We start from the raw sequence: 56,483 nt of genomic DNA, 5'->3' as shown, positions 1-56,483 counted from the left end.
CATCGGCTTCAACGAGCCCGATGACCACTTCTCCAAGGGTACGCACTGCGTCGACCTCACCGAGAGCACCATTCAGGCCAACAGCCGCCTGTTCGACAGCATCGACGATGTTCCCCGTCAGGCCTACACCATGGGCACTCAGACCATTATGTATGCCCGCATGATCCTGGTTGTCGCCAACGGCGAGGCCAAGGCTCAGGCCGTGCACGATATGTGCTATGGTCCGGTTACGCCCGAGTGCCCGGCTTCGATCCTGCAGCTGCACACCAACTGTGTTGTCGTTGCCGACGAGGCCGCCCTTTCGCTCTGCGAGTAGCGCGAATCCTGCAGCTCGACATAGCCTTGCCTAAGGCCTCCGCTTTGCGGGGGCCTTTTTGCTATCCCTTTTTGCCCACTTGACCAAAAACTTGCCGCAAGCTTGACGAATGCCGGATGTCCAACAGCTTGATTCATTCTATACCAGATTCTATGCAAAAATGCCACTAGAAGGTCGTAGACGGTAGCGGGTGCTAGGCGAGTTGAATGACATGGCTGAACCTTGTTCATCTGCGTTACACTGCCGCTTAGATGGGACAAGCTGACAAGCTCATTTACCTGCTTAAAGACCGATTAGTCGGGGGATTAATAACAATCGGCCCTCGCTGTACAAAAACTTGCCGCTTGCGTACCAAAAGACAACCTAAAACACAAGGTCGCTCTATTCATAGCGCGGCTTGTATGGTCTTGCGGCTACAGTGTCCATACGGTCGAGTTGAGGAGCGGGCATGGTAAACGATTTGAGCGGTATAGACGACCTCGAGCTGATGCCGTTAGGCGGAGGCTATATGGTGCGACGCGAACGCTTGATGAATGAGCTTATCGCCAAGGGCCGAAAGGCCGGCATCGTGGTTCTTTATGCGCCCGACGGGTTTGGGAAGACCTCGGTGCTGCTGCAGTACACCCATGAGGTTAAATGCGATCCGACGCGAGGCCCCGTGCGGATTATCGAGGCCGATCGCGCCACTGGGCGCGAGGTGTTTATGCAGCTCGAGGTGGTTACCGAAGAACTCAAAGACAAACCGCATTCCCTTATCGCGATTGATAATGTGCCAAACCTCGATCAACACGATACCGAAGACCTCATCGACAGGATTCGCGGCCTGCGCGCTATGGGGGTAGGGGTCTTTATCTCCTGTCGTCCTTCAAATCGTCAGCTGATTCATGGGCTGGGCGATTCGGTTAAGATCAATGCGCAGATGCTCAAGGTGCATGCCTATGAGTATTCGGCGTGGGCATCGGCGTTTTCGATCAGCACATCGCTCGACTTTTATCAGCTCACGCAAGGCGTGCCCGAGCTCGTTTCGGCATTGCAGACGGGTCTGTATGGCCAAGGCGACGTAGCCGGTCCGCTCGAAAACGAGATTGTCAACGTATATGGCGCGGCACTTGTCGATCTGGCTTCGCTCGACAATAATGCGCTGTTTTGCGTGGCATGCCTCATGGTTTTGATGGGCGAGGGCAATATCGCAGAACTCGAGGCCTGCGGGGTGAGGCTGTCGATGGTCGACCAGTCCTACTTTGTACGCGACTACCCGATCTTTGGCTTGGATCCCGCCGAGCGGAGTTTTACGTGTCTGGGCACGGAGGATAACGGACGCTTGCGCTTGCGTAAGTTGGTGGCCGAGGTTCGCCCCGAACTTGTTCCGAGGGCGGCCCGGATTTTGCTTAAGGCGGGCCGATGCGATGCGGCGATGGGCCTGGCAGACGCCTTTTTGGACCGTGAAGCGGTCCTTGAACTTGCTGGGCAGTATGGGGTCGATCTGGCTCTGACGGGGCACGGGGCCGATATCTGCCGAGCGGCGCTGGGCACGGTTGATGCCGACGATTCGGCTCCAGAGCCAACGCCTGCCGAGGCGCTCGGCGTATATCTGGCAGCGGTCAGCGTGTCCAATACAAAGCTCGCTCGCTATATGGCATCGGTCATCGAGCGCGGGGGCGAACGGGCGGCCTGCGAAATAGACCCTGTCTCATGGAGGGTGGCCCAGACACTGACGGCTGTTTGCTATGGGGACAACGGGCTTGGGCTTCCTACGAACCTGGCCGTGCCAGAAATCGAGACATCCCATACCGCACTCGATATGCTGTCCGCGCATATCGAGGTCAAGCGCTGTCTGACCGAGCGGGGAGATGATGGCGGCGTTCTACGGCAGCTCAAAACGAGCAAGGCCTACGACTGCGAGCTCGACATCGCGGGGATTGTTATACGGGCCGATAGCATGCTGGTGGAGCTCTTTGACGGGTCGTTTGCGGGAACCGACGAGCGCGACGACGAGATGACGGTGGTGCGGGAGGCGCTCGACGTACGCGGGCTTAAGGCGATGGCTATCTGGGTGCGCATGGTGTTGGCGGCACGGCGGCTCCTTTCCGGCTTGCCGGTAACCGACGATGCGGCGTTCAACGAGCTCGATCGTTTTGCCGTGCGCATGCGCGACAACCAGATTCAGCTGTTTGGCCTGTTGCTAGAAGGTTGGCAGTCGCTGGCAGAGGGACGGCCGGTTAATGCAAAGTTCCGTGCGGTCCAAGTGCTCAAACTTGCCGAGGAGTCGATTGCGTACATGCGCGATAACGCATTGCTGCTGGAGCGCGCGGCATATCTGCGTAACACCTCGATGGTTTCGGTTCGCGAGGAAGCGGAGCTACTCGATATAAGCCAGACGCAGGTTGGTGGCGCAGAAGCCTGGATGGTGGCGCTGCATTTGGCCTGCGCGGGGCGAGATAGCGATCTTGCGGCCTGGATGTCCATGAATCGTGCGGGGATTCTAGAGCCATCGTATCGGCTCTTTGCGCGCCTTGCCATGCATTGTCTGGGCGAGCCGGCGGGCAGGATACGCAAGAAGCTTCCCGTGCGCGAGCTGTCGCGGTACTCGCTGCGCGACGATTTGGAAGGAGAGGGCGAGCGCCTGTTCCAGGCCGGCGAGGTTGAAGCCGTTGATACCATCGACCATATCGAGATTCGCATGTTTGGTGCGTTTCGCGCCGAGCGCGACGGGTTTCCCATCACGGACAAAATGTGGCGCCGCAAGAAGGCGGCGACACTTGCCGAGCGGCTTGCGCTGGGCATGGATGCGCTCGTCGATCGTGAGACGCTGGCCATGGAGCTGTGGCCCCATGCCGAGTTTAATAGCGCCCGCAACAACCTGTACTCGACGATATCGCGCTTGCGGTCGGCTTTGGGACCGACGCCGGATGGCAAGTCGTGTGTGCTCATCCAAAATGAATGCATTGGGCTCAACGGCGACTACGTCAAGACCGATGTGCGGCTGTTTGACCAGATAAGCCGCGAGGTTTTGGGAAATCGCACGGGTGCGCGCGGACCCCATTTAGTTGAGCTGTGCCTTAAGATTGAGCAACTTTATGCCGGACCGCTGTATGTTCCCAATGGCTGTAATCCCACCTACTTTTTGCGTATGCGACGCATTATGCAGTCAAAGTACATCGATTGCATGATTAAGGGAGCAAATGCCGCTCTAGAAGAAAACGATCTGCAGTCGGCGATTTGGCTGGCGGAGTCGGGGCTTCGGCAGGAAACGGCGCGTGAGGATATGGTGCGCTGCGCCATGCGCGTCTACAGTGCGGCGGGGCGACGGCGCGATATCGTCGAGCTGTACAGCGGGCATATGCACCATCTGAGGGAGCAGGTCAATGGCGTGCCCGAGCCCGAGACGCGGCGTCTATACGAGCGCTTGGTGGAGGGGCGGCTCAATCGCGTGCTGGTCGAGCGATAAAAAACGGGCGCCCGAAGTACTTGGGCGCCCGTAAGCTTGCCATGTGTTGGCTCGCCGGATCATTGGCTCTTAGACGAGCTTGATCTTCTCGATGTCCTTGCGCGAGGACTCGCGATACAGCGAGAACTTGCGGCCGATGACCTGGACGACCTCGGCGTGGCAACGCTCAGCGAGCTCCTCGGCGGCCTCGCGGGCGGAAAGACTAGAGCCATCGAGCACGGAGCACTTAACGAGCTCGTGCTTCTCCAGGTAGGCGACCGTCTGCTCGACGGTGCCCTCGTTGACGTCGGACTTGCCGATGATGATGGCGGGGTTGAGGTGATGGGCCATGCTGCGAAGCTGCTTGACCTGTGCTCCTGTCAGTGCCATGGGTTCTCGCTTTCTATGTATGGGGCGCCCCACGATGGGGCCTTAATCTACGTGAGCTGTCCCACGATAGCGCAGGAACGGCGCGGTGTGGAGCGCGTTTGCCCAGTTCAAAAAGAATGCGGATGCCGAGTGAGTGGGCGGTGCGGGCTGCGAACAAGCTATGAGCTGGGCGCAGAGACCGGCTCCCATGCAATAAACGCCCAACGAACCTTGCGGACATGATCGAGCATATAGCGCCCCTGCGGCACGCCCTTGGAACCCGGCTCACCGGCATGGGGGTTCTCAATCATGTGTTGAGCGATGTAGGCGCGCAGGCGGTCGATTTTATCCTCGTTGCCATGCTCGAGCATACGGGAAAAATCTGCCACGCCCGCCTCAAGGCTATCGAAAGTATCGCGACGAGGCGATTCAAAGTACGTAACCTGCGGCAACGCACCCATCTGAATGAGGATGTTGAAGGCGTACACAAAGCCATTACTGCAGGTAACCGAGGCACCGATAGCGTTCATCAGGTGCAGATCATAGCGCGGGCTGGAGTTGGCGACCATCGTGACAGCACAACGCCGACGAGCCGTACGATCAAGTTTGGCAAGCGCGTCTTTCAGATCGGTCGTCGTAACCGACCGACTGGCAAAGGCAACATCCACCGCTTTCGCGACCGGTCCAACCAAATCCCAATCATCATCCCAAGCAAGCTCAAGCGGCGTAATAAGATCCTCGAGCCCGTAATACTCAATGCCGGCATCAAGGGTGCCCAACATAGCGGGGGAGAAATCAGCCGCAATCACCGGATGCCCAGCCTGAGCAAGCGGAATAGCAATCGACCCAGCCCCGCATCCCATATCGAGCATCGACTCACCAGGCTTCAACGCCAACAGCTTTATAAAATCCCGAGCATAAGGGGCAGTCTCCAGCGGACGAAAATGCCGAGCCCTTTTATCCCACTCAAAAGAATCATCAGCCCGCCGCCGATCAGCTTGCAGACGCATCCACTCGCCATTCCAATCAACAGAAAGAAGCTCAGAGCGAGCATTCCCATCAACCACGGGCCAACCTCCTAGCAACAAAAAAGCGACTCCTCCCAAAAGAAGAGCCGCAACCAGCATATATCAGAAAAAGAACCGTTCCAACGCCAAACCGCCGCACCAGCCAAGTGGTGCAGGAGCGAAGCAACTGCAACCGGGATAGAACCCAACTGAGGTCCCGTTGTGCGGGAGCCCCGGGGAGGGCAAATATATAAGGTCGATCGCGAGTTCCGCACGAGCCGGAGAGCACTTAATGTGCTCTCCGTGCGAGTCAGGACTGTCCGAGCAGGCGACCTTATATATTTGCCCTCCCCGGGGCTCCTCGCCAGTCCCCCTCAGCTAGTTCTTCAGCGAGTTCAGCGGCGCCGGGAAGCGTCCACCGCGGTGGGCAAGCACGGTGCCGGCGTTGGGGTTCACCGGCATGATGGGCGCACGGCCGAACAGGCCGCCGTACTCGACGCAGTCGCCCACGCCCTTGCCGATGGCGGGGATCACGCGGACGGCCGTGGTCTTGTTGTTGATGACGCCGATGGCCATCTCGTCGGCGATGATGCCGGCGATGGTCTCGACCGGGGTGTCGCCGGGGATGGCGATCATGTCCAGGCCAACGGAGCACACGCAGGTCATGGCCTCGAGCTTCTCGAGCGAAAGCGCGCCGGCCTCGACGGCGGCGATCATGCCGGCGTCCTCGGACACGGGGATAAAGGCGCCCGAGAGACCGCCCACGCTGGAGCTGGCCATGACGCCGCCCTTCTTGACGGCATCGTTGAGCATGGCGAGCGCGCAGGTCGTGCCGGGGCCACCGCAGGTGCCCACGCCGATGATCTCGAGGATGCGCGCGACGGAGTCGCCGATGGCAGGCGTGGGAGCCAGCGACAGGTCGACAATGCCCTTCTCGACACCCAGACGATGGGCGGCCTCGCGGCTCATGAGCTCGCCGGCGCGGGTGATCTTAAAGGCGGTCTGCTTGATCTTCTCGGCGACTTCCATCATCGATGCGGAATCGGGCAGCGTCTCCAGGGCTGCGGCCATAACGCCGGGGCCCGAGACGCCAACGTTGATGACGGCGTCGGCCTCGCCACCGCCGTGGACGGCGCCCGCCATAAACGGGGAGTCCTCGACCATGTTGGCAAAGCAGACAAACTTGGAGGCGCCAACGGAATCCTGGTCGGCCGTGAGCTTAGCGGCATCGATGATGGTCTGGGCGGCCATAAGCACGGCGTCCATGTTGATGCCGGCGCGCAGGCTGGCGACGTTGACGCTGGAGCAGACGCGGCTCGTGGTGGCGAGCGCCTGCGGGATTGACTGGATGACGCGGCGGTCGGCGTTGCCGATGCCCTTCTGGACGAGTGCGGAGAAGCCGCCCAGGTAATCGATGCCGAGCGTCTCTGCCGCGCGGTCGAGGGCATGCGCGATGGGGGTGAGGTCCTCATCCTTGCAGCACGCGGCGATCTGCGCCACCGGGGTGACGGAAACGCGCTTGTTGACGATGGGGATACCGTACTCGCGCTCGAGGTTCTCGGCGGTCTCGACCAGATGCTCAGCCGTGTGCGTCACGTGGTCGTAGATCTTCGTGCACATGCGGTCGAGGTTCTCGTCACCGCAACCCATGAGCGAAACACCCATGGTGATGGTCCTGATGTCGAGGTTCTGCTCCTCAACCATGCCGCGGGTTTCCGCGATTTCTGCGGGCGTGATCGCCATCCTTGCGCTCCTATCTGCCAAAACGAGCATAGTCTTATCTATTCTAACGTGCCGCACGTGCCAAGTGGCGCATGCGGCACGTTTTGGTGCTCGGTTGTTTCCGTTGTGTTACTGCCCAAAGACCTCTTCGGCGATACGAGCGCTTTCGGCGGCGTCCTTGGCGTAGTAGTCCGCGCCGATCTGCTTGGCGTATTCGGGGGTGAGTACGGCGCCGCCTACGATGATCTTGACGCCCGGCACCTCGGCATGAAGCAGCTTGATGGTCTCTTCCATGGCCACGACGGTGGTAGTCATAAGCGCCGAGAGGCCGACGAGCTTAATGTCGCGCTCCTGTACGGTCTTGAGCACCTCCTGCGGATCGACGTCGCGGCCTAGGTCAAAGACGGTATAGCCGTAGTTATCGAGCAGCATCTTGACGATGTTCTTACCGATGTCGTGGATGTCGCCCTTGACGGTGGCCACGCAGATCTTGCCCTTGTCGGCAATCTCGCCGGCGGGCATCAGGCGTTTGATGGTATCGAAGCCCACGCGCGCGGCCTCGGCCGAGGCCATGAGCTGCGGCAGGAAGAACTTGCCCTGGTCAAAGAGGACGCCCACCTCGTCGAGGGCGGGGATAAAGTGATTGTTGATGAGGTCCATGGCGTCGTGGTCTGTCAGCAGACGCTCGGTCTCGGCAGCGATCTCGCCTTTGCGGCCCGAGACGACCATGCGACGAATCGGGTCGTCGTTGCCGTCGGTGCCGGTGGTGCCAGCAGCGGGCACAGCGTCGGTCGATACTGCCTGAGCAGCTGCCGGGTTGGCGGCGATCTTGTACGGATCGGTCCAGCCGGCATAGCGCTCGATGTATCCGGTCGAGCCCTCGTCCTCAACGCTCAACACGCGATAGCTGTAGACGGTATCCATAAAGCGCTTGGAACCCGGGTTCATGATGGGGGCGTCCAGGCCCGCGCCGAAGGCGGCAGCCAAAAAGACCGAGCCCAGCAGCGGGCGGGCAGGCAGGCCAAAGCTGATGTTCGACACGCCGAGCGCGCATTTGACGCCCAGGCGCTCCTTGCACAGGGACATGGCGCGCAGGATCTGCTCGGCCTGGCGTTGATTGGTCGAGGCGGTCATGACCAGGCAGTCGATGAGGATGCGGTCCGGTCCGATGCCGTAGCGGGCGGCCTCGGCCACGATGCGCTCGGCGATGGCGAAGCGAGCCTCGGCGGTATCGGGGATGCCGCCTTCGTCGAGCGTAAGGCCGACAACGTTGGTGCCGTAGTGGGCGACCAACGGAAAGATCTCATCCATGATCTGCTGCTTGCCATTGACCGAGTTGATGATGGGCTTGCCGGCGTAGCGGCGCACGGCGGCCTCGACGGCTGCGGGGTCGGTGGAGTCGATCTGCAGCGGTAGCAGCGTGGAGCCCTGGAGCTGTTCGGTCGCCTGTTGGATGATCTTGACCTCGTCGATCTCGGGCAGGCCCACGTTGACGTCCAGGATGTCGGCACCCTGCTCCTGCTGGCTGATGCCCTGGCTCACGACGTAGTCAAGGTCGCCGTCGCGCAGGGCCTGCTGCAGGCGCTTTTTGCCGGTGGGATTGATGCGCTCGCCGATGACGGCGATCTTGTGGCCGTCACAGGGAAGGTCCACGACCGTCTGGGCGCTTGTGACCGACATGCTGGGCTTGCGGCAGCGCGGGCTGGGCGTGTGGTTGTCGATAAGCGTGCGCAAGGCCGCCATGTGCGCCGGCGTGGTGCCGCAGCAGCCGCCCACGACGCTCACGCCGTCGGCGATCATGCCGGCGACGGCCTCGGCGTACTCGGGTGCCTGGATATCAAAGACGGTATTGCCGTCATCGTCCACGTGGGGGAGTCCCGCGTTGGCCTGCACCATAATGGGCTTATCGGTAACGGTGAGCATACGTGCGGCGAGCCCTCGTAGCTCGGCCGGTCCCTGGCTGCAGTTAATGCCCAAAACGTCGGCGCCGATGGCGTCGAGCGTGATGGCGGCAACCTCGGGACTCGTGCCCAGGAAGGTGCGACCGTCTTCCTCAAAGGTCATGGTGGCAAAGACGGGCAGGTCGGAGTTCTCGCGGCAGGCGAGGACCGCCGCCTTGATCTCGGCCAGGTCGGTCATAGTCTCGATAATAAAGAGGTCCACGCCCGCGTCGACGCCGGCGCGCACTTCCTCGGCAAAGAGGTCATAGGCCTCGTCAAAGCTGAGGGTACCCAGGGGGCGAAGCAACGCGCCGATGGGGCCGATGTCACCGGCGACGTAGCGGGCGCCGGCCTCGCGGGCACAGGCGACGGCCGCGGCAAAGACGTCTGCCACGGTGGCGGCGCCGTCGAGCTTGTGGGCGTTGGCGCCAAAGGTGTTGGCGGTAATCACGTCGCAGCCGGCCTCGACGTACTGACGCTGAATGTCGGTGACGACCTGGGGCTCCTCAAAGTTGAGCAGCTCGGGCAGGGCGCCCGCCTTCATGCCAGCGGCCTGCAGCATGGTGCCCATGCCGCCGTCGAACAGCAGGTGTCCTGTGCCCTCGATGGCGGCGCGCAGGCGATCGTCCTTAATGCGCAGATCGTCGATCGTGCGCGTCTTGTACGTGGCACCGTCGCGACGTGCGGCATCAACGGGTGCCGCCAATGCAGTGCCGTCAGAATCATGAGTGATAAGCGGAGTAAACATCGGGGGCTCCTAATGGCTGGAATAGCAGGTGGTGTGGGCGGCGCGGAAGCGGCAGTGCTCGCGCATGCGGCAGATATTGCAGGTGGGGCGGGTCTGGGCGTCGTGGACTTCGCCGTCGAACAGGCCGATCACCGCGGTCACGCTTTTGGTGGGCATGAGCAGGCTGGTGGGCGTGACGGTCAGGCCGATGAGCCGCGTGGCGTTGAGCGCATTGACGATCGAGCGCTGGGCCGAGAGCGGGCAGTCGCCGTAGCCGGGACTGAAGCGCCAGTTGCCGGCGAGCCCATGAACGGCGGCGTCCGTCTTGACCTGCTGGTCCATTTGCTCAACGGCGGCTTCCACGTAAGCGGAGCACGCGGCGTCGAGCACGGCGCCCTCCAGGGGATGTTGGGCTCCCGTGGTGCGCAGGCGACGCTCGGCGTCCATGCCGAGGGTGCATGCCATGAGCGCGGCAAAGCGGGCATCTTTGAGATGTCGATAGATATCGCGACCTCGCAGCTCAACGTTGGTGCCAACCAGACGGATGCTGGGCTCTCCCTGCTCGTCCACGCCCGTGGCATCGACGGCAAATACGCGGCGCACGCCACGGGGCTCAATGTCCAGTTCCAGACGCTCGACCACAAGCTCAATACGTCGTGACAGCTCGGGCTCAATCTGCTGGCCGCCGTAACCCAGATACCGCAGCATCTCGGCACGGTCGACACGGGGATGGTGTGCAGCATCGACACGGTAAAGCGCCGGCGACGCAAGGTCGGCCGGCACTTCGACAGCGGTTGTATCGATGTGCGGTTTTTCCATTACCCCAGGCGCTCCATAATGGTCGCGGCGATCGCAGGACGGTTCATAGTGTACAGGTGCAGACCGTCGGCGCCGTGCTCCTTGAGGTCGCAAAGCTGGCGGGCGGCATAATCTACACCGGCTGCCTGCAGGCTCTCGGGGTCGTTCTCGTACTTGGCGAGAATCTTGATGACGGGGGAGGGTAGCGACGCGCCGCACATAAAGACCATGCGGCTGATCTGCGACTTGCCCATAAACGGCATGATGCCCGCGGTAATGGGCACGGTGATACCGGCCTTGTCGGCAAGCTCGCGGAAGCGGTAGAAGCACTCGTTATCAAAGAAGAGCTGCGTTACAAAGAAACTCGCGCCGGCGTCCTGTTTTTGCTTGAGGTGTTCGACCGAGGCGTTGAGGTCCTCGCAGGCAATGTGGCCCTCGGGGTAGGCCGCGGCGCCCACGCAAAAGCCGGCGTCGACGAGCTCGGGGATGAGGTCGCGGGCGTAGGCGTAGTCGGAGGCGGGCTTGTCGTCCTCGGTCGCGCCGGCAGGGAGATCGCCACGCAGGGCCAGGATGTTTTCCACGCCGGCGGTGCGGTACTCATCGATCTTGGCGGCGATATCGGCGTGCGAGCGGCCCACGCAGGTAAGGTGTGCCACCGAGGGTGTATCGAATTCGCTCGTAATCATATGCGCGATGGGGGCGGTGGTGGCACCGTTGCCCGAGCCGCCGGCCGAGCAGGTGACCGAGACAAAGCTCGGCGAAAGCTTGCACAGGTTGCCCGCCACCTCGCGAGCCGTGTCGAGGGTAAGCTCGCCCTTGGGCGGGAACATCTCAAACGAAACGGGTGCGGTGCCCTGGGATGCTGCCTGCTTAAAAACCTCGTCGACGCGCATATCGTGCTCCTCTAGATACGTAATAGTGTGATGTGTTGTAAGGATTCTACAGCACCACTGTGTCACGGTGGAGTTTCACTCGTTATTCGGGGATACCAATCAAAGATGCCTTGCTATCGGCTTTCTCTATAACAGAGCGGCTAATCTAGGCACGGACTATAAAGACTGGTATCTGATGCAAAATACCAGTTAATAGAGCTCCATCCCAAATTGACTACCCTTAAACCATGGGGAGAGGTCTGCAATTTATGCAGTTGATTGGCTGTTGAGGGTGGCAACGCCGCCTCGATAGGGTAACCTCATTGATTGGTTTCGCGACAGCAACATAACGGTAATGTCGCGGAAACACGGCGAGTCTAAGCTATGACTCGTTCGTTAGTAATCAACACCGCTTCTCACGCGGTGCCGATACGAAGGGAGTTCCGTATGGCCGAACTTACTGACCGCTTCGGGACCATGGTGTTCTCTGAGGAAGTCATGAAGGACTACCTCCCCAAGGACATTTGGAAGCGCCTTGCTGCAACCCTCGAGGGCGGTGAGCCGCTCGACCTGGATGTGGCCAACGCCGTTGCCCATGCCATGAAGGTCTGGGCCATCTCCAAGGGCGCGACGCACTATGCGCACTGGTTCCAGCCGCTTTCGGGCATTACTTCCGAGAAGCACGACAGCTTCCTGGAGCCCAACCACGACGGCTCCGCCATTACCAAGTTTACGGGCAAGAACCTCATCCAGGGCGAGCCCGATGCCTCTAGCTTCCCCAACGGCGGCCTGCGTGCCACCTTCGAGGCCCGTGGCTACACCGCTTGGGATCCCACTAGCCCCGCCTTTATCAAGGACGACGTCCTGTGCATCCCCACGGCTTTCTGCTCCTACACGGGCGAGGCCCTGGACAAGAAGACCCCGCTGCTGCGCTCCATGACCGCGCTCTCGCGTGAGTCTAAGCGCGTTTTGGCGCTGTTTGGCAAGACCCCCAAGAAGGTCGTTCCTTCCGTGGGCGACGAGCAGGAGTACTTCCTGATCAAGAAGGACGCCTACCGCAAGCGCAAGGACCTGGTCATTACCGGCCGCACCCTCTTTGGCGCCGCTCCCTGCAAGGGCCAGGAGCTCGAGGAGCACTACTTTGGCGCTATCCGCCCCACCGTCTCGGCCTATATGAAGGATCTGGACGATGAGCTGTGGGCGCTTGGCATTCCCGCCAAGACCAAGCACAACGAGGTTGCTCCCTGCCAGCATGAGCTTGCCCCCGTCTATGGCGAAGTCAACGAGGCCATCGACCAGAATCTGGTCATGATGGAGAAGATGAAGCTCATCGCCTCCCGCCACGACTTGGTCTGCCTGCTGCACGAGAAGCCCTTTGAGGGCATCAATGGCTCGGGCAAGCACAACAACTGGTCGCTTGGCACCGAGTCCGAGAATCTGCTCGATCCGGGCGACACTCCGCTCGACAACCTGCAGTTCATCGTCTTCCTCACCGCGGTGATCGAGGCCGTCGATAACTATCAGGAGCTCCTGCGTGCCTCCGTTGCCTCGGCCGGTAACGACCATCGTCTGGGCGCCAACGAGGCTCCTCCGGCGATTATGTCCATCTTCCTGGGCGACCAGCTTACCGAGGTCGTCGAGAAGATCATCGATGGCAAGGCTTCCGTCCATGCCACGCGTGGCGTGCTCGACTTGGGCGCCGATACTCTGCCCAAGCTGATGCAGGACAACACCGACCGCAACCGCACCTCCCCGTTTGCCTTCACCGGCAATAAGTTCGAGTTCCGTGCCTGCGGCTCCGAGCAGAACGTCTCCGACTCCAACCTGGTGCTCGATGCCGCCGTGGCCAAGTCGCTCAAGTCCTTCGCCGACGCGCTTGAGGGTACGCCCGAGGATGAGTTCCAGGACGCTGCGCTCGAGTACTGCAAGAAGGTCCTGACCGACCACCAGCGCATCCTGTTCTCCGGTGACGGCTACTCCGACGAGTGGCCCGTTGAGGCCGAGAAGCGTGGTCTTGCCAACAACAAGACCACGGCCGACGCCCTGCCCGCCTTTGTTTCCGATAAGGCCATTGCGCTCTTTGAGGAGACGGGTGTCCTGACCAAGGCCGAGGCCCAGTGCCGCTACGACTGCAAACTCGAGAAGTACAACAAGCTCATGAACATCGAGGCCACCACGATGGTTCGCGAGGCGCGTCGTACCTATCGCCCGGTCATTACCGCCTATGCCACCAAGGTCGCTAAGGGCCTTGAGACTATTCGTGCCGCCGGTGCTGAGGCCGCCATGCAGTGCGAGCAGAACACGCTCAACAAGCTCTGCAACGGCATCACCACCATCAACGACTCCATCAAGGCGCTCGACGCCGTGCATCAGAAGGCCGAGGGCCTCGATGGCCAGGAGCAGGCCAACGTGTACGCGCACGAGGTCGTCCCCGCTATGGATACGCTGCGTGCCGCCGTGGACGCCATGGAGGAGATCGTGGCCGCCGACTACTGGCCGGTCCCGACCTACGACGACATCCTGTTCTACGTGTAGAGCGTAACTGACATATCGTCACGGTATTGAGCCGGGGTCCACATCATGCGGGCCCCGGTTTTGTTTGCGAAGGACGCTTTGAAGCCCGTTTTGCCGCCGACTTGCCTAGGTATAAAGGGTTGTGGACAAAAAACGTCAAATATGAGTACTGTCACAAGTCCTGTAGCATTATTTATTTGCAAAATATGTAGTGTTACGCAACATATGTACAAGTACTTAGCCGATAAACGTCTGCAATTCTTCCGCCGTAGGACGCCTGACGTCTAAATCGACTTCTAAAGGCATGAAATCGCTGTTACTAAAATGGTAACAGTACTCATATTTGCTATTTTTTGCCCACTGGCTTTGCGATGATGCCGGGATCCGCACCCTGCCGGGTTCGAATCCCGGCACATGGGTAGCAAAAAGCCCGCTACCGCGAGGGCAACGGGCTTCACATCTCAAATGGTGCCCCCAGCGGGATGTCCGCGTGCGGCTGGCGCCCCCCGCTTCCGCTGCGTCGCTTCGCTCCTTGCGTGCTGCGCTGGAAAACGCTTGCGCGTTTCCTCAGCTCCGCACCCTGTCGGGTTCGAATCCCGGCATATCGGTAGCAAAAAGCCCGTCACCGCGGGGGTAACGGGCTTCTTAATTTAAATGGTGCCCCCAGCGGGATTCGAACCCGCGATATCCACCTTGAAAGGGTGGCGTCCTTGGCCGCTAGACGATGGGGACAGCGGGAAAGAGTATAGCAGACTTTTTTAGCCGTTCACATATCGTTGGCAAACTGAAAAACCACCACAAAGGTGCCTGTCCCCTTTGTGGTGGTGAGGTGCTAGGGGAGGAGCTTCATGGCGGCGTCGTGGGCGGCGTGCTCGTAGGCGTCGTCGAGGGGCTTGAGCGGCAGCAGGGCGGCGGCCTGCGCATCGCCGCGGCGCTCGAGGGCGTGCGCGATCAGCCAGTCGGCGAGTTCTGGGTTCTTGGGCAGCGCCGGGCCATGCAGGTACGTGCCGATGACGCCCTTGTAGATCAGGCCCTCAAAGCCATCGTCGCCGTTGTTGCCGGTGCCCGTGACGACGGACGTTCCGAGCGGCGTGGCATCGGCGTCCAAAAGCGTGCGGCCGCCATGGTTCTCGAATCCCACAAAGGGCTCAGGTGCCAGGTCGGTTTTGACGGCTACGTTGCCGATCAGGCGGTCGGAGCCGCGTACGGTTTCGGCAGCAATGACCCCCAGACCCTCAATGCGATCCTCGCCCATATAGTACGAACGGCCGAGCAGCTGATAGCTGCCACAGATGGCGAGCAGCGAGCCGCCATCCTCAACATAGGATGCGACCTTGTCTTTTTGGGCGAGCAGCTCGTGTGCCACGGCTAGCTGGTCGCGGTCGGAGCCGCCACCCATCATGACGATATCGGCATCGGTGAGATCGAGTGACTCGCCCATACGGACCTCGTCCACGCGAACGGGGATGCCGCGCCAGGCGCAGCGACGCTCGAGGGCGATAACGTTGCCGCCGTCGCCGTAGAGGTTGAGGGCATCGGGGTACAGGTAGACGATGCGCAGCGGGCGCGAAAGCTCGACTGGCGCGATGCCGACGGGGACGGCACTGCCATCGGCACACGTTGCAGCGCGGGCAGCAACCGTGGCTGCATCGGCACCCTTCAGCCCATCGAGTTCTTTGACCAGCGGCGGGAAGGCCGTGTAGTTGGCGACGGCATAGAAAGTGTCGCCTGCGGCTTCATCCGCAACGGCGCCAATTGCCTGCGCGACGTCCGAGATAATCGCGGCATCGATGCCGGCGTACTTGAGGCGTACCTGCATGTCGTGCGCACGCGTGCCTCCGGCAAAGGCGACAAGACCCGGTGTGTCGGCGATGCGCTCGAAGTCGACGTCGTAGATCCACGAGACATCGTGGCCGTCGGCGTCGTTGTCGTTCAGGAAGAAGGCGCAGAGCCTGCCGCCTGCCGTTTTAATGGACTGGATCTGGCGATCGAAGCCCACGGGATTTTTGGCCAGGTTTGCCTCGACGGTACGGCCGGCGATCTCCCAGCGGCCCATACGTCCGCCGGCGGGGACGTAGGCATCGAGCGTAGGCTGTAGAAGCGCCGTGTCCACGCCCAACTCGTGCGCGGCAAAGAAGGCGGCGGCAACGTTGTAGACCATGTACAGGCCGTTGTAGCGTGTGGCGATGTGTGAGGCTGGCGCGCTGGAATCAGATCCAAAGACCAGGTCAAAGCCGTAGCCGTCGCAGCCGAGCTCCACGCCCGTCACGCGACGGACAAGCGCAGGGCGGGCCCAGCCGCACGAGGGGCAATGGTAGGCGCCGAGCTGGCCGTATTGCACGTAGTCATACTCCAGCGGCGCGTTGCACTGCGAGCAAAAGCGCGAGTCGCTAATGCGGTCGGACTCGGTGTTGGTGGCGCCGTCGATGCCAAAGGCAATGCTCGCGTTGGGAACGCGCGCGGCAATCGAGGCACACAACGGGTCGTCGGCATTGTAGATGAGCGTCGTTGCCGGCGAAAGCTCCAACGCGTGGGCGATGACCTCCTGGGTGTGATCGATCTCACCGTAGCGGTCTAGCTGGTCGCGGAACAGGTTGAGCAGCACAAAGTACGTCGGCTTGAGCTTGGGCAGGACGCGCACGGTGTAAAGCTCATCGCATTCAAAAACGCCCACGCGCTTGCCGCTGTCAGTGTGCTTAAGGTCACTGCGGGCCTCGAGCAGAGCACCCACCACACCGGGCTCCATATTGTTGCCGGCACGGTTGCACACCACGGTAGCGCCGCTGGCGGCAACGGCGTCGGCGATGAGGTTGGAGGTGGTGGTCTTGCCATTAGTGCCGGTGATCACCACGCTGCGGTCGACAAGGCCGGCGAGGTCGCTCAGCAGCTCGGGGTCGATCTTCATGGCGATGCGGCCGGGGAGTACGCCGCCCTGGCGCTTAAGGACGGAGCGCAGCCCCCAGCGGGCGATATCGCTCGAGGTGCAGGCAAGAGATGAGCGGAGGTTCATGAAACCGTTCCTAACGTAAACGACATGGTCGGGTCGAGTGCGTCACTAAAAACCGTAGCGGCGCGCAAATTCCTGGGCAAGCTGCGACACGTCTTCGCAGGCATTGGCCCAGGGGGCAAAGTCGGGAGTGTCCGAGATAATACCGTCCGCTTCCCAAACGGCCTGGTGCGAAAGATCCCAGGGATCGTGTGGCTCGGGCCGGCAGGGAAGGTACGGCGTCTGGTACATGGGGTTCAGTAAGAAGAACGCACCGCCCTCGCAACGGTTGACAAACTCACGCAGCGCGCGTGTCGCCGGGCGCATCTTGTTTGTTTTGAACAGCAGAATCGTGCGGGCGAGCAGGTACCAAGGAGAGTTCTCGAGTGCGTCAGCCCCGATCTCTTCCTCGAGCTGGTGGGCCAGGGCAAAAAAGCCGTCCTGGTCTTCCAGGCGAGCGAGGGCGAGCAACACGGTGCCTGCGGCTCGGGTGGGGTAGCCTTCCGCCTTAAGGACGCGGCGGGCGTAGTTGGCGGCAGCACGGTAGCGGGCGCTCGCCATGCACAGCTGCGAGATGGCCTCGAGCGTGTGAAGCCACCCGATAAGAGCCGGCTCGCTCACGGTAAGGTCTGCTGCGGTGACACCATCGGCCAAAACATTATTGGCCCAGTAGTGCGGGGCTTCCATGTCGAACCCGGGCACGCTTTGCTGCAGGTAATCGGCCGTGGTCGCCTCGAGCTTCATCAGATCGCCCAGGCAGGCGTCGACGGGCGTGTCCGCCAAAATGATGGCGAGCAGCTGGGCATCGAGGACATGCGCATCGATGCGGACGATCTTGAGCAGCTCATCGCGCATATCGTCGAACAGGCGGTTGCGCGTCTGTTCAAACTCCTCATCGCTGCCCATGTCCTCGATGCGATGGAGCTCGTCGAGCAGGTGGCGATGAACACCGGCATAGGACAGCAGCGCCTGGGCATGCTCGGTCTGCGCATACTTGTGAGGGTTGACGCTTACGTCGTTATGGACAAGCTCGCGTGCTGCATCGGTGAGCTCGGGGTGCGACGCCAGATAGGTGCGCTCCAGGTAGGCGGGGATGTAGACGCTCGGATCCATTAGAGGTCTCCTCCCTTAAACGGCAAACCCTGCTCGGCCGCCCGCAGTATGCGCTCATCGATTTGGGAACGCACGATATCGTTGGTGGCGACCCAGGCGGCAAAACTGGCGTTGTCGGGGGCGCCCAGGCCCTCCTGCAGTACCGGCGTCGCCTCGGACAGCGCAAGGACAAGCTCGTCGGTCGAGCCCACGCCCACGTTGACGCGGGCATAGACGCCATCGGGAAACTCGGTTTGGAAGTAGAGCGCCTCGGCTGCGTGCGGGCACGAACGCACAAGGATACGCAGGTAGTGTTCGGCACCCTCGTAGTCCAGCTCGCGCCAGGCAGCGCTCATCAGCGCGATGAGCGTCCACGGGTCCAAGTCACGCTCCGCATCTTTGGGGCGGCGGCGCAGCGGGGTATTCGCGAGGTACGGCACGGAGTGAGCGGAGCGAAAGCGCTTGAGCTCCTCGGCGGGGTATTCGAGCTTTGCCATGGCGAGCATCGCGGTGTGGCGGACACCAGCGGGGTCGTTGGGCGCAAAGTCCAAGCTGCGATTTGCGGCTTCGAGCGACATGCGGTAGCGTCCGCTAATGAGCGCGCGCGATGCCAAGGCGGCAAGCCAGCGCAGGTAGGGGCGGCGCATAAGGTCGCCTGCGGCCTCGCGCTCGTAGGGGTCCTGCGCCGAGGCGATCTTGAGCGCCAGATCGTGCTCCACCTCGTCGCACTTGGACACCAGATACTGTACGTACTCCTCGTTGGAGCTGGCGGTGAGAGCGGTCAGCATGCGCTGAGCGTCCCAGTTGGCCGGATCGAGCGCGGCTGCCTCGCGGAGCATGTTCTCGGCAGCTGCCTCTTCTTGCTCGGCCTGGGTATCGTCAGGGATAAAGGGAATGCGGTAGTCGACGGCCTCGACCACCTTGGCAATGAGGTGCCCGGCGCGGTCGCGGTCGTGCACGATGAGCGGTGCGGGGTTGCGGGTGAATTGTTCCATCAGATGCTCTACGGCGGCAGCGTCGGTGAGCGGGATATTGTCGCGGCGCAAGGCCTCAAGAACGAGGCGATGGCAATCCTCTTGAATGGGATCGAATGCCATGGAGCCTCCTTTGCTGCGGTTAGGGTTCAAATATCTCTATATAAGGTTCTAGTTTACCCGCATGTGACACACCGGGGGTGCCGCACTTGGACTTGCACCTTTGCACCACGAAGACGGATGTCGCACAAATGTCGGCACCTTGGACGACCGAGTGGTATCACGGTGCCGCAAACGGTCGATTTTTGGCGGCGAACGGTGCATATTTTGGAGGGGCACCGTCCTGCCCGGGATATGTAGTCAACCTTGATAAAACGTTTGCCCAGCTTGGGAGTATGGATGCCGCACAAGGGTCTTCAGGGATAGAAAAAACGTTTCATCATTGGCGGCTTTAGGTGAATAACTGACCAACCAGAACGGTAAAATAGTGTTTGTCTGAGCGTTGAGACGTTTAGACATCGTGCATTGTCATCGCCGGCAACGCGCAAAATGGTCCTAACGGAGCCAATCGGGTGCTCCGTTATATACGCAAGTCTAAGAGGGGCTTGTTTAGGAGGCACAGTATGGGACGTTTTACCAATCCTCGCGATCTGTACTTTGGTGAGGGCGCTCGCCACGAGGTGAAGAACCTCAAGGGTAAGAAGGCCATCATCGTTTCTGGCGGCAGCTCTATGCGCCGCGGCGGGTTCCTGCAGGACGTCGAGGCCGACCTCAAAGAGGGCGGCTTCGAGGTCAAGCTGTTCGAGGGCGTCGAGTCCGACCCGTCCATCGAGACGGTCATGAAGGGCGCCGAGGCCATGCGCGAGTTCGAGCCCGACTGGATTATCGCCATCGGCGGCGGCTCGCCCATCGATGCCGCTAAGGCCATGTGGGTCTTCTACGAGTATCCCGAGGAGTCCTTCGACAACATCATCCAGCCGTTCAGCTTCCCCGAGCTGCGTCAGAAGGCTCATTTCTGCGCCATCTCCTCTACCTCCGGTACCGCTACCGAGGTCACCGCGTTCTCCGTCATTACCGACTACGCCAAGGGCATCAAGTACCCGCTGGCCGACTTCAACATCACCCCTGATGTCGCCATCGTCGACCCCGAGCTCACCTACACCATGCCCGCCAAGCTGTGCGCTCACACCGGCATGGATGCTCTGACCCACTGCATGGAGGCCTACGTTTCCACCTGCGCCTCTATGTTCACCGACGCCAACGCTCTGCACGGCATCCGCGAGATCGTCGAGTGGCTGCCCAAGTCCTATGCTGGCGACCATGAGGCCCGTCAGCACATGCACGAGGCTCAGTGCATCGCCGGTATCGCCTTCTCCTCGGGCCTGCTCGGCATCGTTCACTCCATGGCTCACAAGACCGGTGCTGCCTTTGAGAACGGCCACATCATCCACGGTGCCGCTAACGCCATGTACCTGGGCAAGGTCATCCAGTGGAACTCCAAGGACCCGCGTGCTGCCGAGCGTTACGCTTACGTGGCCAAGGAGATCCTGCACCTTCCCGGCGAGACCAACGAGGAGCTCATCGCTGCGCTCGTCCAGAAGATTCGCGACCTCAACGACCAGCTCAACATTCCGCAGTCCATCAAGGATTACGCGAATGGTGGCGTGAAGGTCGACGCCGAGAACCCGCAGATGGTTTCCGAGGAGGAGTTCCTCGCCAAGCTGCCCGAGATCGCCGCGAACGCCGAGCAGGACGCCTGCACGCCCGAGAACCCGCGTGAGACCAAGGCTGCCGACTTCGAGAAGATCCTCAAGGCCTGCTACTACGACACCGACATCGATTTCTAATCGACTCTTGTTATCGTAACGAGGGGCTCCGCACGTATCCGTACGGAGCCCCTTTCTTTTTTAGAGAATGGGATAGTTATGGCTGCAATTTTCAATAGCCCCAGCAAGTACATCCAGGGTCCGGACGAGCTCGCCAAGCTCGGCTCTTACGTTGAGCCGCTCGGCGCTAAGGCCCTCGTCATCGTGACGCCTTCGGGCAAGAAGCGCGTCGGTGCCAAGATCGAGGGCGGTTTTACCGAGGCTAAGGCCGAGCTGCTGTTTGAGGACTTTAACGGCGAGTGCTCCAAGGGCGAGGTCGATCGTCTGGTCGCGCTCGCTCGCGACAACGGTTGCGACATCATCGTCGGCGTCGGTGGCGGCAAGATCCTCGACACCGCGAAGGCCGTCGCCTATTACCTGGAGTCCCCGGTTATCATTTGCCCCACCATTGCTTCGACCGATGCACCGTGCTCGGCACTTTCGGTGCTCTACACCGACGACGGCCAGTTCGACAAGTACCTCTTCCTTAAGGCAAACCCCAATATCGTCCTTATGGATACGACGGTTATCGCGGCGAGCCCGGTGCGCCTGACGGTTTCCGGTATGGGCGATGCGCTTGCAACCTATTTCGAGGCTCAGGCAACGCACGATGCCGACGGTGGCACTTGCGCCGGCGGCAAGGGCGGAATGGCCGGCCTGGCGCTCGCCAAGCTCTGCTATGAGACGCTCATGGCCGATGGCGTCAAGGCCAAGGTCGCGCTGGAGAAGGGTGCGCTCACGCCTGCCGTCGAGCACATCATCGAGGCCAATACGCTGCTTTCGGGTATTGGCTTTGAGAGCTCGGGCCTTGCTGCTGCTCATGCCATCCACAATGGCCTGACGATGCTGCCCGAGTGCCACGGCATGTATCACGGCGAGAAGGTCGCCTTTGGCACTATCGTCCAGCTGGTACTCGAGGATGCTCCGACTGAGAAACTCGAGGAAGTCTTGGGCTTCTGCATTGAGCTGGGCCTGCCGGTTACGATGAAGGAACTTGGCGTTGCCGAGGTTACGCGCGAGAAGGCCATGATTGTTGCCGAGGCCGCGTGCGCGCCCGAGGACACCATGTGCAACATGCCGTTTGAGGTGACGCCCGAGATGGTCGCAAATGCCATCCTGGGTGCCGACGCACTGGGCCACTACTATCTCATGGATGAGTAAATCAAGCTAAGGAAGGGGCAAAGCCAACAGATGGCTTTGCCCCTTTTTGCTATGGTGCAAAGGGGCAAGGTTACTTTGCACCAATCGTTGTTTGATGAAGGGCGGATTCTCGTATGGCGCTTCCTATGGTTTACGGCGGTCCCGGCCGGTATGTTCAGGGGCCGGGCGAACTGTCGCGTCAAGGCAGGTATTTGTCATGGTTGGGCTGCGCTGCCTATGTCTTGTTTGACCAGGGCACCGAGGATCGGCTGTGCAGGCAGATCGTCGATGGATTTCTGGACGACGATCTGAGTGAGCCGTTCTTTAAGATTTATGACGGTCCGTGTACGGAAGAGGCCGTTGTCGAAATGGCTAAGGAAGCCCAGGCTGAGTATTGCGACATGGTGGTGGGTATTGGCGGCGGCAAGATGCTCGATATCGCCAAGGCCGTTGCGTTTTATGCTGAGCTGCCGTTGTGCGTATGCCCCACGGCGGCTTCGATGGACGGTCCGTGCAGTGCGATTTCCGATGCCGATCTGCATGGTGTTGCAAATGCGGTCTTTAGAAACGAGCGCAATATGGCTAACGAACAGGCCAAGGTGACCAAACAAAAACTCGTGCAGCTCATGTGCGAGGCATAGTTTGGCGCTTGATTGATCTTGTGCAATCGAGACGGCGATAGGCCATGGGCTATTTGCCGCAAAGATGCTCCGCGTGTAATTTGCCCGAGGCGTGGGCCGATAGCGTATCATTATCTCTTGCTTGTTTGCACTGCTCAGGGAGGGGCCGCGCATGGCGCAGGAACACGATCTGTTTGATGACATTATCGAGATCAGCAAGGGTTTCGACTTTCTTAAAAACCCGCTTGGCGGCGTGACCGACGCGCTCGATCCGTCGGCGCCGCAGTGGAATCCTGCCGACTACAAGGAGCGTCCGCGCGGCAACACCATTCCGTGCTTGACCTGCAAAAACGAAAAGAGCGGCTGCACCGCGTGCATGGACGTGTGCCCGGTCAACGCTATCGAGGTCGAGGAAGACGCCATCGAGATCCTCGACTCCTGTCGCAAGTGCGGTCTGTGCGCCGCTGCTTGCCCGACGGAGGCGATCATCTCTCCGCGCCTTGCACCCAAAAACGTCTACGACGACATTGTCTCTGCTGCTACGAGCCACGAGACCGCCTACGTCACCTGCACACGCGCCCTTAAGCGCATGCCGCGCGAAAACGAGGTCGTCGTCGCCTGCGTGGGCGATATTACGGCAGAGACTTGGTTTTCGGTACTGGCCGACTATCCCAACGTGAGTGTGTACCTGCCGTTGGGCGTGTGCGATAAATGCCGCAACACCGGCGGTGAGGATATTCTGGGCGAGGCGATTGCGAAGGCCGAGGAGTGGTCCGGCACGGGTATGGGCCTGGAGGTCGACCCCAAGAGCCTCAAGTGCCATAAGCGCCGCGAGTACGAGCGCAAGGAGTACATGGAAAAGATCGCCCGCACCACGGGCCTGACGGTGACCAAGCTCAATCCGGCGACGGCGGCGCTGGCCTCGGTGACGCAAAAGCTCAAGGCCCATCGCCATCAGATTACCCAGCTGGAGCGCACGCTCAACACCATGTGCGGCACCACGACGACCAAGCGTCGCCGTTCGCTCACGCACGGGCGCCAACTGGTGCTCTCGACGTTGCAAAACCACCCCGAGCTTGCCCAGAACATGCAGGTGAGCACGCCGGAGTGCGATTTTGACAAGTGTACGTCGTGCGGCGAGTGCGTCAACGTGTGCCCCACGTTTGCCTGCGATCTGGTGGGAAGCGGCCGCTTTGCGTTGGAGTCCACGTATTGTTTAGGCTGCGGCGCCTGTGTCAAGGTTTGTCCCGAGCATGCGCTCAAGCTTGTTGAGCACGACGCGTCCAATCTGGTCGTCGTCGATCCCGAAGCCGAGGAAAAGGCCGCCCAGAAGGCGAAGGCTCACGAAGAAGCTGAGAAGGTCAAGGCCGAAGCAAAGGCCAAGCTCGACAAGATGCTCGATCAGGTGGAGAAGCTCGCGGACTAGCTAAAAGAGCGTAAATGATGGCCGGTGGGACAGGTACTGCCCCACCGGCCAAAAAGTTGCGGTGGAATAGTTCCTGTTTCGCCCTTAAGCTGGCCATTCTAGGAGCTATTCCACCGCAACTAATAGATGGTTAGTTCATGCTGCTTTGGTGGCCGGTTCGATCGGTGCCGTTGCGCGTCACGGTTTCATGGAGTAAAAAGAAGCTGGGAACCTGCTTTGTCTCGGTGTATTCCATAAGGATGCCGTCGGCGTTGTAGGTCTGTCCGCGTACAACGGCGAGTGCGTTAAAGTCGTCGAGATCGAGTACGCGTGTATCCTCGGGCGTGGGATGCTCAATCGTTACGTCGCGCTTGCCCGTGGCAATCTTAATGCCAAGGTCTTCTTCGAGGTAACGATAGATCGAGTCGTTGACAATCTCGGGTGTCAGCCCCGGTACCTGTGAGCTTAGGTAATAGGAGTCGTCGGAGCACACGGCATGTCCGTCTGCATAACGGATGCGTTTGGCGCGCGTAGGCTCGCAGCCTTCGGGAAACCCGGTAATCTTGGAGAGCGCCTTGCTACAGACGAGGAGCTCAAAGACGGTGGTGACAGTCTTGAGCTCAAAGCCCCGGCTGGTCGCGATTTCCTTAAAGGTCTCGAGTCCGCCGCCGCCACGACTCGTCTCGTCACTGATGTTGCGAATGACGCGCATGCCTTTGCCTTGCTGGGGGAGCACGTAACCATCTGCCGCAAGCATCGAGATGGCGCGACGGACCGTCATGCGCGAACAGTCAAACAGCTGCGTGAGCTCAGTCTCCGAAGGCAGATAACTCTGATAGGCATATGTGCCGTCGTCAATCGACTGCTTCACGTTGTCATAAATAGTTTGGAAGATGGCTCGCGCCATGACGGTCTCCTAGAGCTGGGTGCGTGAACGACGGATGAGGGCCGTCCGTGCAGGTGTCAATCGATTTACTTGCTGGGATCGATTATATATTTGCCCATGGCACGCAGGGCCGGGTCTGACAGGATGGCGCCGAGTTCGTCGAGGGAAGCCACCTTGGCGACCATCGAAGAAACGTCGAGCCTGCCGGAGTCGATGAGTTCGAGCGCGCGACGCTGTGTGTAAGGGTTGATGTAGGACGAGGTGAGCACAAGCTCCTTCTGGAAGACCTCGAAGGGCTTGACGGTGATCGTCTCATCGGGCTTGGTAAGTCCGAACATCATAACCGTGGCCTTATGACCGGCGATTCTAATGGCCTGCTCAATGGTGACGGGCTTACCGACGCATTCGATTACAACGTCGACGTTGCCGACGCCCTCCTGCTTCAGGCGGGCCGGGACGTCCTCGTGGATGGAATCAATTGCCAGGTCGGCGCCGAGTTTGAGTGCAACCTCGCGTTTGCCCTCGACGGGCTCGAGCAAGACGACCTTGGTGGCGCCGGCGTTTTTGGCGAGCTGCATCATGAGCAGGCCGATCATGCCGCCGCCGATAACGACAACCGTGCTGCCGGGCTTGATGTTGCACATATCGATGCCGTGCAGGCAGCACGCCACGGGCTCGGTCATGGCACCCTGCTCGAAGCTGGTGTGTTCACCCAACTTGTAGACTTGCTGCATATCGACGGAGCAGTACTCGGCAAAGCCGCCGTTAACGGTGGTGCCGTAACCGGTCATATGCTCGCAGTAGTGGTTGATTCCGTCGCGGCAGGGTTCGCAGCAGCCGCAGGGATGGTTCGGGTCGATGCACACGCGATCGCCCGGTTTAAAGCCAGCGACGTCGCTGCCCACGGCCTCGACAACGCCCGCAAACTCATGACCAAGGATCGTGGGCGGGGTAACGTCGGCTGCACCCTTGTCGCCTTCATAGATATGAACGTCGGTACCGCAAACGCCGCAAGCTTTGACGTTGATCAGAACGTCGCGCCTGCCCACGGCCGGCTTTGCCGATTCCTCGACTCTGAGGTCGTGCTTTCCATAGAAGACCGCGCTTTTCATGGTGACTCCTTAACGTGGCGGTGAATGTTGTAATGAAGTATAGGCTTGTCTATAGATATAGACAAGCACATCTAGACAAGTAGAAAAGAAAAATGAAATGCAGCCATCAGCTATGTCAGATTTAACAGGCAAAATACTGGACATATACCGTTTACGGTCAATAATCAACCGTTTACCGACCGTAGTATTTATGCTAACTTGTCTAGATAAGTGATATGATAAAAATAGAAGCGCAAGAAGTCAGGGAAGCGGGCCCACCCGTCCTATTGCACGAGGTACACGCAAACGGCGCGTCTGCGGTCTCGAGTGAAGCCAAAACCGCAGCGCTCCGAATGAAGAGAGGGGGATTCCCCGTCATGATGCAAAAGATACAACGTTTCGGCGGTGCAATGTACACGCCTGCAATTCTTTTCGCATTTTCCGGAATCGTCGTCGGCCTGGGTACGTTGTTTACCACCGAGGCGATCTTTGGCGAGATGGCCACCGCGGGCCATCTTTGGTTTGATTGCTGGAATGTGCTGCTCCAGGGTGGTTGGACACTCTTTAACCAGATGCCGTTGCTGTTTTGCGTAGCGTTGCCAATCTCGCTCGCGAACAAGCAGAACGCTCGCTGCTGCATGGAGGCTTTGGCCATCTACCTTACCTTCAACTACTTTGTAAGCACAATCTTGGGGCAGTGGGGCCCTGTCTTTGGGGTCGACTACTCTGTCGAGGCGGGCAGCGGTACTGGTCTTGCCACTATCGCAAGCATCAAAACGCTTGATATGGGCATCATGGGCGCGCTTATCATTTCAGGTATCGCCACGATGCTTCACAACAAGTACTTCGACACCGAACTTCCTGAGTGGCTGGGCGTGTTCTCGGGCTCCGTGTTCATCTATATGATCGGTTTCTTCGTTATGGTTCCGGTCGCTCTTATCGCCTGCCTGGTGTGGCCGCATGTTCAGGCTGCTATCTCCGCCTTCCAGGGATTCATCCTTTCCGCCGGTACGTTTGGCGTGGGTGTCTTTGCTTTCTTCGAGCGCGTGCTGATCCCTACAGGCCTGCACCACTTTATCTATACGCCGTTCTATTACGACAACGCGGCGGTCAACGGCGGCATCTTTGCTGCTTGGGCCAACATCCTGCCCCAACTGGCTGCCGATCCGAGCATTGCTCTTAAGGATGCCGCACCCTGGGCTGCCTATACCTGCCCTGGTTGGACTAAGGTCTTCGGCTCGCTTGGCGTCGCCATTGCGTTTTATATGACCGCCAAACCCGAGCGCAAGCAGCGCGTCAAGGCTCTGCTGATCCCGGTCACCCTTACCGCTATGCTTTGCGGTATCACCGAGCCGCTTGACTTCACCTTCCTGTTCATCGCGCCCGGCCTGTTCGTCGTCCACTGCGTGCTCGGAGCGCTCGGCTGCATGGCTCAAAACCTCCTTGGTGTCGTGGGCATCTTCGACGGCGGCATCATCTCGATGCTCTCGTGGGACTGGCTGCCCCTTTGGGCCGCACACGGTCTGCAGTACGCCATCTCCATCCTTGTCGGTCTGTGCTTTACCGCCCTTTGGGTCGTGGTCTTCCGTTTCCTGATCGTCAAGTTCGACTTTAAGACCCCCGGTCGCGAGGATGACGATGTTGAGGTCGAGCTCAAGTCCAAGGCCGACTACAAGCAAAAGCAGGGCGGTGCTGCTGCTGGCAAATCGGTCGCCCAGAGTAAAGATGATGAGCGCTTGGTGCTTGCCGAGAACATCCTCGATCTGCTCGGTGGCACGGATAACATCATCGATGTAACTAACTGCGCTACCCGTCTGCGCGTTAACGTCAAGGACAAGAGCGTCGTTGCACCCGAGGCTTCCTTCAAGGCGATCGGTACGCATGGCTTGGTGGTCCAAGGTCAGTCAATCCAGGTCATCATCGGCCTTACCGTCCCGCAGGTTCGCGAGAAGTTCGAGAGTCTTCTGTAAACCATCGTCCATCGAAACAATCGGCCTTGCAGAGCCGGTATGCACCGCAAGGCCGATTCTAGAGATAAAAAACTCCACTTCTAGGTAACAATTCCAAACCGCGCAAGGCCGCGTGCGGGGACGGATTGAGCAAGCGGCCAGAATGAGGAGGACATCATGTCCAAGAAAAACTATGCCGTGACCATTGCCGGCGGTGGCTCTACCTTCACTCCGGGCATCGCTCTGATGCTGCTTGAGGAGCGCGACCGCTTCCCGGTCAACAAGGTGACCTTCTACGACAACAACGCCGAGCGCCAGGAGATCGTGGCAAAGGCCTGCGAGATCTACTTCCACGAGAACGCTCCCGAGGTTGAGTTCAACTACACCACCGACCCCGAAACCGCATTCACCGGGACCGACTTCGTTCTTGCTCACATCCGCGTCGGCCTGTACGCCATGCGTGAGCTCGACGAGAAGATTCCTCTCAAGTACGGCTGCGTTGGCCAAGAGACCTGCGGTGCCGGCGGTATCGCCTACGGCATGCGCTCCATCGGTGGTGTCATCGAGATCCTCGACTACATGGAGAAGTACAGCCCCAACGCCTGGATGCTCAACTACTCCAACCCCGCGGCCATCGTCGCCGAGGCCTGCCGCGTGCTGCGCCCCAACAGCCGCATCATCAACATCTGCGACATGCCGATCGACCTTATGGATAAGATGAGCCGTATGTGCGGCATCAAGGATCGTCGCGAGCTGCAGTATAGCTACTACGGCCTCAACCACTTTGGTTGGTGGAGCAAAATCTACGACAAGGAGGGCAACGACCTCATGCCGCAGATTAAGGAGCACATGGCTAAGAACGGCTACCTGGACGGCATCGAGCACGAGGCCGGTAAGGAGCAGCATGTCGAGGAGAGCTGGATTCACACCTTCGGCAAGGCCAAGGATGTCTATGCTGTCGATCCCGAGACGATTCCCAATACCTACCTCAAGTATTACCTGTACCCGGACTATGTCGTCGAGACGTCTGACCCCAACTACACTCGCGCCAATGAGGTTATGGACGGCCGCGAGAAGAAGGTCTTTGGCGCTTGCCGCGACATCATTGCCAAGGGTACTGCCAAGGACGGCGGCTTTGAGCCGGATGTACATGCCAACTACATCGTCGACCTTGCCTGCGCACTGGCCGAGAACACGCTCGAGCGCTTCCTGCTGATCGTCCCCAACGATGGCGCTGTGCCCAACTTCGACCCGACGGCCATGGTCGAGGTGCCTTGCATCGTCGGTTCCAACGGCTTTGAGAAGATCTGCCAGGGCCCGATTCCGCAGTTCCAGAAGGGCCTGATGGAGCAGCAGGTTTCCGTCGAGAAGCTCGTTGTCCAGGCTTGGGTCGAGGGCAGCTACCAGAAGCTCTGGCAGGCACTCACGCTCTCCAAGACCATTCCTTCGGCGAGCGTTGCCAAGCAGATCCTGGACGAGCTCATCGAGGCCAACAAGGATTTCTGGCCCGAGCTTAAGTAAGGACTACTGTCTCGAACCCTCACGCATCTCTGCTTCATTTGCGCCGCCGCGGTGTCCGGATTCGCCCGGATGCTGCGGCGGCGCTATACTTATGCAGTTTGAAGTACCTGTACCAAAAGGAGCTGTCGTGTCCCTTTCCATCGGTATCGTGGGCCTGCCCAACGTGGGCAAGTCGACGCTGTTCACCGCGCTTACCAAAAAGACCGGCCTTGCCGCCAACTACCCGTTCGCCACGATCGACCCCAACGTGGGTATCGTCGATGTGCCCGATAGCCGCCTGCAAAAGCTTGCCGACATCGTCAACCCAGGCCGCATTGTGCCGGCTACGGTCGAGTTTGTCGACATCGCGGGCCTGGTGAAGGGTGCCAACGAGGGCGAGGGCCTGGGCAACCAGTTTTTGGCAAACATTCGCGAGACCGATGCCATCTGCGAGGTCGTGCGTTACTTTAAGGACCCCAACGTCATGCGTGAGGTGGGCCGCACGGGCGAGTTCGTCGATCCCGCCGGCGACGCCGACACCATCATGACCGAGCTCATCCTGGCCGACATGGGCACGCTCGAGAAGCAGCTGCCCAAGCTCGAGAAGGAGGCCAAGCGCGACAAGGAGCTCATGCCCAAGTTCGAGGTGGCCAAGCGTCTGCTTGCTTGGCTCAACGAGGGCAAGCGCGCCGCGTCCATGGAGATGACCGACGAGGAGCGTGCCGCCGCCAAGGGCCTGTTCCTGCTCACCATGAAGCCCATCCTGTATGTGGCCAACGTGGACGAGGATATGCTCAACGACGATCTGGCGCCCATCGACGGCGTCAAGCCGCTGCCTATCTGCGCCAAGATCGAGGCCGAGCTTTCCGAGCTCGATCCCGAGGACGCCGCCGACTACCTGGAGAGCCTGGGCCTGGAGCAGCCCGGCCTGGACGTGCTCGCTCAGGCTGCCTACAAGCTGCTCGGCCTGCAGTCGTTCTTTACGGCCGGCGAGATGGAGGTCAAGGCCTGGACGGTGCGTCAGGGCGCGACCGCCCCGCAGGCCGCCGGTGTCATCCACACCGACTTTGAGCGCGGCTTTATTAAGGCCGAGGTCATTGGCTATGACGACTACATCGAGCTCGGCGGCGAGCAGGGTGCCAAGGCCGCCGGCAAGCTGCGTATTGAGGGCAAGGACTATGTCATGGCCGATGGCGACGTCGTGCACTTCCGCTTTAACGTGTAAGGACGACGCGCATGTTCAAATATGGCAAAAAAGCCGGCTACATGGGCGTCGCGCTGCTGGTGCTTGCGGTGCTTCCGCTGGTGGTCGCAGCGTTTGTAATCCCCAACATTGGCCCCGAGGTGGCAACGAAGTTTAACGCAGCCGGCGAGGTGACGCGCTGGGGCAAGAGCTACGAGCTGCTGGCGCTTCCGGTGCTCAATTTGCTGCTGAGCGTGGCAACGTACTTTACGGCGGGACGCCAGGCCAAGAACAATGATGACTCCGCCGCCATGGCGCGCATCGTGTGCGAGCGCTACCTGCGCAACGGTTGCATCACGGGTGTGTTCCTCAACGTGATCAACGTTTACTTTATGTACTCGGCGATTACCGGAACGGGTTTTGGCTTTGGTTTCTAGCTTGTCCTTTTAAGCAACGAGCCTGCACGCATATTCAATGGCTGCTGCGAGGCCGCCGCTCGATCGTGGTTTAAAGACCATGTCGGCGGCGGCTTCGTTTTCGTATCCGGCGCCGCGAAGGGCGAGTGCTATGCCGGCTTCTAAAAGGAGCGGCAGGCCGCGTTGGCTGGTTGCGATTACGGCAGCCTGATTGAGCGAGCAGCCGTGCGTTTGGCATTGAATGGCAAGTTCACCTTGCGCCGGGCAAGGGACCAGAACGGCGACGACGCGACTTGATAGCAATGCAAATGCTGTGCGCTCATCGGGCGAAAGGCATTCTGCTTCAACGACGACGAGCTTGGGCGGTGCGCTGTTTGTGCGAAGCGTGGCTCGGTACATGCGGACCGAAGAACCCGACATAGAAAACTCCTGTGTATTCGGCAAAACGTAAACTATAGTTTACGTTTATGCTCGGCCCCATTTCAAACTCGTCTGCATGGACGAACGTGCGAAACAGATTCTTGGCAGGCGGGTCGAAGAGACACGCAGGGACCTTGGTATCTCCAAGGTCGATTTTTGTGTGGCGACAGGAATCAGCCGACCCTATCTCGACCGAATCGAAGACGGGACGGCAAATTTCACGCTCAAGGTTCTATTTAAGATCGCGCCCGCACTCGGCATGACGGTGTCAGAGCTTCTCGAGGGTATCGGATAGAAGATGCCTATTGACCGGTGGTTACACCATCGGGATACGGTCGTGGTTGACTTGGCTGTAGAACAGGCGCTGAATCTCGGCGGCATCGCGTGACTGGCCGAGTGCCCACATGGTCTTGGCCACGAGCGTCTCGGTGGTCATGTCATCGCCACGCAGAATGCCCGGATGATCGGCGTAAGCACGGCCGACCTCATAAACACCCAGGTCGAGGCCCTCTTCTGGGACCTGCGTGGTCATAACGACGGTGCGACCCGAATCGACCCAGCGGAAAATCGCCTCCTGGAATGACTCGCCGGACTCGCCAAATTCGGGAATACCGCCAATGCCAAAGGTCTCCAGGATTACAGCATCGTAGCTATCGGCAAGGGCATCGAGGATGCCCGGGTTTACGCCGGGCGTAAGCTTGAGTACAAATACGCGCGGGTCGATGCTGTCGTAGAAACGCACCGGGTTTTCGCCCTGATGCGTGCCGTGAAGCCCGTTGCGCACGATGCGGTCGTTGCGGATGTAGGCAATGGGCGGATAGTTGACGCTAATGAACGCATTAAAGCTCATGGTGCGCTGCTTGCGGGCGCGCGTGCCGGCAATGGCGACGCCGCCAAATACAATCGACACATCGTGTGAATGCTCGTCGAGCGCATAGAGCAGGCTCTGGTACAGATTGAGCTTGGCGTCGGTAAAGGGGTTGCCCATAGGCTTTTGCGAGCCGGTGAGCACGATGGGCTTGGGGCTGTCCTGAATCAGATAGGAAAGCGCCGCCGCGGTGTAGCTCATGGTGTCGGTGCCGTGCAGAATCACGAAGCCGTCGTGGTCGGCATAACCCTCGACGATGACGTCGCGGATACGCATCCAGTCACTGGGGCGCATATTGGTGCTGTCGATGTTCATGGGCTGCACCACGTCGAGCTCGCAGAGGCCCGAGATCTCGGGAACGCTCTGGGCGAGCTCCTCACCGGTCAGGGCGGGGGAGAGGCCGTTGCCGTCCTCGGTCGATGCGATGGTGCCGCCCGTGGCGATGAGAAGGATGCGCTTCATGCTGATATTCCTATCGTATTTGCCGCCACAGAGGCGGAGTCGTTCGGCAGTATTGTGGCACAGGGCGTCCAATGTTCAAACGTATTACATCATCTGCAACGTTTGGTAACACTTCAATTGCCGTCAAATAGGGGCCCAGGTCGTGCGTTTGCCGTGCGCTGGCGGCTGCGAGGGACGAGAAACCCCATATAACGTGTACACTATGGAAGTTATTCTCGTTTATTCGCGCGGGTGGGCACCGGCTCCCCGCCAACAAGAGGGGGAACCATGGATCAAAAGGCTTCCGCAAAGGTCCTCGTACTCGACTTTGGTGCGCAGTACGGTCAGCTCATTGCCCGTCGCGTCCGCGACCTCAACGTGTATTCCGAGATTGTCCCCTGCGACATCTCGGCCGACGAGATTCGCGAGATGAACGCCTCCGCGCTCATCCTTTCCGGCGGCCCGGCCTCTGTGTATGCCGAGGACGCTCCGTCTATCGACCCCGCCATCTTTGACCTGGGCCTTCCCGTCCTGGGCTTTTGCTACGGCCATCAGATCACGGCCGTGACGCTCGGCGGCAAGGTCGGCCACTCCGAGGTGGGCGAGTACGGCCGCGCCACCATCACGCGCACTGCCGGCGCCAAGCTCTTTAACTCCACGCCCATGGAGCAGACCGTGTGGATGAGCCACCGCGACGCCGTTTCCGAGGTGCCCGAGGGCTTTACCGTCACCGCCAGCACCGACGTGTGCCCGGTTGCTGCGATGGAGTGCCCCGAGCGCAAGATCTTCACCACGCAGTTCCACCCCGAGGTCAAGCACTCCGAGTACGGTCAGCAGCTGCTGAGCAACTTCCTGTTTGAGATCTGCGGTCTGGAGCCCAACTGGAGCATGGACGACCTGGTCGAGACCATGACGGCCGAGTTCCGCGAGAAGGTCGGCAACGACCGCGTGATTCTGGCCCTGTCCGGCGGCGTCGACTCCTCCGTCGTGGCTGCGCTGGGTGCCCGCGCCGTGGGCAAGCAGATGACCTGCGTGTTCATCAACCACGGCCTGCTGCGCAAGGGTGAGCCCGAGCAGGTGGAGGAGGTCTTCACCAAGCAGTTTGACGTTGACTTTATCCACGTCCACGCCGAGGACCGTTATGCCGAGCTTCTGGCCGGCGTGACCGAGCCCGAGGAGAAGCGCCGCATCATCGGTACGCAGTTCTGGAAAGAGTTCTTCGCCGTGGCGCAGCAGCTCGAGACCGATGGCAAGCCGGTCAAGTATCTGGCTCAGGGCACCATCTACCCCGACATCATCGAGTCTGGCGCTCGCAAGACGGGCGGCAAGACGGCCACCATCAAGAGCCATCACAACCTGATCCCGTTCCCCGAGGGCGTGCACTTCGACCTTATTGAGCCGCTCGACCACTTCTTTAAGGACGAGGTCCGCGCGCTTGGTTTGGCGCTCGGCCTGCCGGCTCACATCGTGTTCCGTCAGCCCTTCCCGGGCCCGGGTCTGGCCATCCGCATCATCGGCGCGGTCGACAAGGAGAAGCTCGAGATCCTCAAGAACGCCGACGCTATCGTGCGCGAGGAGCTCGATGCCTACAACCAGCGCCTGTTTGAGCAGACCGGTGAGCGCAACTCCGAGCACAGCTGCTGGCAGTATTTCGCGGTCCTGCCCGACATCAAGTCCGTCGGCGTTATGGGCGACGAGCGCACCTACCAGCGCCCGATTATCCTGCGCGCCGTCGAGTCCAGCGATGCCATGACCGCCGACTGGGCCAAGCTGCCCTACGATGTCCTGGCCCGCATCTCCGGCCGCATCGTAGCCGAAGTTCCCGGCGCCAACCGCGTGTGCTACGACATCACGTCCAAGCCGCCCGCGACGATCGAGTGGGAGTAAACGATATTCGTTGATTTCAAGCCTCTGACCTGCGAAAACAGGTCGGGGGCTTCTTATTTTGCAACCTCTGTGCAACCTTTGCGGTTTCGCGCCCCGTGAACAGGGGACGTAGCACTGTTCACGTCTGGGCCCATATCCGCACCGATCATTGCCCGCGCTGCTTCTGCTTGCGCTTCAGCTTCCGCTGCTCGAGGCACGTCGCCCGGTGTTCCTCGCCAGAGGAGAGCTGGCCGTTCCTTGCGAAACCGCGAGGCCACCTATATCCGCTTGCTGCGGGCTTGCTTGAACCAGTTCCTTTTGAAAGAGCCTATACCTCCGAAGAACTTGTTGTACGTCTCACCGTCCTCCTTGGCCTCGTACTTGACCAAGGCAAGTTCGATAGTACAGAGGTAATCCGCCACTTGCTCGAGGCGGTAGTCGGTCATCGAGGTCTTGCGGCGTCGGACGACCCCTTTTGAGAGGACCTTGCCCACCGAGTCGTCTCGCCCGCGGAACAGAAGGAGCGCATCCTCGCGACCTTCGGCGACCTGTGCTGCGAGATGGAGGGCTGCACCATCGTGCAGGGCCCTTTCCAAAGCGAAGTGTCGAGCCGAAGTGTTGAGCGTCGGCCCTGAATGTTCAATGGCCGTTGTTTTCTGCCCCTCAAGTGGTGAACTTCTCCTCGGGGCTGTTGATTCCCCCACGCGCCCCCTTCCGTTCTCTGTGTTCCCCTTATACTCCTTGTACAAGGAGGTAAGAAGTCATGGACAAGACCGCACAGGACAGCTTGGCAAAGAAGCCCGTCGACATGAGGGACAGGATTCTCGAGCATCTCGAGGCCCTCACCTCTGCCGTCTCGCTCGACGACCTTGCCCGTCTGTCCACCTCCGACATCGCCGAGACGCTCATCATCTCCAGGAGTCTGGCGAGCCAGTACCTCAACGACCTTGTTCGCGCCGGCCTTGTGGTTAAGGTGGCGGGCAGGCCTGTCCGTTATTTTCATCGCCGCGCGTTCCAGAAGCGTTTTCAGGTAAAGCTCTCTGCAAGCGAGTACGCCTCGCTCGCCGACCTCATCCAGGCGACGGGAATCGCCGATCACCGTGACTTCGCGCGTGCCGTGGGCTTTGACCTGAGCCTCAGCTCCGTTGTCGAGCAGTGCAAGGCTGCGGTTCAGTACCCTCCGTTCGGCCTGCCCATCCTCTTGAGCGGCGGCGTGGGTGTCGGCAAGTCTTTCCTTTCTCGTCTTGTGTACGAGTACGGTAAGAACCAGGGCTTGCTGCCCCGCGACTCCTCCTATGTGCGCATCGACTGCGCCGGGGTCCCGGACGCCGCCTCGTTCAACGGGCTTCTTGACGAGTCGATCGCGAAATCGCGCGGGGGTGTGGTTTTTGTCAACGGCATCGAGGCACTCTCTCCCTCTGCGATGGAGCACTGCCTTGCGACGGCCCTCGGGCTCGATGCCTCCCAGGATGCGCCGCGCGCTCGCCTCGTTCTTTCGACGACGCTTTCCGCCGATGACCTGAAGGTTTCCTCGGCCTACAGCAAAATGCCCATCTGTGCCCGCGTCCCCTCACTCAAGGAGCGGACCCCCGAGGAGCGCGAGGATCTCATCTTGAGCTTCCTGCGCAGCGAGGGGTGCCGAATCGGTTCTGATGTGAAGATTAGCCGCGGCGCATACCGTTGTCTCGTGAACGCGGACTTTTCCGATAACATCGCCGGCTTGCGCGCCTGCGTGACGAACTGCTGCGCCAAAGCGTTCCTCAATCGCGAGGGCGACTACGTCGTCGTTCGCCCGTATCTTCTTCCCAGCGGGCTCCTCTCCTCCGCGCAGATCGATCAACAGCCCGATGATGGCGTTCTGATCGACGCGTCCCTGGATGCCGCCGAGAGCACAGGGCCGGTCGAGCAGGCGCTCGATGCCCTGTGCTCTCTCGATGAGCGATTCTGCGCCGGGGAGCTCTCTGTCTCCGAGCTCGTCTCGCAAGCTGTCTCCGCTGTGCGCGGCGTTGAGGATCACTTGATCTTCGGCCGCGGCGTTACCTCCTCGAGGTCGCGCGCCTTCGAGCGCATCGTGGGCGCGGTCCTTGCCGACGCAGGCTCTTCTTATGGCATCGAGCTTTCGAGGAAGGTCGCTTTTCTACTGGCCCAGGAGATTTGCCTGCAGTTGTGGCCGGGCATCGGCCTGGCTAAGCGAAAGTCTGCCTGTGCGGAGCAAATCTCCCATCTCCTCGGTGCCGTGACCTCCGAATTACCGTTTGCCTCGAGCGTCTCCGATCAGGTCGCCGCAGACGTGGAAGGGGCGCTGGGAATCTCGCTCGATCACTTCACGAAGACGCTTCTGACGCTGTGCGTCGCATCGGAGTCTCGCGATGCGAAGGCCCTTCGGACGCTCTGCGTCATCTTGTCCCACGGCTACTCAACGGCGACGAGCATCGCCGACGCGGCGAACCGTATGCTCGGCATGCATGTGTACGAGGCTGTCGACATGCCCTACGACCAGCAGCTGAAGGACATCGTCGGTCCGCTCCAGCGCCTCGTCGACCGCCATTCCTACTGCACCGGGGTCGTGTTCCTCGTCGACATGGGCTCCTTGGAGGAGGCCTATAAGGCCCTCGAGAACGTTACCGACTCCACTATCGGCGTGGTGAACAACGTCTCTACCGGTCTTGCGCTCGAGATCGGGGTCGGGCTGCTCGGCGGCAAGTCCATCGCCGAGGTTCTTGGCGATGCGACCGCCGCGTGCGTGACGCACTGCAAGGTGATCGAGCGCGTCAACCGTGAGGACGCCATCGTCTTCTGCTCCGAGTCCGGGGTCGACGCCGCGGAGAGGATACGCCAGCTCGTCTCGCAGAGCCTCCCGCGCACCATAGGCGCGCGCCTGCTCACGAGGCCCTTCAAGCAGCTCGTCGCGAACGGGTCGAATGACGCCGTTTTCTCCGAGCACCGCGTCTGCGCCGTCATCGGCACGGGAGACCCCGGGGTCGCCTCCGTCCCCTTCGTCGCCCTCGAGGACATCATGTCGACGGCGTCCGCCTCTAAGGTTGATGCCGTGTTCGGCAGGTGGCTTGACGCTTCCGAGCTCTCTTCTTTCCACGAGAAGCTGCTCTCGAACATGACGCTGCAGAACGTCATCCGCTCCATCACCATCCTCGACCCGGAGCGGCTATTCCACGAGATCGAGAGCGCCGTGCACGAGCTTCAGCGCAGGACAGGCGAGAAGATCGGCAGCAACGCCATCATTGGGCTCTACGTCCACCTCTGCTGTCTCGTCGAGCGCCTTGTTACCAGAAACCCCATTGAGACCTACGTTGGCCAGGACCGCTTCGAGGAGGAGCGTGCCGATTTCATCGAGTCCTTCAGGCAGAGCTTCTCGAGCATCTCGACGCGCTATCGCGTAGAGGTTCCCGTAAGCGAGATCGCATATGTCTTCGACTACATAAGCGTGAGCGCCGCCCCGGCGCGAGAAGAGCGCCTCGGCTCCTCGGACCTCCTGCTCGACGAGTGACCTTCCCCGCGCCGCCGCAAGCTGACTGCGCGTCCTCAATAATCCGATAACCCCTTGCCCGGCGCGAATCCGGATAGCGCCGAGGCAGTACCGAACGTAAAACTTCATTTGATAGGAGCAAACATGAGTGTTGTTATGGCACGAATCGACAATCGCCTGCTTCACGGCATCATCGTGACGCAGTGGGCCCCGGTGTCGGGCGCGACCCGAGTCATGGTCATCGACGACAAGGTCGCCGGCGACGAGGTCCTGAAGTCCACTATGAGGATGGCGCGCCCCGCGGGCATGGCCGTCTCGATCATCTCCGAGCAGACCGCGCTCAAGAACTTCGCGGCGGGCAAGTACGACCGCGAGAAGGTCTTTGTCATCGCCAAGGAGCCCGAGACGATCCTTCACCTGGTCGAGTCGGGCATCGAGCTCCCGTCGCTGATCGTCGGCGGCTCGCTCGTCAAGGAGGGCGGCGTCCAGCTCACCCAGCGCGCCTATGCCTCCGCCGAGAACGTCCAGAGCTACAAGGCGCTCATCGCCCGCGGCGTCAAGGTGACGGCACAGTTCGTGCCCGCCGACAAGCCCGTCTCCGTCGCCGACCTCATCTAAGGAGGGATCATGGTCAACTTCACTATCCTGCAGGTCGTCCTTTTGACCCTGCTGGCCTTCATCAAGCACGTGGACTACTACGGCATCCCGATGATCTTCGTCAACTATGCCGTCTTCTGGGGCCTTATCACCGGCGTCGTCATGGGCGACTGGCAGACCGGCCTCGTCATCGGCGGCACCATCCAGCTCATGCAGCTCGGCGTCGCGGGCTTCGGCGGCTCGTCGATTCCCGACTACGGCACGATGGCCATCATCGCCACCGCCTACGGCGTGACCCTGGGCGCGGACACGGGCCTCGCCATCGGCCTGCCGGTCGGCATGCTCGGCATCCAGCTCGACGTCATCGTCAAGATCCTCAACGGCTTCGTCGTCGAGAAGTCCCAGAAGTTCTGCAACGAGGGTAAGTTCAATCAGATGAACGCCATCCTGTGGGTCTGCCCCGCGCTCTTCGGCCTGTGCGCCGCCCTGCCCGTCTTTGTCTCCGTGACGCTCGGCCAGCCCGCCGTCAACTGGCTCCTCGAGGTCATGCCTCAGTGGTTCCTCTCCGGCCTCACCCTCGCCGGCAAGATGCTCCCGGCCATCGGTATCGCCATGCTGCTCCGCTACATGCCCACCGGCAAGTACTTCCAGTACCTGCTCGTCGGCTTCTTCCTCTCGGCCTTCCTGAACGTGCCCATCATCGGCGCCGCCATCGTCGGCGTTGCCCTCGCGATCGCGTTCTACCAGCGTGCCGAGAGGGACACCGAGCTCGCCGCCCACGCTTCCGCAGACGCCTTCATCGGAGAGGATGAGTAACCATGGAAAACGAGAACATCACCGCCGTCGCCGAGGGCAAGCCCTCCGGCTACAAGGTCACCAAGAAGGATCTGCGCAACGCGAACTGGCGCTGGCTCATGAGCGTGTGCACCTTCAACTACCAGACCCAGCAGGGCGCCTCAGTCGCCTACGCCCTCTCGCCGGTCCTGAGGAAGATCTACACGAACGACGAGGACTATAAGCAAGCGCTCAACAACCACTTCCGCTACTACAATACCCAGCCTTGGCTCGCCGCCATCATCCTTGGCGCCTGCGTGGCCATGGAGGAACGCGACGGCCTAGCGGCGGCGGACGCCGTCCAAGACCTGAAGATCGGCACCATGGGACCGCTCGCCGGCGTCGGCGACTCCCTGCTCATGACCATGATCCCGACCATCATGGGCTCCATCGCCGCCTACATGGCCATCGAGGGCAACCCCGTGGGAGCCGGCATCTGGTTCGCGCTCATCCTGGCCATCTTCTGGGTCCGCATGCACGCCCTCGAGTTCGGCTACAAGCAGGGCGTGAAGCTCGTCACCGACTTCAGCGAGAAGCTTCCCAACCTCACTGCCGCCGCCTCCGTGCTCGGCCTCACCGTGGTCGGCTGCCTCATCGCCTCGGTCATCGGCGTCACCTGCCCGATTAGCTTCAGCTTCGGCGACGTCTCGATGGAGATTCAGCCGCTGCTCGACAAGATCCTGCCTGCCATGATCCCCGCCGCCATCACGGGAAGCGCGTATTACCTTCTTACCAAGAAGAACGCGAGCATGACGGTCCTCATCCTCGTGGTGATCGTCCTCGCGATGGTCGCCTCCGCCGCTGGCATCCTCGCCTAGCTTCGACCCAAGAGATTGGTGAATCAATGAGAAAGATAGTTGTGGCGAGCCATTCCCTTCTCGCCCAGGGCTTCAAGGACACCCTCGAGTTCCTTACGGGTAAGAGCGACGCCGTCAACGCCGTGTGCGCCTACGTGAACGACAACGGCGAGGGGCTCGACGCGGCGGTCGAGGCGGCTCTTTCGGGCACTGACGAGGTCGTCGTCCTCACCGACGCGCTCGGCGGCAGCGTGAACCAGCGCTTCTCCCGCTTCGCCTCCGACCGGATCCACGTGATCGCGGGTGTCAACCTCCCGCTCGCCATGACGGTCGCGCTCGCGCGCCCCGACGAGAAACTCGACTTCGACGCCCTCGTCGACGAGGCGCGCCAGCAGATCGTCTACGTGAACGGTGCCAGTTCCGCCGAGTGCGAAGACGACGAATAGAGGAGGTCGACGATGAGAGAGTTCCTTAAGGACGTGTGGATGCACGGCGGTGAGGAAAGCCGCGCCATCACCCCCGAGAACATCACGGGCGAGAAGGGCCGTGCCGCCATGTCGGCCAGCCACCTCGGCGTCGGCCGCAAGGGCTCGTGCTGCGTGCCCCTTGAGTCCGGCGAGACCATCACGCTCGCGGACATCGAGGGCCCCGGCATCATCCGCCACATCTGGATGACCGTCCCCGACAAGACCGCCGCCGGCAGCTTCGTCATGCGCGACCTCGTGCTGCGCTTCTACTGGGACGACGAGGAGACCCCCTCGGTCGAGTGCCCTGTCGGCGACTTCTTCTGCAACGGCTTCGGTGAGCGCGCCATCGTCAACTCGATGCCCATCTGCGTGAACCCGACGGGCGGCATGAACTGCTACTTCGAGATGCCTTTCAGGAAGCACGCCAAGGTCACGCTTACGAGCGAGCACCCCGGGTTCATTAAGTACATCTTCTACACGTTCAACTACGCGCTCACCGACGTGCCAGACGACGCCATGTACTTCCACGCCCGTTTTAACCGCGAGCGCAGCACCCGCAGGGGCGTCGACTACACCGTGCTCGACGGCGTGCGCGGTAAGGGCTACTACGTCGGCACCTACATGGCCCTGTGCGCCCTGGAGCGCTATTGGTGGGGCGAGGGCGAGATGAAGTTCTTCCTCGACGGCGACGAGGAGTTCCCCACGGTCACCTCGACGGGAGCCGAGGACTACTTCGGCGGTGCCTGGGCCTTCCTCGACAGGCCGCCCCACGCGCTGCCCGAGGCGCAGTGCTTCAACACGCTGTTCGCCGGCTACCCGTACCGCTCGACGCGCGACGCCACGCGCGACCGCTTCAGCGCGGGCAAGCCGAACCCGAACCCGATGCTCGCGACCAACGACGACGCGCTGCCCAGGCACGGCCTCTACAGGTGGCACCTTCCCGACCCGATCTCGTTCAAGGAGGACCTGCGCGTGACGTTCCAGGACCTCGGCAACGACGACATCAAGCTCTACGAGCGCGAGGACGACATCTCCACCGTCGCCTACTGGTACCAAAGCGAGCCGCACGCCGTGCTCGCCCCGTTTGCCGCAAGGCAGGACCGCGTGCCCAGGTAGGGTCGCCTCGAAACAAGCCAACGTTATGGGCGCCCGCGGTTGACCATGACTGCGGGCGTCCCTTTGTAAGGAGGATCACATGAGCGAAAAGCAAATGAGGCTCGGCGCCCTCGAGGCCGGCGGGACCAAGATGGTCTGTGCCGTGGTGTCCGGCGACGGCGAGGTTCTCGACCGTATGGAGACCCCGACGCTTACGCCCGCCGAGACCGTCCCACAAATGGTCGAGTGGTTCACCGCCCGCGATGTGAACGCGTTGGGCATCGGCGCCTTCGGCCCGACCTGCGTCGACCCCAACGATGAGCGCTACGGTTCCATCCTCCAGACGCCCAAGCTCGCGTGGCGAGGCTATGGTCTTCGCGCCGCGTTCGCCGACGCCCTCGGGATTCCGGTGACCTACGACACGGACGTGAACGTTGCCTGCCTCGGCGAAGTGGTCTTCGGCTGCTGCAAGGGGCTCGAGGACGCCGTCTACGTGACCATCGGCACCGGCGTGGGCGCGGGCGTCATGTGCGCGGGCAGGCTCCTTCACGGCATGCTGCACCCCGAGGCCGGCCACATGCTGGTAAGGACCCGTCCCACCGAGGAGGGACGCTGCGTCTGCCCGAGCCACGCGAGCTGTCTCGAGGGCCTCGCCTCCGGCCCCGCCATCGCCGCGCGCTGGGGAAAGCCCGCGGCCGAGCTCGCGGACAACGCTGAGGTGTGGGCGCTCGAGGGGGATTATCTGGGGCAGATGTGCGCGAACCTCGTGCTCATGTACTCGCCTCGCCGTATCGTCCTCGGCGGCGGCGTGATGCACCAGGAGCAGCTCTACGGCATCGTCCGCAAGAAGACCCTCGAATATCTGGGTGGCTACATCCAGACCGCCGAGCTTAAGGACATAGAGAGCTACATCTGCGCTCCGGGCTGCGGCGGCGACCAAGGAATCCTTGGCGCGGCCGAGCTGGCAAGAAGGGCGCTCGCGTAACTTGCGCTCTCTCCGCCATACGACGCGTTAAGAAAAGACGAGCGCTTCTTGCCAATTGAGCGGCAAGAAGTGCTCGTCTTTTGCATTTTTGCCTCTCAAAATCTTATTTTCACGATTTGCATTTTCATCCCGTTGTCACCGACCCTTGCGAGAAACCGGAAAAAGCCGCTGACAGAAGGGTCTCTCAAATCGTTATAACCCAGCATATAGCCGCGACTTGTGACCTGCAGACGGCTGTCCCACGCGCCGATTTCCTTGGCGGCATCCGAAACCGCAAAATATGCCCCAACATCCTTGATTTTTGCAGTCTTAAGCCATGTTTTTGCGATCATCTTTACTGCCGTCCGATTGGCAGCATCAAAGACCAGCACACCGCCGGGGAAAGCGTCCGCCATCTCCCGCACCAGTTCCCGGACCTGCTGGGTCAGAAAGTAATAGAACACCCCGGAGGCAAAGAACACCACCCCGCCGGAGGCATCGATTTTGCTAAACCATGCGGTGTCTTTCAGGTCACAGGGGATATTTTGTTCTCGATTCCCGGCGGGCAGTAGCTGCTGCCGCAAGGCAATCACATCCGGGAAGTCCAGATTGTAGATCTTGCATCTACCGTTGTCGCAGGTTCTGCCGGTGTTGTCCAGCCCGCAGCCCAGATTGACCACCGCCGCATTGGGGTGGCCTTTCAGGTAATCCCGCACCTCGAAAGCAAGATCACCCTGCCGCATGGCCACCTCCAGCGCACCAAAACGCTGCATCAGGCTGCGGGAGTTTTTCTCTGCCTCTGAAAAGTCGTAGTCGATCTGGTCGAGCAGACGAACCGCTGTTTCATCCCTGTAAAGGTTCGGGTACAGCTCCGTACACAGCTTTCGGGAATACAGCGGGAGGATCAGCGTCTCCTGCACGGTGTTTTTCTCAATTTTACATTTCATAGGTTTCTTCCTCAGTGAATAAGAACTGTCATAATTGCCGCCAGCACAGCCGCTATGACCGTCATGCCTATCGCCATGTGCAGGATGGATGCAAAAACACCCGTGCTTGATGCCCTTACTTCCGCGCTGTGACGCAGAGCCACTTTTTCTTTTTGTGTATCTGCACCTCGTGAAAACCCGCCTGCTCCAGACAAGCTTTTAATTCAATGTCCTTGTAGATGGTCATGCCGCCGATGATCTGCGTCCACCTCTCGTCCTTGTCCGTATCGCCATTGCTCTCGTTGCAGATAAGAATTGTCCCGCCTGGCTTCAGCGTCCGCCAGACCTCACGGAAGCATCGGGGCAAATCAGGCCAAAAGTAGACGGTCTCAAAGGCCGTGACTGCATCGAAGCAGCTATCCTCAAATGCCATATCCGCCACACTGCCTTGCAGAACGGCGCAACGCCCCTCCTGAATTGCGGTTCGGTTGAGCTTTCTAGTCTTCTCCACGCTGACGGGCGAATAGTCGATGCCCTTGACGACGCCATGCGGGCATTTTTTCAGCAGCCGTTTTATGTTCGCCCCGCCGCCGCAGCCGCAATCCAGCACCTTGGCATTTGGCGCAAGTCGTAGAAATCGAAGTCCCCACCGCGCCACAGGGCTGTGCCCCAGATTCATCATGGCAACCATAAGTTTTCCGCCGAGGCCCACGGGCTTGCGGGTGTTTTCAAAGAACGACATCTGGCCCCTCCGATTTCGTGCATTCCGCATAGGTCAACGGGAACGAGGCCTTCAGCACCGCGCTTTTCTGCACTGCCCAGCCGTTTTGACGCAGGAAACGTAGGTATTCCTCGCTTGTCCACCTGCTGTGGAGGGGGAATCCCGCCATACTCATGAAATAGGCTTTTGCCTTGCCGGAAACTGAGCTCCCCGCGTGGGTGAAGGTTGGCGCGATGAGCACGCCGTCGTCCTTCAGCACCCGCCTGATTTCTTGCAGGGCCTTTTCCGGATGCGGCACTATGTGAAGCGCGTTGGACGCGATCACCACATCAAAGGACTTCTGTGCATAGGGCAGGCGGAACATATCTTGTACGGAAAAGTGCAGCTTTGCGGATTGATTGTCCCGCTTTGCTTCAAGGATCATCTTTGCAGAAGCGTCCGTAGCCTCGATGTGCGCCGCCGCATTTACGATGCTCTTTGCGATAAGCCCCGTGCCGGTGGCAACCTCCAGTACGGTTTTTGCTTTTACCACCGGCCTGATCAGCTCATACATCTTTTCATACGCCGCCCGGTCCTTTCGCATGAAACGGTCGTACCGACCGGCATTCTTGTCCCAGAAGCCCTTGCATTCGCGCATTGCTATCGCCCCCAAATAGTTAGAGACATCTAACTATAACACACGAATCATGCAGTAAGATAAGGCTAACCTTATTCTCGGCTAAGACGCATCTCTCCGACCCTTTGAATCACCCCTTTTCACGCCACCCGCTACGAACCCCGGCGGAAACCAGGGAGTGATTAAAGGAGCGGCCTGAGGTTTTGCGAATCAATTGAGTCATTCCCGAAATCGCGAATCAAGGGCCTGAGTCGTCAGGCCCTCACAGGGGGACCGCGATGGTGGCCACCGCGCCGCCCGAGGGGCTGTTGGCGAGCGAGACGGAGCCCCCGTGGGCGCTCGCGGCCTCGGAGGCGGCGTGGAGGCCGAGCCCGTAGTGTGGTTCTCGCGCGCGGTGAGGTTGGGGTAGAGCGGTGCCTCCTCGATGAGGCTGCCGATTGCGTAGAGGTCCTCGCGGCGCCAGGCGTGCTCGGAAAAGAGGATCTCCCCGGCCGTCGGCCGCAGCATCCCGCAGATCATCTTGAGCGTTGTCGACTTGCCGGCGCCGTTGGGGCCGAGCAGTCCGTACACCTCGCCCTCGCGGATATGAAGACTCACGTCGGCCACGGCGTCCTGCGCCTGGTCGCCGCAGCCGAAGCGCTTGGTGAGCCCGCGCGTCTCGAGCATGTAACCCATGGGTTCGTCCTTTCTCTTCCGGGCGCACGGGCCGAGTCGCCGTGCCCGCGCGCCTTACCTTTCGGGTTCACCATCCATGGTGGGGCGCGTTTCTAACGAAGCCGTAACGGCCGTTGGGCTCTTTTGGCGCCAGCCCTTCTCGACCCGTATGCCACTCATGGTATGTTTATCGCGATAACAAGGACGGAGGTGCCCGTGGCACGCAATAAGTACCCGGAGGAGACGGTCGAGAAGATCAGGGGTGACGGCCCAGCGAGTGTTATTTTGCGAGCTAGGCGCATCGAAAGCGACCTTTCGTGGTATAAACTACTTGCCGGAAGCCGCGGCTTTCAGAGTACGGCTTACGTGTACGTTTAACCTCCGTGGGCGACGGGGTGCCGCAAGGCGTAGAATATCGCCCACCTGTAGGGGCCTGCAGCGATGCGGGCCCCGCTTCGTATGAAGGGGGCGCAACCGATGAAGATCGTATCCATCTCCCAGGACTTCTTCGACCTCGTCGATGGCGACCGCGAGCTCATGCTTAAGCACAATCGTCCCTGCATCGTGGTGGTGAGGCTGCGTTTCCGCGGGAAGCGCAGGGACTTCGCCGTGCCGCTGCGTTCCAACATCGCCCCTAACGTGCCCAAAGACCAGTACTTTGCGTTGCCACCCCGCCCCACGACGCGCCCCGGCTGCCGCCACGGCATCCACTACATCAAGATGTTCCCCATAACCAAGGCCTACCAGCGCCGCTTCAGGACCGAGGGCTCGGCCTACTACGAGACGCTCCAGCGCATCATCGATGGCAACACCAAGCGCATTGTCTCCGAGTGCCAGGCGTACCTCGACCGCTACGAGCGCGAGGGAAGGCCTCGCTTTGCCGTCGACATCGACCGCATCGTGGGGCTGCTGGAGGGCGAGAAGTAGGGCACCTCGGCTCAGTCACGAGCCATGCGGAGTCGGTCCGCATTTTTGAACGCCGCGTGTGCGTCCCAAATACTTGAGAAACAAGCTGTGAAGTGCGGTGGCGCGCCCGTGCCCGTGCATAGCCGTCACCATCAGCGTCTACGCGGCGTCGGCTTCAAGTGGAACTGACGCCGCTGCTGTATATGGTTTGCCTTGCTGCGAATGGCGATCAATGCCCGCGATGCTTCTGCTTGCGCTTCAACTTTCGCTGCTCGAAGCGCGTCTCCGCCTCATCCGCGCGACGCTGACTTCTTGCTTGAGCCGACTCCCGCTTCATCGCTTCCCGCTGTGCCGCGAGCGCCTGTTGTGCCTTGGTGCTCACCGCGGGCCGTTTAAGGGCTTTCGCTGCCTCGCGAGCGCGCCGCTTGGGGTTCTTCGCGGGCTTGCTTGTTTCAGTGGCCTTGTCGCCGAAGAACGAGAGCTTCTCCCATTCGCTTGCAACGAATCGCAGGATTTCCTCATCGGACGGTTCTGCGCCGAAGACGATGCGGGCGACGCCGTACCTGCCGTCCTCGACATGCTCCGCCAGCCCGACCCAGAATTGGCCGTCGTGATATACGGTCAGGGTGGACGACACGCTGATCTGCATGGCTGGTTCCTCCTTTATGTAGATGACCATGCAGAGAAGGGACAACCAAGGAGGCAGGTTACTGATGCGGACTCCCGCACGCCCACGACTACCCGACGGGGACTGTGTTTTCATCTCTGGTGGTTGGATTGTAGCACGTGCGAATGCGCCCGGCATCGCTGCTGGCATGGCGCTACTGGGATTCGCTCCTCGATGCATCCTTGTGCACATTGCCTTCTCGGTTTCGAAACTTTAGAAATAATCGAGTTTCGAAACCGAGAAGGAGTGGATTATGGCTTGGGTAGACCGCAATACGTACCGACTCCACCGTGTTGGAGAGGCTGGCCGAGTACATGATGGACAACTCCGGCAACCTCAACTCGCCCAACAACATCGCCAACGTCCTCGACGCCAACAGGGTTCCCATCAACCACGTCACCGTCGGGCGCTATATCTCGTACCTCCGCGACGCTTTCGTCTTCTATGAGGCGAAGCGCTACGACATCAAGGGAAAGAAGTACATCACTAACCGAAGAGGACTCCTCACCGAATTCCCTTGAGATCGGGCGGCATTATTGAGCGTGGGCGTTATCGTAGGTATCTTTGATTTCTTCCGGCAAATTGTCGGGAATCAGCGCCTCCAGCCTATCCTCGCTGCCATCTTGAATCGCCTGCTCGTAGTACCAGCATTTGAACTTCAACATGTCCAGGGCACGGTTCATCTTCGCGATCTCCGACTCCATGTGGACCTTCCGCTCCTCGAACATGGCCTTGCGCTTGGCGTAGGTCGATGGCCCCTCTGCGCACCATTCCATGAACAGACGGATGTCCTTGATCTCCATTCCCGCCTTCTTCAGGCATTCGATGACCCGAAGCGCTTCGAGTTCCGTATCGCCGAATCGGCGAATGCCGGACGTCCGCTCCAGCCCCGGGAACAATCCCTGCTTGTCGTAGTACCGCAGCGTTGAGGCGGGCAGACCGAACATCTCCGCCACCTGTCCGATTGTGTACATGGCTCCTCCGAATAAATCTCGACTTCATTCCTTAACCTAAAGTCAGGTTTAGGTATTACCTTCATTCTCGTCAATACAAATCGGTAGCGCAAGGGGTGTTCGTTATGGGCAAAACGGTTTGCGCCGGCGGCGTGAACGGTGTGGGCGATATCGCCGGGCATCCCGCTCTGGAGCAGGCGCAACGAATGGGCATGGAAATCTAGGCGGGCTACTTAGCCGCGTGGAGACGGATTCGTGTCCAGAACCATCGATAGGAGGAAATCGATCATGGCAATTAAGCAGACGGCAGGCAGAGATGCCCTGGGGGAGTTCGCCCCCAAGTTCGCACAGCTCAACGACGATGTGCTGTTCGGCGAGGTGTGGAGCCGGGAGGGCGAGCTCTCCCTGCGGGACCGTAGCATCGTGACAGTGGTGGCCCTGATGTCGCAGGGACTGACGGACTCTTCGTTCCAATATCATCTGATGTCCGCGAAGAACAACGGCGTGACCAGGATGGAGATAGCGGAGATCCTTACGCATGCGGCGTTTTACGCGGGATGGCCCAAGGCGTGGGCGGCCTTTCGCATGGCGAAGGAGGTTTGGGCGGATGGCGACGCCGCCGACGCAAGAGCTGAGCACCAAAACGAGATGGCCTTTCCTATCGGCGCCCCCAACGACGCATTTGCGAAGTACTTTATCGGGCAAAGCTACCTCGCGCCCCTTTCCACCGAGCAGGTCGGCGTCTACAACGTGACGTTCGAGCCCGGCTGCCGCAACAACTGGCACACACATCACGCCAAAAGCGGTGGCGGACAGATCCTCGTCTGCGTGGCCGGTCGAGGGTTTTACCAGGAATGGGGCAAACCGGCACAGGAGCTGCGCCCTGGCGATGTAGTAAATATTCCCGCGGGCGTAAAGCACTGGCACGGTGCGGCGCCCGACAGCTGGTTCTCCCATCTCGCGCTGGAGGTTCCGGGCGAGGAGACCTCCAACGAGTGGTTGGAGCCTGTGGACGACAAGGAATACCTTAAAGCGACCAACGAGGAGGCTTAAACTTTGGCGCCTGTATCAAAGCCACCGTTTCTATGGGTATGATGGCCGGACTGACGAACGCGCAAAGGCCCTGCCGCGCTACTCGTCGCCTGCCCGCGTCGCCGCGAGCAGCGTGCGCAAATCGGCTTGAATCGCCTCTGCCTTGCTTCCAAGTTGCAGTGGAGCCGAGTCGCCCGAGATGTTTATGCTCAGCAGGTGCGCATCCGGCAGCTTTGCGGTCATGCTCCAGAACGGGAGCGTGATGATACCGGGGGTCATCTCGCCTACGCCGAGTTCAAGGAAAAGCAACCTGCTGTCGCGGCGCTCGCGCACGAAGTTCTCGTAACGCTCGATGCTCTCGCGCCAGGCCGCGCCCTGCAGAAATGTGTCATCGCGCACCCACGGCACAAGCTGCCAGCCGCAGTGCGGGCATCGGGGGACATCCTCGTTGCGGATCTCGAACCCCGTCATGCCCACGAGCATACGCTCGACGTAGGGACTCGCGTCGAAGAGCTCGTCGCAGCATGGCTGCTTGCACTGAAGGTGCGCGAAGCTTCCCTGATAGTTGCAGGTCCTCTCGGTGGGAAACGTCTTTTCGACCTGGGTGTCCACATTGGTGCTCAGGATGAAGTAGTCCTTATGGCTGATGAGCGATCGCAGGTCGAGATAGGGCTGCGAGGCCGGCTCGCGTAGCATGAAGTCGATGTATCGCGCGTAGTAGGCCCATTGCTGCTCGAGGCTGGGGTAGAGGTGGTAAAAGCCGTCAAAAAGACTCTTGAAGCCAAAGGCTTGCTGCCAGTCCGCCATTCCGGCACGCGTCATACCCGCATGGTTGTAATGGTTGAACCCGGCGGCGCTCGACATGCCCGAGCCGATGCCGACAATGATGGCGTCGGCATCGGCGATAAGGCCTCGAAGCCTCATTGCTTTTCTTTCTAGAGACGGCATCGGGCGATCTCCTCGAAAGCCGGGGCCATATCGCCGTCAACGAGAATCGTCTCGCACGATGCATCGGGCGCCAGGGCCTGGTTGTAGTTGAACACGATGTAGGTGACGTGCTCGCAGGCGCTCGCGATCTGGGCGAGCATGCGCTTTATGACGCCGTTGCGCGGTCCCACGCCAAGTTCGAGGATGGCGACCCTGCCATTGAGATGGGTGCACACGAGGCGCTCGAGCTCTTCGAGCTGTGCCATGGCGAGGGCATCTGGATGGGCGAGACGCCGCTCGTCGATTGACGTGCGCGTGCTTCCCTCCGTCTCGAGTACGCGGTTCTCGTTGAACCCTGCACGTGCGAAGTGCCCATCAATATTGCATGTGATCACGAAGGTGTCGGCGTGCTCCGTAAGATGCCACAGCCCGTTCATGAGCGGGCTGGGCTCATACTCAACATACTCCTTTTGATGGAACCGCTCGACCCATCGGCGTCGCACGTTTGCATCCGGAGAGGCGAGCCCCTGCAGTATGCAGCCGATGCCGTCGGCCTGAGCGAGGTCCCCGTACGTCTCTCGGAAATGAGCGTCGGCGCGGAAGAGGTTGAGCCCCTCCGCCATGTCGAGCCCGTTGCTGGCGCCGATGATGACAAGATCAGCCTCGACAAGTACCTGGCCGATACGAACCGCTTTTACCGTTTCCATGCGCTACCTCCCCAGCGTCTTGCGCACGTCGGCGAGCACGTTGGCGATGTCGGCGCGAACGGCGAGCCCTCGATCCTCGATCGCGCGGGGGAGAAACTGCGTCTTGTTGTTCACGGCGATGTAACTAGCCTGCGGCAACTGCGCCGTGAGGGCCCAGAACGGCTCCTGGATAAACGCGGGTGTCATGCGGCCCACGCCCAGCTCAAAGAAGAGAATCTTCTGCCGCGCGTGCGCGTCGAGCCAGTCGGACACCTTGTGGTACTGCTCCTCGTAGAGCGCGCCCTGCAGGAAGTTGCCGTAGCCGCGAACCCAGGGGAACGCCTCTGCCCCGCAGTGCGGGCAGCGCGGCACGAGCTCTGTCGGAACCTCAAGGCCGTCTCCCATGGCCTCTGCCATGCGGGAGACCGGCTCGACCGCGTCCCACACCTCGTCGGTGCAACAGTGGGAGCACTGGAAGAAGCGGTGGTCGCCTTGGATCTCGGCCACCTTCTCCCAGGGGTAGATTTTCATGAACTGCGTGTCCTGGTTGGTGGTGAGAACGAAGAAGTCTTTTTCGGTAAGAATGGCGTCGAGGTCCTTGTAGGGCTTGCGCAGCGGGGCGTTGAGCGTGGTATTGAGGAAGGTGGCGAGGTATCCCCAGCGCGCCTCGGCAGTGGGCCAGCGGTAGAACGACCCCTCGAAAGCGCCCCTGAAACCGTAGCGCTCGGCGAATTTGCCGAAATGCCTGCGATAGGTCGCGTTGTCCTCGTAGTAGAAGTCGCCGCCGCCCGCCGCGGAGAGCCCGGAGGCCCCGCCCACCAGCACGCAATCGGCTTCCTCGATCATGCGGGCGAACGTTTCGATTTGCTGGTCGTAGGGCTCGGGCTCGCGGGCGCTCAGCTCATAGGGCGTGCCGCCGGTGCGGTAGGCGGCCTGAAGGGAAAACGATTGGTTGGTGAGCTCGACAACGAGCTGCTCGTATGGAGTCACTGGATACCTTCTTTCAGCTATTATGAACAGGTGTTGATAAAAAGTATCCATGTTGATTTGTGCGAGAGCAATGAACAGCTTCGATGCGCTGTCGATAAACGAACGATTGCTGGGCATTGTCGAGCGCTGCAATTGGAGGGGCCATGGAATCGGGAAAGATCGATCGTCGCCGACGCTATACGCTCTCGGTCATACGGGAGGCGTTCTTTGCGCTGCTGGCCGAGGTCGGCTTCGCGAAGATGACGGTGGCGAATATCTGCCGCTGCGCCGATATCAACCGCGGCACGTTCTATTTGCACTACGAGGACAAGTTCGCGCTGCTCGACGCGCTTATTGACGAGGCCCTGGCGGCGGCGCCCCCACTCGAGGGAACGGAGGCGGGGGCCCTCTGCCAGCGCCCGCCGGCAAACGATGACTATTATCTGCTCTACTCGGATGACGATGCGTACGCCCGGGTGGCACAGCGCGTCGTCGAGCGCGGCGCTGAGCAGATGGTTCCCTCGATCATGGAGGAGACCGGGCTTTCGCGCGAGGACGCCTATCTGCTCTTCGTCCACAACGTCCAGGGAAATCTCGCAGTCAACCGCCTGCTTGGTTGGAGGCGAGGGCCCGAGTTTGCCCACGCTCAGGAGCTGCTCAGCGCCTATTCCGAAGGGGGCATGCGGGCCGTATCGGCCTCTTGCACACCGATCGCGAATTAGAACATGATAGCGTCGTCGGCCTTGAAGGCATTAAGGGATCCCTGCTTGACCTGGATGCAGACGTATGTGATGCCCGAGTCGGATGCGGCGCGGAACTGACGGTGTGCAGCGGGGGAGATGCGCAGCCAGTCGCCGGCTGCAAGCTCGATTTCCTCACCGTTGATCGTGACCGAGCCCGCGCCCTCGAGCACGCCATAGATCTCCTCGTTTTCCTTGTGTGCATGGACGAACGGAATGCCAGCGCCGGCGGGAAGGTTGTTGACGCTCACCTCTGCTCCGGTAAGTCCGAGCACCTCGTGCAGCTCGACGCGGTTCTCGTCGCCGATGTGGGTCTTTGCATAATTGGCCATAATGGCTCCTCTCTTTGAGGTTGATGTACCTTGCAGGCATCTCCTGCGTGAGCTATATTCAACGCGAAGGCGCATACAAATACGAGTACGCACATATTTGTAACTGCATACCTTTTTGTGAAACCGGTATGATCAAGGAGGTCGGGTCTCCCGTGATGGCGAAAGAGGAGCTTCCGGAGTGTCCGGTCGCAACGGCGGTAGCGCTCATTGGCGGCAAGTGGAAGTTGCTCATTATCCGTAACTTGCGCGTACGCCCTTGGCGTTTCAACGAGTTGCGCCGCAACCTTGAGGGGATCTCTCAGAAAGTGCTTACCGACAGCCTGCGGCAGATGGAGGATGATGGGCTGGTCTTTCGCCATGACTATGGCGAGAATCCTCCCCGCGTTGAATATGGCCTTACCGAGCTCGGCCGCCAGATGATGCCCATCATGGACTCGCTCGCAGACTTCGGCGCTTATTACAAGACGGTCGTTTCGTAGCGGACACGCTGCTTAGGGGGCGGAGAACCGCTACGAGTACGGTAGCGGTACTCCTACGGCTGCTGTCGTTCCCGCAGGATTAGAGCGGAAGGAGACTGCAATGGGGCCGTCCGCCCCACAAGAAGGCCCTTCCTTCCCGGTATGGCGCCGACATGCGCACGCCGGCTCAAACTGCTCGATGCGCGAAGTGTTGTTATGGCTTCACTCAGCCTGCGGATGCCCAATCATCCGCGCACCACATTCTGCCCATGTGCATGGGCGGCTGCCCCCACTGCCACATGGTCTCCGGCGAGCGCCGTTGCCCCTGGTTCAAAGACGACCCCGATGCCTACGTCCTCGCCAAAACTCACGACACCCGTAAGAGCCGCCAATAAAACCTCCGGCCCTGCTTGGCCCTGGGAATAAACGTCAGACTTGCCCGATTCACGCTTTGCGCAAGGGCCGTTCTACTTCCCAAACCTGATCTGTCTGTCGCACAGCTCGAGGGCGACAAGGGAAGCCTGGGCCACCTCCTTGATATCCTCTGCGAACTACTGGAGTGCGGTACAGTCGGATGACTGGACTGTTTTCGTTGGACCTTGGTTGTTTGCCTGTGTGAATGGCGTATTTGTTTTAGCTAGCGGTTGCGACGCCTTGTTGCGGAAATACCAACTGCTGCAACTGCGCCACCGGCAACACTCAGGGCGACAGCCATCGCACCGTTGTCGCCCGTCGCGGGTAGGGCGGTCCCGGCTGGTTTAACCGCCGCTACTGCCTTAGTGGAAACGGGATTTGCCGCGGGCTTTTCTGCCTTGGGCTGCGGTGTGGGCTCGGGCTTGGTTTCCGGTTCGGGTTTGACCTCTGGGCTCGGTTTAACACTTGGATCGGGTTTGGAACCGCTCGTATCGGTTGCAATCAAGTGCACGTCGCTGTCGAAGACGTAGCGGATGTAGTAATCGTGCCGCGTCTCGTGCGTAATCCCCTGCCCGCTGTCGAAGTCGCGGTCAACGTGTGTGCCGAGGCGGGTTGAGCTGGTGAGGTTCAGTCTGTAAGGGATTTGGTCGTCGGCGTAGCCGCCTGTAAAGGCAGCGGTTGCTCTAACGTGATTGTCGATCATGGTCAGGGCAATAGAGACGCTGGCCTCTTTGGGGTTCTCGGTTTTTATAAGGCCTTCGGTATCGGTGTCGATCTTGAAGAGAAGGACGGTGTCGTTAAGCCCGTAGATGAAGTCCTCGGGTTTGTCGGGGAAATCGTATACAAACGCCTCATTCTGGACCAACATGAAGGCAGGAGGGAGCTCCAGGTCATAGTTATGGTCGACAACGGTGGTAGCTGTGAGGCTGCCTTCTGCGTTGGCTTCGTTGCAGGTAATGGGTGCTGCGACATCGGTTTCGGGCATTTCTGTCGCCAGTGCTGCGCAGGGTAGCAAAAGTTGCCCTGACACAAGAATAATCGCTCCGAAGGCGACTACTCTAACGCCCGCATGACGCGTGACGCTGCGGATAAACGAGCTGGTTCGATCATTCTGGGTTTGTAGTGCATGCTGTCCATACATAAGGCGCTCCTTGTTCGTAGGCCGGTTTCCGCGGATCTATATTGCGCCTGGCCGATGCGGCTAGGCTCTTTCACGCGAACGCTTACGCGAGCAGGGAGAAAGCTCAAGCTAATTTTCCCACAGTCGATACTTTGTGAGCAACGATTTGCTGTTCAATTCTCGGAGAGAGAATCAAGACGGTCGAGGAGTTATCAGGCAATGAGATTGTGTCTAGAGAGCGCGAACGAGAGATGCGATCTACAGACGACTGAATAGCTCCATCTGTTTTGGTTACAACGAAATGTGTGCCGCGCGCCTGCGGCATGAAGAAGGGAGATTCTTATGAATATCGTTGTATTGAGTGGTAGCCCGCGCAAGGGCGCTAATACCGACACCATGGTCGAGGCGTTTGCCGAGACCGCGCGCGAGGCCGGCCATACGGTCGAGGTCATCCGCGTTGCCAGTAAGAAAATCGCTGGTTGTCTGGGGTGTCAGTATTGCTTCGCCCACGAGGGCACTTGCGTGCAGAAGGATGACATGGCCAACGTGATCGAGTCGCTGAAAGACGCCGACATGGTTGTCTTCGCTTCGCCTATCTACTGGTTTGATATCACTGCGCAGGAGAAGGCCGCCATCGATCGCCTATACGCCTTCGGTGCTACGGGCTTCCCGTTCACCAAGACGGCCCTTTTACTCGATAGCCACAGCGAGGGCGTCTATGATGCGGCGATCGCTATGTACAAGTCGACCTGTGCGTACTGCAAGTGGGAGGACCAGGGCATTGTCGCCATCAGCGGTATGACCGAGCGCGACAGCATGGCATCGTCGCCCAAGTTGAAAGAGGTGCGAGAGCTCGCTCGCAAGCTCGCCTAAGGACAAGAAGAACGCATGGCAATCAGCGTTGGCGGAAAGCCTACTTCCCTTACCAAGAGGATTACTGATTGCCATGCGTTGATGTCCTTATGGACAATCTCCGCGTGCTAGGAGACTTTCTCGCTCAGGAACTCCCTGAATGCAGGGATGTCAAAGCCAACGAGACCACGCCCACGTTCCCCGATGACGCCGTCCTCGAGAAGGCGGCGTTTGTATTGGCTTGCGTAGTTGCTGGCGACGCCCATGCGTTTGGCTATCTCCGAGACCCTGCTGGGGCCAGAATCGGGCAGCATCGCGAGTAAAAACTCAATGTCTTTATCGGAAAGCTCTCGATAGGTCGTTTCGAGAATGCGATCACGCAGCTCCATGCGTGCGAGTAGGGAACCCTGCTGGACATCGGATGCACTGATTTGGGGCGAGTTCTCCGAAACATCCCAAGTGCGATATCCGACGAGCTGCATCATGTAGGGGAATCCGTCGACGGCCTTCACAGCATTCTCGAGCGCTTCTGGTGTGATTGAACGTCCTCCGGCCTCAACGGTTTTGCGAAACGCGTTTGCAATTTCAACGTCAGTGATTCGTCCTAACTGATGATATTGGGAACGCCTGAGGAACGAGACGGAATCGTTACGCAGCAACGCCGATACTTTGTAGGGCAGTCCTGCCATGAGTAGGGCAACTTTTTTACCTTCGCGTACAAAGTGCTGGTAAACAGAGGCAAATTGAAGCATTTCTTCGAGATCGACGGTGACTTCATCGATCGCGTCGAAAATGTTGGTGTAAGGGTGACACCCTAGCGCCCGTTTAACGAAGAACGGCCTTCGTCCTAGAATCTGAAATCACCACAACAACAGGTT

The 56,483-nt window shown here is 60.3% G+C and carries 52 protein-coding genes and 1 tRNA gene (1 of these 53 running past the window's edge); 26 read left to right on the top strand and 27 right to left on the bottom strand.

What is annotated here, in order from left to right; genetic code table 11:
* On the top strand, nt 1–316 hold the 3' end of the coding sequence (nagB, locus tag ARB25_RS07485; protein WP_055287061.1) for a glucosamine-6-phosphate deaminase. It extends 413 nt beyond the left edge of the window; the window shows 316 of its 729 coding nt (coding positions 414–729); its start codon lies beyond the left edge, outside the window; it ends in the stop codon at nt 314–316.
* Nucleotides 317–764: 448 nt separating this feature from the next.
* Complete coding sequence (locus ARB25_RS07480) at nt 765–3,764, top strand: AfsR/SARP family transcriptional regulator (RefSeq protein WP_055287059.1); 3,000 nt, start codon at nt 765–767, stop codon at nt 3,762–3,764.
* A gap of 69 nt (nt 3,765–3,833) precedes the next feature.
* On the opposite strand, the gene ARB25_RS07475 is transcribed toward ARB25_RS07480, so the two are convergent.
* The 6 genes from ARB25_RS07475 to ARB25_RS07450 form a co-directional block, all read right to left on the bottom strand.
* Entirely contained in the window at nt 3,834–4,133 is a 300-nt protein-coding gene (locus tag ARB25_RS07475) for a YhbY family RNA-binding protein (RefSeq protein WP_006234690.1), read from the bottom strand.
* A 158-nt stretch (nt 4,134–4,291) separates the two neighbouring features.
* Nucleotides 4,292–5,179 carry a methyltransferase domain-containing protein gene (locus tag ARB25_RS07470; protein ID WP_070100761.1) on the bottom strand — a complete coding sequence of 296 codons (888 nt, stop codon included), beginning with the start codon at nt 5,177–5,179 and terminating at the stop codon, nt 4,292–4,294.
* A gap of 318 nt (nt 5,180–5,497) precedes the next feature.
* Nucleotides 5,498–6,862 carry a PFL family protein gene (locus tag ARB25_RS07465; RefSeq protein WP_055287057.1) on the bottom strand — a complete coding sequence of 455 codons (1,365 nt, stop codon included), beginning with the start codon at nt 6,860–6,862 and terminating at the stop codon, nt 5,498–5,500.
* Nucleotides 6,863–6,970: 108 nt separating this feature from the next.
* Nucleotides 6,971–9,529, bottom strand: a complete 2,559-nt coding sequence (locus tag ARB25_RS07460; RefSeq protein WP_172676344.1) for a homocysteine S-methyltransferase family protein — start codon at nt 9,527–9,529, stop codon at nt 6,971–6,973.
* 9 nt (nt 9,530–9,538) lie between these two features.
* Nucleotides 9,539–10,327, bottom strand: coding sequence for a hypothetical protein (locus ARB25_RS07455; RefSeq protein ID WP_055287055.1), 789 nt, complete (start codon nt 10,325–10,327; stop codon nt 9,539–9,541).
* Entirely contained in the window at nt 10,327–11,199 is an 873-nt protein-coding gene (locus ARB25_RS07450) for a methylenetetrahydrofolate reductase (RefSeq protein WP_055287053.1), read from the bottom strand. The genes ARB25_RS07455 and ARB25_RS07450 overlap by 1 nt, the downstream gene beginning before the upstream one ends.
* 426 nt (nt 11,200–11,625) lie before the next feature.
* Here ARB25_RS07450 and ARB25_RS07445 point away from each other — a divergent pair, with 426 nt between their 5' ends.
* Entirely contained in the window at nt 11,626–13,713 is a 2,088-nt protein-coding gene (locus ARB25_RS07445; protein WP_055287051.1) for a glutamine synthetase III family protein, read from the top strand.
* 634 nt (nt 13,714–14,347) lie between these two features.
* Here the strand turns inward: ARB25_RS07445 and ARB25_RS07440 are convergent.
* The 4 genes from ARB25_RS07440 to ARB25_RS07425 form a co-directional block, all read right to left on the bottom strand.
* Nucleotides 14,348–14,424: transfer RNA gene (locus ARB25_RS07440), tRNA-Glu, on the bottom strand.
* Nucleotides 14,425–14,524: 100 nt separating this feature from the next.
* Nucleotides 14,525–16,702: a MurT ligase domain-containing protein gene (locus ARB25_RS10305; RefSeq protein WP_055287049.1), complete on the bottom strand. Its 2,178-nt coding sequence runs from the start codon at nt 16,700–16,702 to the stop codon at nt 14,525–14,527.
* A 45-nt stretch (nt 16,703–16,747) separates the two neighbouring features.
* Nucleotides 16,748–17,791, bottom strand: a complete 1,044-nt coding sequence (locus ARB25_RS07430; protein WP_055287047.1) for a hypothetical protein — start codon at nt 17,789–17,791, stop codon at nt 16,748–16,750.
* Entirely contained in the window at nt 17,791–18,867 is a 1,077-nt protein-coding gene (locus ARB25_RS07425; RefSeq protein ID WP_055287046.1) for a tetratricopeptide repeat protein, read from the bottom strand. The genes ARB25_RS07430 and ARB25_RS07425 overlap by 1 nt, the downstream gene beginning before the upstream one ends.
* Nucleotides 18,868–19,367: 500 nt before the next feature.
* Here ARB25_RS07425 and ARB25_RS07420 point away from each other — a divergent pair, with 500 nt between their 5' ends.
* From ARB25_RS07420 to ARB25_RS07405, 4 genes are all read left to right on the top strand, one after another.
* Complete coding sequence (locus tag ARB25_RS07420) at nt 19,368–20,591, top strand: iron-containing alcohol dehydrogenase (RefSeq protein ID WP_035136916.1); 1,224 nt, start codon at nt 19,368–19,370, stop codon at nt 20,589–20,591.
* Nucleotides 20,592–20,669: 78 nt separating this feature from the next.
* A complete protein-coding gene (locus ARB25_RS07415) occupies nt 20,670–21,770 on the top strand; it encodes a glycerol dehydrogenase (protein WP_055287044.1) in 1,101 nt (366 codons plus the stop codon).
* Between the two features lie 113 nt (nt 21,771–21,883).
* Nucleotides 21,884–22,390: an iron-containing alcohol dehydrogenase gene (locus tag ARB25_RS07410; RefSeq protein WP_082421926.1), complete on the top strand. Its 507-nt coding sequence runs from the start codon at nt 21,884–21,886 to the stop codon at nt 22,388–22,390.
* A 151-nt stretch (nt 22,391–22,541) separates the two neighbouring features.
* Complete coding sequence (locus ARB25_RS07405) at nt 22,542–23,795, top strand: 4Fe-4S binding protein (protein WP_055287040.1); 1,254 nt, start codon at nt 22,542–22,544, stop codon at nt 23,793–23,795.
* Between the two features lie 130 nt (nt 23,796–23,925).
* Here the strand turns inward: ARB25_RS07405 and ARB25_RS07400 are convergent, their stop codons facing one another.
* Both ARB25_RS07400 and ARB25_RS07395 read right to left on the bottom strand, forming a co-directional pair.
* Nucleotides 23,926–24,681, bottom strand: coding sequence for a GntR family transcriptional regulator (locus ARB25_RS07400; RefSeq protein ID WP_055287037.1), 756 nt, complete (start codon nt 24,679–24,681; stop codon nt 23,926–23,928).
* 65 nt (nt 24,682–24,746) lie between these two features.
* The gene (locus ARB25_RS07395) at nt 24,747–25,772 is read right to left on the bottom strand and encodes a zinc-dependent alcohol dehydrogenase family protein (RefSeq protein WP_055287035.1); all 1,026 of its coding nucleotides are present in this window, start codon (nt 25,770–25,772) and stop codon (nt 24,747–24,749) included.
* 356 nt (nt 25,773–26,128) lie between these two features.
* On the opposite strand from ARB25_RS07395, the gene ARB25_RS07390 reads away from it, so the two are divergent.
* From ARB25_RS07390 to ARB25_RS07375, 4 genes are all read left to right on the top strand, one after another.
* Entirely contained in the window at nt 26,129–27,721 is a 1,593-nt protein-coding gene (locus ARB25_RS07390) for an alpha-glucoside-specific PTS transporter subunit IIBC (protein WP_055287033.1), read from the top strand.
* Nucleotides 27,722–27,877: 156 nt separating this feature from the next.
* Nucleotides 27,878–29,221, top strand: coding sequence for a 6-phospho-alpha-glucosidase (locus ARB25_RS07385; protein ID WP_055287031.1), 1,344 nt, complete (start codon nt 27,878–27,880; stop codon nt 29,219–29,221).
* 127 nt (nt 29,222–29,348) lie between these two features.
* Nucleotides 29,349–30,425: a redox-regulated ATPase YchF gene (gene ychF / locus ARB25_RS07380; RefSeq protein ID WP_035136922.1), complete on the top strand. Its 1,077-nt coding sequence runs from the start codon at nt 29,349–29,351 to the stop codon at nt 30,423–30,425.
* Nucleotides 30,426–30,436: 11 nt separating this feature from the next.
* The gene (locus ARB25_RS07375; RefSeq protein ID WP_055287029.1) at nt 30,437–30,820 is read left to right on the top strand and encodes a DUF1648 domain-containing protein; all 384 of its coding nucleotides are present in this window, start codon (nt 30,437–30,439) and stop codon (nt 30,818–30,820) included.
* Nucleotides 30,821–30,829: 9 nt separating this feature from the next.
* Here ARB25_RS07375 and ARB25_RS07370 read toward each other — a convergent pair whose 3' ends face one another.
* Entirely contained in the window at nt 30,830–31,219 is a 390-nt protein-coding gene (locus ARB25_RS07370) for a hypothetical protein (RefSeq protein WP_055287027.1), read from the bottom strand.
* 76 nt (nt 31,220–31,295) lie between these two features.
* Between ARB25_RS07370 and ARB25_RS10395 the strand changes: the two genes are divergently transcribed.
* Entirely contained in the window at nt 31,296–31,514 is a 219-nt protein-coding gene (locus ARB25_RS10395; RefSeq protein ID WP_055287025.1) for a helix-turn-helix domain-containing protein, read from the top strand.
* A gap of 21 nt (nt 31,515–31,535) precedes the next feature.
* Here ARB25_RS10395 and ARB25_RS07360 read toward each other — a convergent pair whose 3' ends face one another.
* Nucleotides 31,536–32,549: an asparaginase gene (locus tag ARB25_RS07360; protein ID WP_055287023.1), complete on the bottom strand. Its 1,014-nt coding sequence runs from the start codon at nt 32,547–32,549 to the stop codon at nt 31,536–31,538.
* Between the two features lie 267 nt (nt 32,550–32,816).
* On the opposite strand from ARB25_RS07360, the gene guaA reads away from it, so the two are divergent.
* The gene (gene guaA, locus ARB25_RS07355) at nt 32,817–34,415 is read left to right on the top strand and encodes a glutamine-hydrolyzing GMP synthase (protein WP_055287021.1); all 1,599 of its coding nucleotides are present in this window, start codon (nt 32,817–32,819) and stop codon (nt 34,413–34,415) included.
* Nucleotides 34,416–34,672: 257 nt separating this feature from the next.
* Here the strand turns inward: guaA and ARB25_RS07350 are convergent, their stop codons facing one another.
* On the bottom strand, nt 34,673–35,143 hold the full coding sequence (locus tag ARB25_RS07350) for a hypothetical protein (RefSeq protein WP_156327708.1): 471 nt from the start codon (nt 35,141–35,143) through the stop codon (nt 34,673–34,675).
* A gap of 14 nt (nt 35,144–35,157) precedes the next feature.
* On the opposite strand from ARB25_RS07350, the gene ARB25_RS07345 reads away from it, so the two are divergent.
* The 7 genes from ARB25_RS07345 (at nt 35,158) to ARB25_RS07315 (ending at nt 42,653) form a co-directional block, all read left to right on the top strand.
* Nucleotides 35,158–37,899, top strand: a complete 2,742-nt coding sequence (locus tag ARB25_RS07345; protein WP_055287017.1) for a PRD domain-containing protein — start codon at nt 35,158–35,160, stop codon at nt 37,897–37,899.
* Nucleotides 37,900–38,022: 123 nt separating this feature from the next.
* Complete coding sequence (locus ARB25_RS07340; RefSeq protein ID WP_055287016.1) at nt 38,023–38,496, top strand: PTS sugar transporter subunit IIB; 474 nt, start codon at nt 38,023–38,025, stop codon at nt 38,494–38,496.
* A gap of 9 nt (nt 38,497–38,505) precedes the next feature.
* On the top strand, nt 38,506–39,291 hold the full coding sequence (locus ARB25_RS07335) for a PTS mannose/fructose/sorbose/N-acetylgalactosamine transporter subunit IIC (protein ID WP_055287014.1): 786 nt from the start codon (nt 38,506–38,508) through the stop codon (nt 39,289–39,291).
* Between the two features lie 2 nt (nt 39,292–39,293).
* Nucleotides 39,294–40,127, top strand: a complete 834-nt coding sequence (locus ARB25_RS07330; protein ID WP_055287013.1) for a PTS system mannose/fructose/sorbose family transporter subunit IID — start codon at nt 39,294–39,296, stop codon at nt 40,125–40,127.
* 26 nt (nt 40,128–40,153) lie between these two features.
* On the top strand, nt 40,154–40,552 hold the full coding sequence (locus ARB25_RS07325; RefSeq protein WP_055287011.1) for a PTS sugar transporter subunit IIA: 399 nt from the start codon (nt 40,154–40,156) through the stop codon (nt 40,550–40,552).
* Between the two features lie 12 nt (nt 40,553–40,564).
* Entirely contained in the window at nt 40,565–41,689 is a 1,125-nt protein-coding gene (locus ARB25_RS07320; protein ID WP_172676343.1) for a glycoside hydrolase family 172 protein, read from the top strand.
* A 79-nt stretch (nt 41,690–41,768) separates the two neighbouring features.
* Nucleotides 41,769–42,653 carry an ROK family protein gene (locus tag ARB25_RS07315; RefSeq protein WP_216595133.1) on the top strand — a complete coding sequence of 295 codons (885 nt, stop codon included), beginning with the start codon at nt 41,769–41,771 and terminating at the stop codon, nt 42,651–42,653.
* A gap of 95 nt (nt 42,654–42,748) precedes the next feature.
* Here the strand turns inward: ARB25_RS07315 and ARB25_RS07310 are convergent, their stop codons facing one another.
* The 4 genes from ARB25_RS07310 to ARB25_RS10345 form a co-directional block, all read right to left on the bottom strand.
* On the bottom strand, nt 42,749–43,579 hold the full coding sequence (locus tag ARB25_RS07310; protein ID WP_055287008.1) for a class I SAM-dependent methyltransferase: 831 nt from the start codon (nt 43,577–43,579) through the stop codon (nt 42,749–42,751).
* A 115-nt stretch (nt 43,580–43,694) separates the two neighbouring features.
* Nucleotides 43,695–44,300 carry a class I SAM-dependent methyltransferase gene (locus tag ARB25_RS07305; RefSeq protein ID WP_055287006.1) on the bottom strand — a complete coding sequence of 202 codons (606 nt, stop codon included), beginning with the start codon at nt 44,298–44,300 and terminating at the stop codon, nt 43,695–43,697.
* Entirely contained in the window at nt 44,287–44,916 is a 630-nt protein-coding gene (locus ARB25_RS07300) for a class I SAM-dependent methyltransferase (protein ID WP_055287005.1), read from the bottom strand. The genes ARB25_RS07305 and ARB25_RS07300 overlap by 14 nt, the downstream gene beginning before the upstream one ends.
* A 198-nt stretch (nt 44,917–45,114) precedes the next feature.
* Nucleotides 45,115–45,570 carry an ATP-binding cassette domain-containing protein gene (locus ARB25_RS10345; protein ID WP_301280526.1) on the bottom strand — a complete coding sequence of 152 codons (456 nt, stop codon included), beginning with the start codon at nt 45,568–45,570 and terminating at the stop codon, nt 45,115–45,117.
* 456 nt (nt 45,571–46,026) lie between these two features.
* On the opposite strand from ARB25_RS10345, the gene ARB25_RS07290 reads away from it, so the two are divergent.
* A complete protein-coding gene (locus ARB25_RS07290; RefSeq protein ID WP_055287002.1) occupies nt 46,027–46,476 on the top strand; it encodes a hypothetical protein in 450 nt (149 codons plus the stop codon).
* A gap of 208 nt (nt 46,477–46,684) precedes the next feature.
* Here ARB25_RS07290 and ARB25_RS07285 read toward each other — a convergent pair whose 3' ends face one another.
* Nucleotides 46,685–47,104 (bottom strand): YjdF family protein, encoded by a 420-nt coding sequence (locus ARB25_RS07285; RefSeq protein ID WP_055287000.1) that lies wholly within the window; start codon nt 47,102–47,104, stop codon nt 46,685–46,687.
* A 308-nt stretch (nt 47,105–47,412) separates the two neighbouring features.
* On the opposite strand from ARB25_RS07285, the gene ARB25_RS07280 reads away from it, so the two are divergent.
* On the top strand, nt 47,413–47,643 hold the full coding sequence (locus ARB25_RS07280) for a DUF8612 domain-containing protein (RefSeq protein WP_216595131.1): 231 nt from the start codon (nt 47,413–47,415) through the stop codon (nt 47,641–47,643).
* Nucleotides 47,644–47,655: 12 nt separating this feature from the next.
* Here the strand turns inward: ARB25_RS07280 and ARB25_RS07275 are convergent, their stop codons facing one another.
* Nucleotides 47,656–48,096 carry a MerR family transcriptional regulator gene (locus ARB25_RS07275; RefSeq protein WP_055286996.1) on the bottom strand — a complete coding sequence of 147 codons (441 nt, stop codon included), beginning with the start codon at nt 48,094–48,096 and terminating at the stop codon, nt 47,656–47,658.
* Between the two features lie 267 nt (nt 48,097–48,363).
* Here ARB25_RS07275 and ARB25_RS07270 point away from each other — a divergent pair, with 267 nt between their 5' ends.
* The gene (locus tag ARB25_RS07270; RefSeq protein WP_055286994.1) at nt 48,364–49,128 is read left to right on the top strand and encodes a carboxymuconolactone decarboxylase family protein; all 765 of its coding nucleotides are present in this window, start codon (nt 48,364–48,366) and stop codon (nt 49,126–49,128) included.
* Between the two features lie 78 nt (nt 49,129–49,206).
* On the opposite strand, the gene ARB25_RS07265 is transcribed toward ARB25_RS07270, so the two are convergent.
* From ARB25_RS07265 to ARB25_RS07255, 3 genes are read right to left on the bottom strand one after another with little or no spacing between them, the layout of a single operon-like run.
* Nucleotides 49,207–50,031 carry an SIR2 family NAD-dependent protein deacylase gene (locus ARB25_RS07265; protein ID WP_055286992.1) on the bottom strand — a complete coding sequence of 275 codons (825 nt, stop codon included), beginning with the start codon at nt 50,029–50,031 and terminating at the stop codon, nt 49,207–49,209.
* Nucleotides 50,032–50,042: 11 nt separating this feature from the next.
* A complete protein-coding gene (locus tag ARB25_RS07260) occupies nt 50,043–50,741 on the bottom strand; it encodes a hypothetical protein (protein WP_055286990.1) in 699 nt (232 codons plus the stop codon).
* Nucleotides 50,742–50,744: 3 nt separating this feature from the next.
* Nucleotides 50,745–51,710, bottom strand: coding sequence for an SIR2 family NAD-dependent protein deacylase (locus tag ARB25_RS07255; RefSeq protein ID WP_172676342.1), 966 nt, complete (start codon nt 51,708–51,710; stop codon nt 50,745–50,747).
* A gap of 143 nt (nt 51,711–51,853) precedes the next feature.
* Here ARB25_RS07255 and ARB25_RS07250 point away from each other — a divergent pair, with 143 nt between their 5' ends.
* Nucleotides 51,854–52,411: a TetR/AcrR family transcriptional regulator gene (locus ARB25_RS07250; RefSeq protein WP_055286988.1), complete on the top strand. Its 558-nt coding sequence runs from the start codon at nt 51,854–51,856 to the stop codon at nt 52,409–52,411.
* Here the strand turns inward: ARB25_RS07250 and ARB25_RS07245 are convergent.
* On the bottom strand, nt 52,408–52,761 hold the full coding sequence (locus ARB25_RS07245) for a cupin domain-containing protein (protein WP_055286986.1): 354 nt from the start codon (nt 52,759–52,761) through the stop codon (nt 52,408–52,410). The two genes, ARB25_RS07250 and ARB25_RS07245, sit on opposite strands and share 4 nt — an antisense overlap.
* A gap of 128 nt (nt 52,762–52,889) precedes the next feature.
* On the opposite strand from ARB25_RS07245, the gene ARB25_RS07240 reads away from it, so the two are divergent.
* Entirely contained in the window at nt 52,890–53,240 is a 351-nt protein-coding gene (locus tag ARB25_RS07240) for a winged helix-turn-helix transcriptional regulator (RefSeq protein WP_216595130.1), read from the top strand.
* A 616-nt stretch (nt 53,241–53,856) separates the two neighbouring features.
* Here the strand turns inward: ARB25_RS07240 and ARB25_RS07235 are convergent.
* Nucleotides 53,857–54,774, bottom strand: coding sequence for a hypothetical protein (locus ARB25_RS07235; protein ID WP_055286982.1), 918 nt, complete (start codon nt 54,772–54,774; stop codon nt 53,857–53,859).
* Between the two features lie 321 nt (nt 54,775–55,095).
* Here ARB25_RS07235 and ARB25_RS07230 point away from each other — a divergent pair, with 321 nt between their 5' ends.
* Nucleotides 55,096–55,626, top strand: coding sequence for a flavodoxin family protein (locus ARB25_RS07230; protein ID WP_055286981.1), 531 nt, complete (start codon nt 55,096–55,098; stop codon nt 55,624–55,626).
* 107 nt (nt 55,627–55,733) lie between these two features.
* On the opposite strand, the gene ARB25_RS07225 is transcribed toward ARB25_RS07230, so the two are convergent.
* Entirely contained in the window at nt 55,734–56,294 is a 561-nt protein-coding gene (locus ARB25_RS07225; RefSeq protein WP_216595129.1) for a DUF8462 domain-containing protein, read from the bottom strand.
* Nucleotides 56,295–56,483: the final 189 nt, after the last annotated feature.

Origin of the sequence: Collinsella aerofaciens, assembly GCF_001405375.1 — a bacterium.
Classification (GTDB): Bacteria; Actinomycetota; Coriobacteriia; order Coriobacteriales; family Coriobacteriaceae; genus Collinsella; species Collinsella aerofaciens_F.
Note: the sequence above shows the minus strand (reverse complement) of the source record. Positions and strands in the feature narration are given on the sequence as shown.

What these genes read in the sequence shown, in the direction of transcription:
- ARB25_RS07480 (WP_055287059.1), top strand. Translation starts at nt 765, where the DNA reads ATGGTAAACGATTTGAGCGGTATAGACGACCTCGAGCTGATGCCGTTA.
- ARB25_RS07475 (WP_006234690.1), bottom strand. Translation starts at nt 4,133, where the DNA reads ATGGCACTGACAGGAGCACAGGTCAAGCAGCTTCGCAGCATGGCCCAT.
- ARB25_RS07465 (WP_055287057.1), bottom strand. Translation starts at nt 6,862, where the DNA reads ATGGCGATCACGCCCGCAGAAATCGCGGAAACCCGCGGCATGGTTGAG.
- ARB25_RS07460 (WP_172676344.1), bottom strand. Translation starts at nt 9,529, where the DNA reads ATGTTTACTCCGCTTATCACTCATGATTCTGACGGCACTGCATTGGCG.
- ARB25_RS07455 (WP_055287055.1), bottom strand. Translation starts at nt 10,327, where the DNA reads ATGGAAAAACCGCACATCGATACAACCGCTGTCGAAGTGCCGGCCGAC.
- ARB25_RS07450 (WP_055287053.1), bottom strand. Translation starts at nt 11,199, where the DNA reads ATGCGCGTCGACGAGGTTTTTAAGCAGGCAGCATCCCAGGGCACCGCA.
- ARB25_RS07445 (WP_055287051.1), top strand. Translation starts at nt 11,626, where the DNA reads ATGGCCGAACTTACTGACCGCTTCGGGACCATGGTGTTCTCTGAGGAA.
- ARB25_RS10305 (WP_055287049.1), bottom strand. Translation starts at nt 16,702, where the DNA reads ATGAACCTCCGCTCATCTCTTGCCTGCACCTCGAGCGATATCGCCCGC.
- ARB25_RS07430 (WP_055287047.1), bottom strand. Translation starts at nt 17,791, where the DNA reads ATGGATCCGAGCGTCTACATCCCCGCCTACCTGGAGCGCACCTATCTG.
- ARB25_RS07425 (WP_055287046.1), bottom strand. Translation starts at nt 18,867, where the DNA reads ATGGCATTCGATCCCATTCAAGAGGATTGCCATCGCCTCGTTCTTGAG.
- ARB25_RS07420 (WP_035136916.1), top strand. Translation starts at nt 19,368, where the DNA reads ATGGGACGTTTTACCAATCCTCGCGATCTGTACTTTGGTGAGGGCGCT.
- ARB25_RS07415 (WP_055287044.1), top strand. Translation starts at nt 20,670, where the DNA reads ATGGCTGCAATTTTCAATAGCCCCAGCAAGTACATCCAGGGTCCGGAC.
- ARB25_RS07410 (WP_082421926.1), top strand. Translation starts at nt 21,884, where the DNA reads ATGGCGCTTCCTATGGTTTACGGCGGTCCCGGCCGGTATGTTCAGGGG.
- ARB25_RS07405 (WP_055287040.1), top strand. Translation starts at nt 22,542, where the DNA reads ATGGCGCAGGAACACGATCTGTTTGATGACATTATCGAGATCAGCAAG.
- ARB25_RS07400 (WP_055287037.1), bottom strand. Translation starts at nt 24,681, where the DNA reads ATGGCGCGAGCCATCTTCCAAACTATTTATGACAACGTGAAGCAGTCG.
- ARB25_RS07395 (WP_055287035.1), bottom strand. Translation starts at nt 25,772, where the DNA reads ATGAAAAGCGCGGTCTTCTATGGAAAGCACGACCTCAGAGTCGAGGAA.
- ARB25_RS07390 (WP_055287033.1), top strand. Translation starts at nt 26,129, where the DNA reads ATGATGCAAAAGATACAACGTTTCGGCGGTGCAATGTACACGCCTGCA.
- ARB25_RS07385 (WP_055287031.1), top strand. Translation starts at nt 27,878, where the DNA reads ATGTCCAAGAAAAACTATGCCGTGACCATTGCCGGCGGTGGCTCTACC.
- ARB25_RS07375 (WP_055287029.1), top strand. Translation starts at nt 30,437, where the DNA reads ATGTTCAAATATGGCAAAAAAGCCGGCTACATGGGCGTCGCGCTGCTG.
- ARB25_RS07370 (WP_055287027.1), bottom strand. Translation starts at nt 31,219, where the DNA reads ATGTCGGGTTCTTCGGTCCGCATGTACCGAGCCACGCTTCGCACAAAC.
- ARB25_RS10395 (WP_055287025.1), top strand. Translation starts at nt 31,296, where the DNA reads ATGGACGAACGTGCGAAACAGATTCTTGGCAGGCGGGTCGAAGAGACA.
- ARB25_RS07360 (WP_055287023.1), bottom strand. Translation starts at nt 32,549, where the DNA reads ATGAAGCGCATCCTTCTCATCGCCACGGGCGGCACCATCGCATCGACC.
- guaA (WP_055287021.1), top strand. Translation starts at nt 32,817, where the DNA reads ATGGATCAAAAGGCTTCCGCAAAGGTCCTCGTACTCGACTTTGGTGCG.
- ARB25_RS07345 (WP_055287017.1), top strand. Translation starts at nt 35,158, where the DNA reads ATGGACAAGACCGCACAGGACAGCTTGGCAAAGAAGCCCGTCGACATG.
- ARB25_RS07340 (WP_055287016.1), top strand. Translation starts at nt 38,023, where the DNA reads ATGAGTGTTGTTATGGCACGAATCGACAATCGCCTGCTTCACGGCATC.
- ARB25_RS07335 (WP_055287014.1), top strand. Translation starts at nt 38,506, where the DNA reads ATGGTCAACTTCACTATCCTGCAGGTCGTCCTTTTGACCCTGCTGGCC.
- ARB25_RS07330 (WP_055287013.1), top strand. Translation starts at nt 39,294, where the DNA reads ATGGAAAACGAGAACATCACCGCCGTCGCCGAGGGCAAGCCCTCCGGC.
- ARB25_RS07325 (WP_055287011.1), top strand. Translation starts at nt 40,154, where the DNA reads ATGAGAAAGATAGTTGTGGCGAGCCATTCCCTTCTCGCCCAGGGCTTC.
- ARB25_RS07320 (WP_172676343.1), top strand. Translation starts at nt 40,565, where the DNA reads ATGAGAGAGTTCCTTAAGGACGTGTGGATGCACGGCGGTGAGGAAAGC.
- ARB25_RS07315 (WP_216595133.1), top strand. Translation starts at nt 41,769, where the DNA reads ATGAGCGAAAAGCAAATGAGGCTCGGCGCCCTCGAGGCCGGCGGGACC.
- ARB25_RS07310 (WP_055287008.1), bottom strand. Translation starts at nt 43,579, where the DNA reads ATGAAATGTAAAATTGAGAAAAACACCGTGCAGGAGACGCTGATCCTC.
- ARB25_RS07305 (WP_055287006.1), bottom strand. Translation starts at nt 44,300, where the DNA reads ATGTCGTTCTTTGAAAACACCCGCAAGCCCGTGGGCCTCGGCGGAAAA.
- ARB25_RS07300 (WP_055287005.1), bottom strand. Translation starts at nt 44,916, where the DNA reads ATGCGCGAATGCAAGGGCTTCTGGGACAAGAATGCCGGTCGGTACGAC.
- ARB25_RS10345 (WP_301280526.1), bottom strand. Translation starts at nt 45,570, where the DNA reads ATGGGTTACATGCTCGAGACGCGCGGGCTCACCAAGCGCTTCGGCTGC.
- ARB25_RS07290 (WP_055287002.1), top strand. Translation starts at nt 46,027, where the DNA reads ATGAAGATCGTATCCATCTCCCAGGACTTCTTCGACCTCGTCGATGGC.
- ARB25_RS07285 (WP_055287000.1), bottom strand. Translation starts at nt 47,104, where the DNA reads ATGCAGATCAGCGTGTCGTCCACCCTGACCGTATATCACGACGGCCAA.
- ARB25_RS07275 (WP_055286996.1), bottom strand. Translation starts at nt 48,096, where the DNA reads ATGTACACAATCGGACAGGTGGCGGAGATGTTCGGTCTGCCCGCCTCA.
- ARB25_RS07270 (WP_055286994.1), top strand. Translation starts at nt 48,364, where the DNA reads ATGGCAATTAAGCAGACGGCAGGCAGAGATGCCCTGGGGGAGTTCGCC.
- ARB25_RS07265 (WP_055286992.1), bottom strand. Translation starts at nt 50,031, where the DNA reads ATGAGGCTTCGAGGCCTTATCGCCGATGCCGACGCCATCATTGTCGGC.
- ARB25_RS07260 (WP_055286990.1), bottom strand. Translation starts at nt 50,741, where the DNA reads ATGGAAACGGTAAAAGCGGTTCGTATCGGCCAGGTACTTGTCGAGGCT.
- ARB25_RS07250 (WP_055286988.1), top strand. Translation starts at nt 51,854, where the DNA reads ATGGAATCGGGAAAGATCGATCGTCGCCGACGCTATACGCTCTCGGTC.
- ARB25_RS07245 (WP_055286986.1), bottom strand. Translation starts at nt 52,761, where the DNA reads ATGGCCAATTATGCAAAGACCCACATCGGCGACGAGAACCGCGTCGAG.
- ARB25_RS07240 (WP_216595130.1), top strand. Translation starts at nt 52,890, where the DNA reads ATGATCAAGGAGGTCGGGTCTCCCGTGATGGCGAAAGAGGAGCTTCCG.
- ARB25_RS07235 (WP_055286982.1), bottom strand. Translation starts at nt 54,774, where the DNA reads ATGTATGGACAGCATGCACTACAAACCCAGAATGATCGAACCAGCTCG.
- ARB25_RS07230 (WP_055286981.1), top strand. Translation starts at nt 55,096, where the DNA reads ATGAATATCGTTGTATTGAGTGGTAGCCCGCGCAAGGGCGCTAATACC.
- ARB25_RS07225 (WP_216595129.1), bottom strand. Translation starts at nt 56,294, where the DNA reads ATGGCAGGACTGCCCTACAAAGTATCGGCGTTGCTGCGTAACGATTCC.